The sequence below is a fragment of the Siccibacter turicensis LMG 23730 genome, assembly GCF_000463155.2.
GTDB lineage: Bacteria > Pseudomonadota > Gammaproteobacteria > Enterobacterales > Enterobacteriaceae > Siccibacter > Siccibacter turicensis.
Genome location: NZ_AWFZ01000017.1, coordinates 57,672 through 115,342, shown reverse-complemented (window position 1 = coordinate 115,342; position 57,671 = coordinate 57,672). Strand labels below are relative to the sequence as shown.

The 57,671-nt window shown below is 58.1% G+C and carries 49 protein-coding genes (2 of these 49 cut by a window edge); 25 read left to right on the top strand and 24 right to left on the bottom strand.

The features are described from left to right. From ftsQ to mutT, 7 genes are all read left to right on the top strand, one after another. Positions 1-360 carry the final stretch of a cell division protein FtsQ gene (ftsQ, locus tag DW58_RS02390; protein WP_029696418.1) on the top strand. It extends 477 nt beyond the left edge of the window, so the window shows 360 of its 837 coding nt (coding positions 478-837); the start codon falls outside the window, past its left edge; its stop codon occupies positions 358-360. Between the two features lie 14 nt (positions 361-374). Beyond that, positions 375-1,631, top strand: coding sequence for a cell division protein FtsA (gene ftsA / locus DW58_RS02385; RefSeq protein ID WP_024548575.1), 1,257 nt, complete (start codon positions 375-377; stop codon positions 1,629-1,631). Between the two features lie 63 nt (positions 1,632-1,694). Beyond that, the gene (gene ftsZ / locus DW58_RS02380; protein WP_024548574.1) at positions 1,695-2,846 is read left to right on the top strand and encodes a cell division protein FtsZ; all 1,152 of its coding nucleotides are present in this window, start codon (positions 1,695-1,697) and stop codon (positions 2,844-2,846) included. Between the two features lie 102 nt (positions 2,847-2,948). Then, on the top strand, positions 2,949-3,866 hold the full coding sequence (gene lpxC, locus DW58_RS02375; RefSeq protein WP_024548573.1) for a UDP-3-O-acyl-N-acetylglucosamine deacetylase: 918 nt from the start codon (positions 2,949-2,951) through the stop codon (positions 3,864-3,866). Positions 3,867-4,163: 297 nt separating this feature from the next. After that, a complete protein-coding gene (gene secM / locus DW58_RS02370; RefSeq protein WP_024548572.1) occupies positions 4,164-4,670 on the top strand; it encodes a secA translation cis-regulator SecM in 507 nt (168 codons plus the stop codon). Positions 4,671-4,729: 59 nt separating this feature from the next. Next, positions 4,730-7,435: a preprotein translocase subunit SecA gene (secA, locus tag DW58_RS02365; protein WP_024548571.1), complete on the top strand. Its 2,706-nt coding sequence runs from the start codon at positions 4,730-4,732 to the stop codon at positions 7,433-7,435. Positions 7,436-7,493: 58 nt separating this feature from the next. Further along, complete coding sequence (gene mutT / locus DW58_RS02360; protein ID WP_024548570.1) at positions 7,494-7,892, top strand: 8-oxo-dGTP diphosphatase MutT; 399 nt, start codon at positions 7,494-7,496, stop codon at positions 7,890-7,892. Between the two features lie 83 nt (positions 7,893-7,975). Here the strand turns inward: mutT and yacG are convergent, their stop codons facing one another. From yacG to coaE, 3 genes are read right to left on the bottom strand one after another with little or no spacing between them, the layout of a single operon-like run. After that, complete coding sequence (gene yacG, locus DW58_RS02355; protein WP_024548569.1) at positions 7,976-8,176, bottom strand: DNA gyrase inhibitor YacG; 201 nt, start codon at positions 8,174-8,176, stop codon at positions 7,976-7,978. 9 nt (positions 8,177-8,185) lie between these two features. Further along, positions 8,186-8,929: a cell division protein ZapD gene (gene zapD, locus DW58_RS02350; protein WP_024548568.1), complete on the bottom strand. Its 744-nt coding sequence runs from the start codon at positions 8,927-8,929 to the stop codon at positions 8,186-8,188. After that, on the bottom strand, positions 8,929-9,549 hold the full coding sequence (coaE, locus tag DW58_RS02345) for a dephospho-CoA kinase (RefSeq protein ID WP_024548567.1): 621 nt from the start codon (positions 9,547-9,549) through the stop codon (positions 8,929-8,931). Before coaE ends, zapD begins: the two co-directional genes overlap by 1 nt. A gap of 271 nt (positions 9,550-9,820) precedes the next feature. On the opposite strand from coaE, the gene DW58_RS02340 reads away from it, so the two are divergent. Continuing rightward, the gene (locus tag DW58_RS02340) at positions 9,821-10,864 is read left to right on the top strand and encodes a GMP reductase (RefSeq protein ID WP_024548566.1); all 1,044 of its coding nucleotides are present in this window, start codon (positions 9,821-9,823) and stop codon (positions 10,862-10,864) included. A gap of 50 nt (positions 10,865-10,914) precedes the next feature. Here DW58_RS02340 and hofC read toward each other — a convergent pair whose 3' ends face one another. The 4 genes from hofC to nadC form a co-directional block, all read right to left on the bottom strand. Continuing rightward, positions 10,915-12,117, bottom strand: coding sequence for a protein transport protein HofC (gene hofC, locus DW58_RS02335; RefSeq protein ID WP_024548565.1), 1,203 nt, complete (start codon positions 12,115-12,117; stop codon positions 10,915-10,917). Beyond that, the gene (gspE, locus tag DW58_RS02330) at positions 12,104-13,483 is read right to left on the bottom strand and encodes a type II secretion system protein GspE (RefSeq protein ID WP_024548564.1); all 1,380 of its coding nucleotides are present in this window, start codon (positions 13,481-13,483) and stop codon (positions 12,104-12,106) included. The genes hofC and gspE overlap by 14 nt, the downstream gene beginning before the upstream one ends. An 11-nt stretch (positions 13,484-13,494) precedes the next feature. Further along, positions 13,495-13,932: a prepilin peptidase-dependent pilin gene (gene ppdD, locus DW58_RS02325; protein WP_024548563.1), complete on the bottom strand. Its 438-nt coding sequence runs from the start codon at positions 13,930-13,932 to the stop codon at positions 13,495-13,497. Between the two features lie 183 nt (positions 13,933-14,115). Continuing rightward, positions 14,116-15,006: a carboxylating nicotinate-nucleotide diphosphorylase gene (nadC, locus tag DW58_RS02320; protein ID WP_024548528.1), complete on the bottom strand. Its 891-nt coding sequence runs from the start codon at positions 15,004-15,006 to the stop codon at positions 14,116-14,118. A gap of 87 nt (positions 15,007-15,093) precedes the next feature. Here nadC and ampD point away from each other — a divergent pair, with 87 nt between their 5' ends. Beyond that, on the top strand, positions 15,094-15,645 hold the full coding sequence (gene ampD, locus DW58_RS02315; RefSeq protein ID WP_024548527.1) for a 1,6-anhydro-N-acetylmuramyl-L-alanine amidase AmpD: 552 nt from the start codon (positions 15,094-15,096) through the stop codon (positions 15,643-15,645). A 9-nt stretch (positions 15,646-15,654) separates the two neighbouring features. Continuing rightward, positions 15,655-16,509: a beta-lactamase regulator AmpE gene (gene ampE, locus DW58_RS02310; RefSeq protein WP_024548526.1), complete on the top strand. Its 855-nt coding sequence runs from the start codon at positions 15,655-15,657 to the stop codon at positions 16,507-16,509. Positions 16,510-16,527: 18 nt separating this feature from the next. Here ampE and DW58_RS02305 read toward each other — a convergent pair whose 3' ends face one another. The 3 genes from DW58_RS02305 to aroP all read right to left on the bottom strand — a co-directional run bounded on the left by DW58_RS02305 (position 16,528) and on the right by aroP (position 20,454). Continuing rightward, on the bottom strand, positions 16,528-17,484 hold the full coding sequence (locus DW58_RS02305; protein WP_024548525.1) for a glycoside hydrolase family 43 protein: 957 nt from the start codon (positions 17,482-17,484) through the stop codon (positions 16,528-16,530). Continuing rightward, positions 17,481-18,890, bottom strand: coding sequence for a glycoside-pentoside-hexuronide (GPH):cation symporter (locus DW58_RS02300; protein ID WP_024548524.1), 1,410 nt, complete (start codon positions 18,888-18,890; stop codon positions 17,481-17,483). Before DW58_RS02300 ends, DW58_RS02305 begins: the two co-directional genes overlap by 4 nt. Positions 18,891-19,080: 190 nt before the next feature. Beyond that, positions 19,081-20,454 carry an aromatic amino acid transporter AroP gene (gene aroP / locus DW58_RS02295; protein WP_024548523.1) on the bottom strand — a complete coding sequence of 458 codons (1,374 nt, stop codon included), beginning with the start codon at positions 20,452-20,454 and terminating at the stop codon, positions 19,081-19,083. A gap of 540 nt (positions 20,455-20,994) precedes the next feature. Here aroP and pdhR point away from each other — a divergent pair. The 7 genes from pdhR to yacL all read left to right on the top strand — a co-directional run bounded on the left by pdhR (position 20,995) and on the right by yacL (position 32,697). Beyond that, a complete protein-coding gene (pdhR, locus tag DW58_RS02290) occupies positions 20,995-21,759 on the top strand; it encodes a pyruvate dehydrogenase complex transcriptional repressor PdhR (protein ID WP_024548522.1) in 765 nt (254 codons plus the stop codon). 157 nt (positions 21,760-21,916) lie between these two features. Then, positions 21,917-24,580 carry a pyruvate dehydrogenase (acetyl-transferring), homodimeric type gene (gene aceE, locus DW58_RS02285; RefSeq protein ID WP_024548521.1) on the top strand — a complete coding sequence of 888 codons (2,664 nt, stop codon included), beginning with the start codon at positions 21,917-21,919 and terminating at the stop codon, positions 24,578-24,580. Between the two features lie 14 nt (positions 24,581-24,594). Continuing rightward, positions 24,595-26,490, top strand: coding sequence for a pyruvate dehydrogenase complex dihydrolipoyllysine-residue acetyltransferase (gene aceF / locus DW58_RS02280; RefSeq protein ID WP_024548520.1), 1,896 nt, complete (start codon positions 24,595-24,597; stop codon positions 26,488-26,490). A 225-nt stretch (positions 26,491-26,715) separates the two neighbouring features. After that, positions 26,716-28,140, top strand: a complete 1,425-nt coding sequence (gene lpdA / locus DW58_RS02275) for a dihydrolipoyl dehydrogenase (protein ID WP_024548519.1) — start codon at positions 26,716-26,718, stop codon at positions 28,138-28,140. Between the two features lie 340 nt (positions 28,141-28,480). Next, positions 28,481-29,212, top strand: a complete 732-nt coding sequence (traT, locus tag DW58_RS02270; protein ID WP_024548518.1) for a conjugal transfer complement resistance protein TraT — start codon at positions 28,481-28,483, stop codon at positions 29,210-29,212. A gap of 323 nt (positions 29,213-29,535) precedes the next feature. Continuing rightward, positions 29,536-32,133 (top strand): bifunctional aconitate hydratase 2/2-methylisocitrate dehydratase, encoded by a 2,598-nt coding sequence (gene acnB, locus DW58_RS02265; protein ID WP_106877838.1) that lies wholly within the window; start codon positions 29,536-29,538, stop codon positions 32,131-32,133. Between the two features lie 201 nt (positions 32,134-32,334). Next, positions 32,335-32,697, top strand: coding sequence for a protein YacL (yacL, locus tag DW58_RS02260; protein WP_024548516.1), 363 nt, complete (start codon positions 32,335-32,337; stop codon positions 32,695-32,697). 26 nt (positions 32,698-32,723) lie between these two features. Here the strand turns inward: yacL and speD are convergent, their stop codons facing one another. The 3 genes from speD to DW58_RS02245 form a co-directional block, all read right to left on the bottom strand. Then, the gene (speD, locus tag DW58_RS02255; protein ID WP_024548515.1) at positions 32,724-33,518 is read right to left on the bottom strand and encodes an adenosylmethionine decarboxylase; all 795 of its coding nucleotides are present in this window, start codon (positions 33,516-33,518) and stop codon (positions 32,724-32,726) included. A gap of 14 nt (positions 33,519-33,532) precedes the next feature. After that, positions 33,533-34,399: a polyamine aminopropyltransferase gene (speE, locus tag DW58_RS02250; RefSeq protein ID WP_024548514.1), complete on the bottom strand. Its 867-nt coding sequence runs from the start codon at positions 34,397-34,399 to the stop codon at positions 33,533-33,535. 112 nt (positions 34,400-34,511) lie between these two features. Then, positions 34,512-34,859 carry a YacC family pilotin-like protein gene (locus tag DW58_RS02245; protein ID WP_029592353.1) on the bottom strand — a complete coding sequence of 116 codons (348 nt, stop codon included), beginning with the start codon at positions 34,857-34,859 and terminating at the stop codon, positions 34,512-34,514. A 142-nt stretch (positions 34,860-35,001) separates the two neighbouring features. On the opposite strand from DW58_RS02245, the gene cueO reads away from it, so the two are divergent. After that, a complete protein-coding gene (cueO, locus tag DW58_RS02240; protein ID WP_024548512.1) occupies positions 35,002-36,552 on the top strand; it encodes a multicopper oxidase CueO in 1,551 nt (516 codons plus the stop codon). A gap of 228 nt (positions 36,553-36,780) precedes the next feature. Beyond that, positions 36,781-39,144 (top strand): membrane-bound PQQ-dependent dehydrogenase, glucose/quinate/shikimate family, encoded by a 2,364-nt coding sequence (locus DW58_RS02235; protein WP_024548511.1) that lies wholly within the window; start codon positions 36,781-36,783, stop codon positions 39,142-39,144. Between the two features lie 248 nt (positions 39,145-39,392). On the opposite strand, the gene DW58_RS02230 is transcribed toward DW58_RS02235, so the two are convergent. After that, a complete protein-coding gene (locus DW58_RS02230) occupies positions 39,393-41,789 on the bottom strand; it encodes a glucose/quinate/shikimate family membrane-bound PQQ-dependent dehydrogenase (protein WP_029592350.1) in 2,397 nt (798 codons plus the stop codon). Between the two features lie 205 nt (positions 41,790-41,994). Between DW58_RS02230 and hpt the strand changes: the two genes are divergently transcribed. After that, positions 41,995-42,531, top strand: a complete 537-nt coding sequence (hpt, locus tag DW58_RS02225; protein WP_024548509.1) for a hypoxanthine phosphoribosyltransferase — start codon at positions 41,995-41,997, stop codon at positions 42,529-42,531. A 52-nt stretch (positions 42,532-42,583) separates the two neighbouring features. Here hpt and can read toward each other — a convergent pair whose 3' ends face one another. Next, on the bottom strand, positions 42,584-43,246 hold the full coding sequence (can, locus tag DW58_RS02220) for a carbonate dehydratase (RefSeq protein ID WP_024548508.1): 663 nt from the start codon (positions 43,244-43,246) through the stop codon (positions 42,584-42,586). Between the two features lie 109 nt (positions 43,247-43,355). On the opposite strand from can, the gene DW58_RS02215 reads away from it, so the two are divergent. The 3 genes from DW58_RS02215 to DW58_RS02205 all read left to right on the top strand — a co-directional run bounded on the left by DW58_RS02215 (position 43,356) and on the right by DW58_RS02205 (position 46,449). Continuing rightward, complete coding sequence (locus DW58_RS02215; protein ID WP_024548507.1) at positions 43,356-44,282, top strand: ABC transporter ATP-binding protein; 927 nt, start codon at positions 43,356-43,358, stop codon at positions 44,280-44,282. After that, positions 44,279-45,049, top strand: coding sequence for an ABC transporter permease (locus DW58_RS02210; RefSeq protein ID WP_024548506.1), 771 nt, complete (start codon positions 44,279-44,281; stop codon positions 45,047-45,049). Before DW58_RS02215 ends, DW58_RS02210 begins: the two co-directional genes overlap by 4 nt. A gap of 152 nt (positions 45,050-45,201) precedes the next feature. Further along, positions 45,202-46,449 (top strand): polysaccharide deacetylase family protein, encoded by a 1,248-nt coding sequence (locus DW58_RS02205; RefSeq protein ID WP_024548505.1) that lies wholly within the window; start codon positions 45,202-45,204, stop codon positions 46,447-46,449. Between the two features lie 66 nt (positions 46,450-46,515). On the opposite strand, the gene panD is transcribed toward DW58_RS02205, so the two are convergent. The 9 genes from panD to thpR all read right to left on the bottom strand — a co-directional run bounded on the left by panD (position 46,516) and on the right by thpR (position 53,648). Continuing rightward, on the bottom strand, positions 46,516-46,896 hold the full coding sequence (gene panD / locus DW58_RS02200) for an aspartate 1-decarboxylase (protein ID WP_024548504.1): 381 nt from the start codon (positions 46,894-46,896) through the stop codon (positions 46,516-46,518). Between the two features lie 191 nt (positions 46,897-47,087). Further along, on the bottom strand, positions 47,088-47,942 hold the full coding sequence (gene panC, locus DW58_RS02195) for a pantoate--beta-alanine ligase (protein ID WP_024551082.1): 855 nt from the start codon (positions 47,940-47,942) through the stop codon (positions 47,088-47,090). Between the two features lie 23 nt (positions 47,943-47,965). Beyond that, positions 47,966-48,760: a 3-methyl-2-oxobutanoate hydroxymethyltransferase gene (gene panB, locus DW58_RS02190; protein WP_024551083.1), complete on the bottom strand. Its 795-nt coding sequence runs from the start codon at positions 48,758-48,760 to the stop codon at positions 47,966-47,968. A 122-nt stretch (positions 48,761-48,882) separates the two neighbouring features. Then, positions 48,883-49,362 carry a 2-amino-4-hydroxy-6-hydroxymethyldihydropteridine diphosphokinase gene (gene folK / locus DW58_RS02185; RefSeq protein WP_024551084.1) on the bottom strand — a complete coding sequence of 160 codons (480 nt, stop codon included), beginning with the start codon at positions 49,360-49,362 and terminating at the stop codon, positions 48,883-48,885. Next, a complete protein-coding gene (gene pcnB / locus DW58_RS02180) occupies positions 49,359-50,753 on the bottom strand; it encodes a polynucleotide adenylyltransferase PcnB (protein ID WP_208431234.1) in 1,395 nt (464 codons plus the stop codon). The genes folK and pcnB overlap by 4 nt, the downstream gene beginning before the upstream one ends. 55 nt (positions 50,754-50,808) lie before the next feature. Beyond that, positions 50,809-51,708, bottom strand: a complete 900-nt coding sequence (gene gluQRS / locus DW58_RS02175; protein ID WP_029696479.1) for a tRNA glutamyl-Q(34) synthetase GluQRS — start codon at positions 51,706-51,708, stop codon at positions 50,809-50,811. A gap of 65 nt (positions 51,709-51,773) precedes the next feature. Further along, positions 51,774-52,229, bottom strand: coding sequence for an RNA polymerase-binding protein DksA (gene dksA / locus DW58_RS02170; RefSeq protein ID WP_012016093.1), 456 nt, complete (start codon positions 52,227-52,229; stop codon positions 51,774-51,776). Positions 52,230-52,407: 178 nt separating this feature from the next. Further along, positions 52,408-53,112 (bottom strand): DNA/RNA nuclease SfsA, encoded by a 705-nt coding sequence (sfsA, locus tag DW58_RS02165; protein WP_024551087.1) that lies wholly within the window; start codon positions 53,110-53,112, stop codon positions 52,408-52,410. After that, complete coding sequence (gene thpR / locus DW58_RS02160) at positions 53,112-53,648, bottom strand: RNA 2',3'-cyclic phosphodiesterase (RefSeq protein WP_024551088.1); 537 nt, start codon at positions 53,646-53,648, stop codon at positions 53,112-53,114. The genes sfsA and thpR overlap by 1 nt, the downstream gene beginning before the upstream one ends. A gap of 72 nt (positions 53,649-53,720) precedes the next feature. Between thpR and hrpB the strand changes: the two genes are divergently transcribed. Both hrpB and mrcB read left to right on the top strand, forming a co-directional pair. Next, the gene (gene hrpB, locus DW58_RS02155) at positions 53,721-56,159 is read left to right on the top strand and encodes an ATP-dependent helicase HrpB (protein WP_024562475.1); all 2,439 of its coding nucleotides are present in this window, start codon (positions 53,721-53,723) and stop codon (positions 56,157-56,159) included. A 104-nt stretch (positions 56,160-56,263) separates the two neighbouring features. Next, on the top strand, positions 56,264-57,671 hold the 5' portion of the coding sequence (gene mrcB, locus DW58_RS02150) for a bifunctional glycosyl transferase/transpeptidase (protein WP_024549829.1). The gene runs 1,136 nt beyond the window's last position; the window shows 1,408 of its 2,544 coding nt (coding positions 1-1,408); its start codon is at positions 56,264-56,266; its stop codon lies beyond the right edge, outside the window.

Here is a 57,671-nt window from a genome sequence, read left to right as displayed (position 1 = left end):
CCGATGCTCTATGGACCGGAAGGCAGCGAAAACGAAGTGTTGCAGGGTTATCGCAATATGGGGGCCGTGCTGGCGAAAGATAAGCTGGCACTGAAGGACGCGGCAATGACTGCCCGCCGCTCCTGGCAGTTGACGCTGAGTAATGACATCAAGCTCAACCTGGGGCGCGGTGACACGATCAAGCGCCTTGAGCGCTTTATCGAGCTTTACCCGGTATTGCAGCAGCAAGCGCAGGCAGACGGCAAAATTATCAGCTATGTTGACCTGCGTTATGACTCCGGTGCGGCAGTGGGCTGGGCACCAGCGCCCACGCCACCTGAGGAACTGAATCAGCAACAGACTCAGCAACAGAATCAGTGACAGGCAGAACAGCAATGATCAAGGCGACGGACAGAAAATTGGTAGTTGGACTGGAGATTGGCACCGCGAAGGTTGCTGCTTTGGTAGGGGAAGTTCTGCCCGACGGTATGATCAATATCATTGGCGTGGGCAGTTGCCCTTCGCGCGGTATGGATAAAGGCGGGGTAAACGATTTGGAGTCGGTGGTTAAGTGCGTTCAACGCGCGATTGACCAGGCCGAACTTATGGCAGACTGCCAAATCTCATCGGTCTATCTGGCGCTTTCTGGTAAACATATCAGCTGCCAGAACGAAATCGGGATGGTGCCGATTTCCGAGGAAGAGGTCACGCTGGAAGACGTTGAGAACGTGGTGCATACCGCGAAATCCGTCCGCGTGCGCGATGAGCATCGGGTACTCCACGTGATTCCCCAGGAGTACGCGATTGACTACCAGGAAGGGATTAAAAACCCGGTAGGGCTTTCCGGGGTGCGCATGCAGGCAAAAGTGCACTTGATCACATGTCACAACGATATGGCGAAAAACATCGTTAAAGCCGTTGAACGTTGTGGCCTGAAAGTTGACCAACTCATTTTTGCAGGCCTGGCCTCCAGCTATTCAGTATTGACCGAAGACGAGCGTGAACTCGGGGTCTGCGTGGTGGATATCGGCGGTGGTACAATGGATATCGCTGTTTATACCGGTGGCGCGCTCCGTCACACCAAGGTTATACCGTATGCTGGCAACGTGGTGACCAGTGATATCGCGTACGCCTTCGGGACGCCGCCGAGCGATGCGGAAGCCATTAAGGTCCGTCACGGCTGCGCCCTGGGCTCGATTGTAGGGAAAGATGAAAGCGTTGAAGTCCCAAGCGTGGGCGGTCGTCCTCCCCGCAGCCTTCAGCGTCAGACGTTAGCCGAGGTGATTGAGCCGCGTTATACCGAGCTGCTCAACCTGGTGAACGAAGAGATTTTGCAATTGCAGGAGCAGCTTCGCCAGCAGGGTGTGAAACATCATCTCGCGGCGGGGATTGTGTTAACCGGCGGCGCGGCGCAAATTGAAGGCCTGGCAGCCTGTGCGCAGCGCGTGTTCCATACGCAGGTACGTATTGGTCAGCCGTTGAATATCACTGGCCTTACTGATTACGCCCAGGAGTCTTATTACTCTACCGCCGTCGGGCTGCTGCACTATGGGAAAGAGTCCCATCTGAGCGGTGAGGCGGAAGTAGAAAAACGTGCGTCAGTCGGCTCGTGGATTAAGCGAATCAACAGTTGGCTGAGAAAAGAGTTTTAATTTTTTAAAGAGACCGCAAAATATTAACGGTCTCAGGCGAACAGGCATAAACGGAGAGAAACTATGTTTGAACCTATGGAACTGACCAACGACGCGGTGATTAAAGTCATCGGCGTCGGTGGGGGCGGTGGTAACGCCGTCGAGCATATGGTGCGCGAGCGCATCGAAGGCGTCGAATTCTTTGCAGTAAACACCGATGCGCAGGCACTGCGTAAAACCGCGGTAGGTCAGACGATTCAGATCGGTAGCGGCATCACCAAAGGTCTTGGCGCAGGCGCCAACCCGGAAGTGGGTCGTAACGCCGCTGAAGAAGACCGCGAAGGCCTGCGTGCTGCGCTGGAAGGTGCGGACATGGTCTTTATCGCCGCGGGCATGGGCGGCGGTACCGGTACCGGTGCTGCGCCAGTGGTTGCTGAAGTGGCCAAAGATTTGGGTATTCTGACCGTTGCCGTTGTGACCAAGCCGTTCAACTTTGAAGGCAAAAAGCGCATGGCATTCGCGGAGCAGGGTATCTCTGAGCTCTCCAAACATGTCGATTCACTGATCACCATCCCGAACGATAAGCTGCTCAAAGTGTTGGGTCGCGGCATCTCTCTGCTCGACGCGTTTGGCGCGGCGAACGACGTGCTGAAAGGCGCGGTGCAGGGTATCGCCGAGCTGATTACACGTCCTGGCCTGATGAACGTCGACTTTGCTGACGTGCGCACCGTGATGTCCGAAATGGGCTACGCGATGATGGGTTCCGGCGTAGCAAGCGGTGAAGATCGCGCTGAAGAAGCGGCCGAGATGGCAATTTCCAGCCCGCTGCTGGAAGATATCGACCTCTCTGGCGCACGTGGCGTACTGGTCAACATCACGGCGGGCTTCGATCTGCGTCTGGATGAGTTTGAAACGGTGGGTAACACCATTCGTGCCTTCGCCTCTGACAACGCAACTGTGGTTATCGGTACCTCTCTGGATCCAGAGATGAACGACGAACTGCGTGTCACCGTTGTTGCGACCGGCATTGGCATGGACAAGCGTCCGGAAATCACGCTGGTGACCAATAAGCAGACCCAGCAGCCTGTGATGGATCGCTACCAGCAGCACGGTATGGCGCCGCTGACCCAGGAGCAGAAACCGGCTTCTAAAGTGGTCAACGACAACACGACGCAAGCGGCGAAAGAGCCCGATTATCTGGACATTCCAGCGTTCCTGCGTAAGCAAGCTGATTAAGAATAAACCGGAAGTTGGGATTTTGCGCTCTTTGTGCTAAAATGCTCTGCCGTTTGTGATATACACTTTCGGTTAGATTAAGTAATTTGGCGAGATTATACGATGATCAAACAAAGGACATTAAAACGTATCGTTCAGGCGACTGGCGTCGGTTTACACACCGGCAAGAAAGTCACGCTGACGTTGCGCCCTGCGCCGGCAAACACCGGGGTCATCTATCGTCGCACCGACTTGAATCCACCGGTAGATTTCCCGGCTGATGCCAAATCCGTGCGTGATACCATGCTCTGTACTTGCCTGGTTAACGAGCACGACGTGCGGATATCTACCGTAGAGCATCTGAACGCCGCCCTTGCGGGTCTGGGTATCGACAACATTATGATTGAAGTCGACGCGCCGGAAATCCCGATCATGGACGGTAGCGCTGCACCATTCGTCTATCTGCTGCTTGATGCAGGTATTGAAGAGCTGAACGCGGCGAAGAAATTCGTGCGGATTAAAGAAACTGTTCGCGTAGAAGATGGCGACAAGTGGGCTGAATTCAAACCGTTCAATGGTTTTTCGCTGGATTTCACCATCGACTTTAACCACCCGGCGATTGATGCCAGCAACCAACGCTACTGCATGAATTTCTCAGCGGACGCGTTTATGCGCCAGATCAGCCGCGCACGTACCTTCGGCTTTATGCGTGATATCGAATATCTGCAGTCCCGCGGCCTGTGCCTGGGCGGCAGCTTCGACTGCGCAGTCGTGGTTGACGACTATCGCGTGCTGAACGAAGACGGCCTGCGTTTTGAAGACGAGTTTGTACGTCACAAAATGCTGGATGCGATTGGCGATCTGTTTATGTGTGGTCACAACATTATTGGTGCATTCACGGCGTATAAGTCCGGACACGCGCTGAATAATAAACTGCTGCAGGCCGTTCTTGCTAAGCAAGAAGCCTGGGAATATGTGACCTACGAAGACGAAGCAGAACTTCCGCTGGCCTTCAAAGCGCCTTCGCTGGTTCTGGCGTAAGCAACACCCGCTTAAACATGACGACTGGTTGACCTGGCACTCTCTCCGGCCAGGGAAGCCAGTCGTTTTGCTCTCCCTGTTTTATTCCTTTCTGCATCCAGTTCTTACCGCTTTATCCACCTCTGGATTCTGCCAGACCCGCTTTGCATTTTTGTGACGGCCTTTCCTGCGATTAAAAAGATAAACTGTCGGTTACGGCATGTTTCGTGCTGCCTGCTGGCGGGATTGATGATAAGATTTGAGGCTTATTATGATGATAAACGGACCACAGCGTCACAGAGGGTCCAGGTGAGCAGAGTGTCAGGGATTTTAACGCGTTGGCGACAATTTGGCAGACGTTACTTCTGGCCGCATCTCTTGTTGGGGATGGTCGCGGCAAGCTTTGGGCTGCCTGCGTTAAATAACAACCCTGGTCAAAACACCCCGGCAGAAACCTCTGCCTCGTCATCGAATCGCAGCCCGCTGGTCGATGTCACCAGCTTTATCCGCATCCAGGAGTCGGCAAAACGCCCCTCTTTTAGCGTCGATTACTGGCATCAGCATGCGATTCGCACCGTTATCCGTCATCTCTCGTTTGCCATGGCACCCCAGGTGCTTTCCGTGGCAGAAGAGCCGTTGCCCATTCAGGCGCACCATCTCGCGCTGCTGGATACCCTCAGCGCACTGCTGACGCAGGAAGGGCTGCCTTCATTCATCACGCGTTTCGTGATTCAACCGGCGCGTGAATCCCTCGCATCCTTCAGCATCACTGCCTGGCTAAGCCAGGTGCAGGGCATCCGCGCCGGACCTCAACGCCTCAGCTAAACCTTATTTATCCCCCTTTACTATCTGTCTTCGCACAGCGAGGCGCTTGAGAATTTATTATGCTAATCAAATTATTAACCAAAGTTTTTGGTAGCCGTAACGAACGCACCCTGCGTCGTATGCGTAAAGTTGTTGCTCAGATTAATGCCATGGAACCGGCAATGGAAAAGCTCACCGATGATGAGCTGAAAGCGAAAACCGGCGAGTTCCGTGCGCGTCTGGAGAAAGGCGAAGAGCTGGAGAGCCTGATCCCCGAAGCCTTTGCCGTGGTGCGTGAAGCGAGCAAGCGCGTCTTTGGTATGCGCCACTTCGATGTTCAGCTGCTGGGCGGTATGGTGCTCAACGATCGCTGCATCGCTGAGATGCGTACCGGTGAAGGTAAAACCCTGACCGCCACCCTGCCGGCTTACCTCAACGCGTTAAGCGGCAAGGGCGTACACGTGGTTACCGTGAACGACTATCTGGCGCAGCGTGACGCCGAAAACAACCGCCCGCTGTTTGAGTTCCTCGGTCTGAGCGTCGGGATCAACCTGCCGGGCATGCCGGCACCGGCAAAACGCGAAGCGTACGCCGCGGATATCACCTACGGCACCAACAACGAATACGGTTTCGACTACCTGCGCGACAACATGGCGTTCAGCCCGGAAGAGCGCGTGCAGCGTAAGCTTCACTACGCTCTGGTGGATGAGGTGGACTCCATCCTCATCGACGAAGCGCGTACGCCGCTTATCATTTCCGGCCCGGCTGAAGACAGCTCCGAGCTGTACAAGAAAGTAAACAAAATCATTCCGAACCTTATCCGTCAGGAGAAGGACGACTCGGACACCTTCCAGGGCGAAGGGCACTTCTCGGTAGATGAAAAAGCGCGTCAGGTCACCCTGACCGAACGCGGCCTGGTGCTGATTGAAGAGCTGCTGGTCAAAGAAGGCATCATGGAAGAGGGCGAGTCGCTCTACTCTCCGACCAACATCATGCTGATGCACCACGTTACCGCTGCTCTGCGCGCTCACGCGCTGTTCACCCGCGACGTGGACTACATCGTTAAAGATGGCGAAGTCATCATTGTCGATGAGCACACCGGCCGTACTATGCAGGGGCGTCGCTGGTCTGACGGTCTGCATCAGGCGGTTGAAGCGAAAGAAGGCGTGGATATTCAGAACGAAAACCAGACGCTGGCTTCTATCACCTTCCAGAACTACTTCCGTCTGTATGAAAAGCTGGCCGGGATGACCGGTACGGCGGATACCGAAGCGTTCGAATTCAGCTCCATCTATAAGCTCGATACCATCGTGGTACCGACCAACCGTCCGATGATCCGTAAAGACATGCCGGATCTGGTCTACATGACCGAGCAGGATAAGATCGCGGCGATCATCGAAGACATCAAAGAGCGCACCGCCAACGGTCAGCCGGTACTGGTGGGGACCATCTCCATCGAAAAATCCGAAGTGGTGTCGAATGAGCTGACGAAAGCTGGCATCCAGCACAACGTGCTGAACGCCAAGTTCCACGCCAACGAAGCGGGCATCGTTGCGCAGGCGGGTTACCCGTCTGCGGTTACCATCGCCACCAACATGGCGGGTCGTGGTACCGATATCGTGCTCGGCGGTAGCTGGCAGGCAGAAGTGGCAGAGCTTGTTGACCCGACCCCGGAACAGATTGCGCAGATCAAAGCCGATTGGCAGGTGCGTCACGACGCGGTGCTGGCCTCAGGCGGCCTGCATATCATCGGTACCGAGCGCCATGAATCCCGCCGTATCGATAACCAGCTGCGCGGCCGTTCCGGTCGTCAGGGCGATGCCGGTTCTTCACGCTTCTATCTCTCTATGGAAGATGCCCTGATGCGTATCTTCGCCTCTGACCGCGTGTCGGGCATGATGCGTAAGCTCGGTATGAAGCCAGGCGAAGCGATCGAGCACCCGTGGGTGACCAAAGCCATCGCTAACGCGCAGCGCAAGGTTGAGAGCCGTAACTTCGATATCCGTAAGCAGCTGCTCGAATATGATGACGTGGCGAACGACCAGCGTCGTGCAATCTACACCCAGCGTAATGAACTGCTCGACGTGTCCGATATCAGCGACACCATCAACAGCATTCGCGAGGACGTGTTCAAGACCACCATCGACGCACACATCCCGCCGCAGTCTCTCGAAGAGATGTGGGATATTCCGGGCCTGGAAGAGCGTCTGAAAAACGACTTCGATCTTGAGCTGCCGCTCAGCGAGTGGCTGGATAAAGAGCCGGATCTGCACGAAGAAACGCTGCGCGAGCGCATCCTTGAAAACGCGATTGAAGTCTATAAGCGTAAAGAGGACGTGGTTGGCGTGGACATGATGCGCCACTTCGAAAAAGGCGTCATGCTGCAGACTCTCGACTCCCTGTGGAAAGAGCACCTGGCGGCGATGGACTACCTGCGTCAGGGTATCCACCTGCGTGGCTATGCGCAGAAAGATCCGAAGCAGGAGTACAAGCGCGAATCCTTCTCCATGTTTGCTGCCATGCTTGAGTCACTGAAGTACGAAGTTATCAGCACACTGAGCAAAGTTCAGGTGCGGATGCCGGAAGAGGTTGAAGCGATGGAGCAGCAGCGTCGTGAAGAGGCGGAGCGTCTGGCCCAGATGCAGCAGCTCAGCCATAAAGATGACGAAACCGAGGCGGCAGAAGCGCTGGCAGCCCAGGGCGGCGATCGTAAAGTTGGCCGTAACGACCTGTGCCCGTGCGGTTCCGGTAAGAAATACAAACAGTGCCATGGCCGCTTGAGCTAAGGTCCCCTGAAATAAGCAAAGGCGCAGGAAACTGCGCCTTTTTTACAGGCTGATTATGATGAAACATATCCGAATCGCAGCGGGCATCATCCGCAACGCCGCAGGTGAAATCTTCATTACCCAGCGCGCGGCCGATGCGCATATGGCGGGTAAATCAGAGTTTCCCGGCGGGAAAATTGAGGCACACGAAACGCCTGAACAGGCGCTGGTGCGTGAGCTGCATGAAGAGATCGGTATTAGCGCCACGGACTTTACGCTGTTCCAGACGCTGGAACATACCTTCGACGACCGTCATATTGCTTTCTGGTTCTTCATGGTGGACGCCTGGGAGGGGGAGCCGTGGGGGAAAGAGGGGCAGGCAGGCAGTTGGGTTGCCCAGACCGCCCTCGACAGTAGCGCGTTCCCGCCTGCTAACGCTCCGGTCATCGCCCGCCTGCGTGACGCTGACGGACAATAACCACACGCTTGCCGCGATGTGCAGGGTGCCTCGCGGCCTGTCGAACAAGGCGCTGACCGCGATTGACGGCGGCCGCTGCCGTTTTAGTGCTGCTGTTCACTCCAGTCGTCGGTATCCGACAGATCGCCACTGCTGGGAATACGTTTTTCTTCGTCCGCCCACTCACCGAGATCGATAAGCTGGCAGCGCTTTGAACAGAAGGGCCGGTAGGGGCTGCTTTCGTTCCAGACGACGCTGCGGCCACAGGTTGGGCAATTGACGCGGGTAATATCACTGTCGCTCATTATTTCTCCTTAACAGCAGGCCAGTTCAAAATCGAGACGCTCCGGCACGCTGCCTTTTTCACTGTCGAGCGGCAGAAAACGAATCGCAAACCGGCTTTTATGACCTGAGATCTGCGGATAAAGTCCATCCGCCAGATTCAGCTGCAGACGCAGCAGATCGGTATCTTCGGCGTTATCCTGGTAAAAGCCGTTCAGGCTGGTCTGTTTACGTAGCGCGGAGGAGTTGCGCACCAGATCAAGCACCAGACGGAGCGCCTGATTGAGCGGCTCCAGGCTGGCGATCCAGCCATTTACCTGCTCATCGCGAATCTCCTGCGGCAGATAAAGCCACAGCTGCAGGCTGGGCAGATCGAAGCTGCAACAGCCGCCCGGAATACTCAGCCGCTGTCGTACCAGAGCGATAAGCCGGTCTTCACGCAGTACCTGTCCCATGCGCGGCGCGGCTAACAGCACGCTGCTGCACGCTTTCAGCTTATGACGCAGGGTGGCGATCATCTCCTGATCGACGCCGGGCACTTCAACCCATGCCTGCAGCTTACGCTGCTGCCGATCCAGCTCTTTGATCAGCTCAGATCGCACGTCGCCGCGTTCGAAGATATCCAGCAGATCGCCGGCGTTGCGGAAGAAGTGCAGGGCGGTGGCATGGTCGCGCAGCGGTAGCTGGGCATTCAGCTGGTTCAGAAGAAACTCGATGCGCAGCCAGGTGCGCATCTTCTCATTCAACGGGTGTTCGTAGAGGACGTGGGTGTGCATTACTCATATTCCTGTTGTTCGGCCTGCTTAGCCAGGGCGAGGTAGCGCTGATGCAGGCGGGCAACATCTGAAACAATCGCTTCTGGTGCGCCGTTATTATCGATGACGTCGTCGGCTATCGCCAGTCGTGCTTCCCGTGACGCCTGCGCGGCCAGCATTTTTTCCGCGAGTTCTCGCGGTACGTTATCCCGAAGCATAGTACGTCTGAGCTGGGTGTCAGGGGTGACGTCAACGACCAGAATGCGATCCGCATTTTTGTGTAACTGGTTTTCCACGAGCAGCGGAACAACCCAGAGTACGTAATCCGAGGTGGCTTGTGCAATTTCCTGCCGGGTTTGTTGTCCAATCAACGGATGCAGCAGGGCGTTTAACCAGGCTTTGTCTTCGGCGCGGGCAAAGATTTTTTCCCGCAGCGCGCGGCGGTTAAGCGTGCCGTCCGGCAAGCAGATGCCGCTGCCGAAACGATCGATAATGGCTGACAGTGCGGGCGTACCGGGTTCTACAACCTGACGGGCAATGATGTCTGCGTCGATAACCGTGACGCCAAGGTGCGCAAAGGCGTCGGCAACCGTGCTTTTGCCACTTCCTACTCCGCCCGTCAGCGCAACCGTATAAGCCATAAAAAGGTTCCTGAATTCTCGTCATGCGGCAAAAAAGAACGCATCAATCTGACCGTGCGTATTGATGCAGGATGCCTGTCCGTCTGGCTGCGTTGCAAATCCGGTGCGAAAAGCCATTTTTCAGGTAAATTTCCCGGATTGTAGCGCAAAAAAGAAGGTTTTCGCAGTCTTGCGGCGCCATTTTTAGTGCGTATGATAACGTCACTGGAGTTGGCAGTTGCACCGCCGCTTTTCTCTTTGCGTCCATCGCCATTAACCCAGGAATCCGCACATGCGTATTGAAGAAGATCTGAAGTTAGGTTTCAAAGACGTTCTTATCCGCCCTAAACGCTCCACGCTGAAAAGCCGCTCCGACGTTGAACTCGAACGTCAATTCACTTTCAAGCACGCTGGTATTTCCTGGTCCGGGGTTCCCATTATCGCTGCCAATATGGATACGGTAGGGACATTCGCCATGGCGAAAGCGCTGGCCGCATTCGATATTCTCACCGCCGTGCACAAACACTATAGCGTGCAGGACTGGGCGGGTTTCGTCAACGCCGTACCGGAAAGCACGCTGCGCCATGTAATGGTGTCGACCGGCACCTCTGATGCCGACTTTACCAAAACCAAACAGATCCTGGCGCTTTCGTCTCACCTCAAGTTTATCTGCATTGACGTCGCTAACGGCTACTCGGAACACTTCGTGAAGTTCCTCAGTAAAGCGCGCGAAGCCTGGCCGGATAAAGTCATCTGCGCGGGCAACGTGGTCACCGGCGAGATGTGTGAAGAGCTGATCCTCTCCGGGGCCGACATCGTTAAAGTTGGCATCGGTCCGGGTTCCGTCTGCACCACCCGTGTTAAGACCGGCGTGGGTTATCCGCAGCTCTCCGCGGTCATCGAGTGTGCCGACGCGGCGCATGGCCTCGGTGGCCAGATTGTCAGTGACGGCGGCTGCGCCGTACCGGGCGATGTCGCCAAAGCGTTCGGCGGCGGCGCCGATTTTGTGATGCTGGGTGGCATGCTGGCCGGGCATGACGAGAGCGGCGGTACGCTGGTGGAAGAGAACGGCGAGAAATTTATGCTGTTCTACGGCATGAGCTCCGAATCGGCGATGAACCGTCACGTAGGCGGCGTAGCGCAGTACCGTGCGGCAGAGGGCAAAACCGTGAAGCTCAAGCTGCGTGGCCCGGTGGAAAATACCGCGCGCGATATTCTCGGCGGCTTGCGCTCAGCATGCACATACGTCGGGGCGGAGCGCCTGAAAGAGCTGACCAAGCGCACCACCTTCATTCGCGTACTCGAGCAGGAGAACCGCGTATTCAACGGCAACTAAGCCGGGCGCGTTCCTCTGTTTTAACGGGCATCCAGCAGGATGCCCTTTTTTTATCCGGCGCTCATGGCATCCCCAAGATGGAAAATCGGCAGATACATGGCCACGACCAGGGTGCCGATGATGACGCCCATTACCACCATGATGATTGGTTCAAGCGCTGCGGCCAGGCTGTCGGCCCGTTCGCCGGTGCGTGCAGCGTGCAGCGCCGCCAGACGGTTGAGCATGGTATCCAGCGAGCCGGTCATCTCCCCGATGCGAATCAGTGGAGTACACCACGGGCTGAAGACGGTTTCCTCTTCCATGGCGCGCCAGAGCGGCTCCCCCTGTGAGACACGATGCGTTATACGCTCCATCGTCTGACGCCAGAACCGCGCGGGCAGGGTATTGTTCGCGCATCCCAGACCGTTGAGCAAAGGGATGCCGGCCTGCTGGGTTAAGGAGAGCACCATGTAGATCTGGCTTAACCGGTGCCCGCGTATCAGCTCCCCGGCAAGCGGCATTTTGAGTAGTGCCCGCTGACAGACGGTATGGCAGCGCGCATTACGCTGTGAGAGACGCCCGGCGGCCCAGACGACCGGCACGACGGCCAGCGCCAGAAATCCGTAGTCGGCCACCCCATCTGACAGGGCGATGACGCCCCGGGTCAGCGCCGGCAGCGGCGTGTTAAACGCCTGGTAGATAGCCGCGAACTCCGGCAGTACAAAGCCGAGCATCCCGGCGGTCACCGCCAGAGCAAGGGCAATAATAAAGCCCGGATAGCGAAGCGCTTTGTACACTTTCTTCTTCAATACCCACTGCGCCTCCTGCTGGCGCGCCAGATGCAGACAGCACTCCTCCAGCTTACCTGTCAGCTCTCCGGTTTCGATAAGTGCGACAAACAGCGGTGAGAAGATCTCCGGCCAGGCTTTCAGCGCCACGGAGAACGGCTCGCCCTGCAGAATTTGCCGGGTCAGGCGCTGCAGCAGCGCGCGCCACTGCGGCACCGGGTCCTGCTGCGCCATCAGCGTCAGCCCTTCAGCCAGCGTCACCCCGGCCTGTAGCAGGGTGGCAAGCTGGCGGGCGAACTGAATCACGTATTCGATGCGCCAGTAGCGGGACTGAACCCATTGATGGCGGAGCGCAAGCACCGTGATGCCTTCACTCTGGAGATCGAGTGCGGCATCGGCTTTGTCCGGCGACAGCATCACCCCCTGGCTGCGCTCCCCCTGTGCGGTGATACCCTCCCAGCGCCACAGCTGGCTACGCGGTGCCATGCGGCACACCTATTACGCGATATACCTCTTCGATGGTGGTTTTGCCTTCATCGACCGCCCGTAGCCCGTGGGCAAACAGGCTTTTCATGCCCTGCTGATGCGCCAGCTTTTCCGTTTCGCTGGCCGAGGCGCCGGCCACGATGAGGCGGCTCAGCTCCGGGGTGACGTTGAGCATTTCGAACAGCGCAATGCGGCCATAGAACCCGGCGTAGCAGCGTTCGCAGCCGTTGGCTTTCCAGTTGGGCAGCGGCTGCGGCCAGAGTGCTTTGGGCAGCTGCACCGGCTCAGGGTGCAGGCTGCGGCAGTGAGGGCAGAGCTTACGCACCAGCCGCTGCGCCAGCACCAGCTTGAGCGCCGAGGCCAGCATCCAGCGCGCGACGCCCATCTGCTCAAGGCGGGTAAGGGTTTCAATGGTGGAGTTGGTATGCAGGGTGGAGAGCACCAGATGGCCGGTTTGCGCGGCGTTGATGGCGATCTCTGCCGTCTCGCCATCCCGGATCTCGCCCACCATGATGATATCCGGGTCCTGACGTAGCAGGGCGCGCAGGATGGTCTGAAACGTCAGGCCTGCTTTAGGGTGGATCTGCGTCTGCGTTAACCCCGCCAGGGGCAGCTCGACGGGATCTTCCACGCTGCAGATATTAACCTCCGGCTGGTTTCTTTCCCCCAGCGCGCTGTAGAGCGTCATGGTTTTTCCACTGCCCGTCGGGCCGGTGACCAGCACCAGACCCTGGGGTTGATGGAGCGTATGGCGAAAGGTCTTCAGCTGTGACGAGCTCATACCGAGCGCGCCAGCATCAATGTGCTTCTTACCCTGGTGCTGCAGGCGCAGCACCACTTTTTCACCGTGCAGGCAGGGAAGCGTTGAAAGACGAAACGACACCTTCTGCTCCCCCAGCATGATGCTGAACTGCCCGTCCTGCGGAACCCGTCGCTCTGCAATATCCAGGTTACCCAGCACCTTCAGCCGTGCCGCGATGGTGGCGGCCATTTTAGCCGGTGCCCGTGCGGCCAGATGGAGTGCGCCATCAATACGCAGGCGCACCTGGTAACCGCTCTCGCCGGGTTCGAAGTGAATATCCGAGGCGCGACGCGCCAGCGCTTCGGTCAGGGTCTGGTTGACCCACTCCGTCACCGGCAGGTCCTCCTCCTGCGCCGCTGCGGGCGAGGCGGCATGCTGCTCCTTTTCCATACGCTCGGCGCTCCAGCACTCGATATCCACCTGTTTTGACGTTGAAAAGCGCAGGGCGTCCAGCAGCGCCTGGGCGGGATGCCCCACCACGGCAATATGGACAACCGTATCGGTAACGCCGATAAGATGCGCGCCGTAGCGTTTGCACAGTCCGGCGAGATGCGGGTTTGTCATGGTGGCCTCCCTTATTCCACGCTAAAGCGGAACACGTCCTCGCAGGCCTGCTGCAGGGCGCTGTCGCCCGTCACGGTGCAGACGCGGTTCCAGCCCTCAATCCCTTTGGCGTCGCTCCAGACTGGCGTCAGAGTGACCGTCAGCCCGTTGAGGCTCGATTTTCCGGCCAGGGTTACGACGCCTTTGCCGAGGCTCATCGACGAGACGTAGCGGCTGGTTCGTACGCCGGGAATACCGTTACTTCCGGCATCACAGCTGTTGAGGCCGCCGCGATCGATGGCGCACAGCTCAACGGCGGTGCGGTAGGGCAGGAACGTTTGCAGGACATCGGTTAATGCCGCTTTACGCAGGTAGTTCTGGTAAGCCGGTATGCCGACGGCGCTAAGGATAGCGATGATGGCGATCACCACCATCAATTCAATCAGGGTAAAGCCTTGCTGTTTGTTCATTTTCCACTCCTTGTGTTTAGGGTGAGCCCACTCTGGCAAAGGCAAACCGGACAGGCGAGCGGCAAAACAGCAATCGTGGAGAGGCTTTCAGGAGAAGATAAGGGGGTTGCAGTACGTTGAGTGGCGGGTGCGGTGAGGCTCGCAAAATAACGGCGCGGCCAGGCGGCGCGCCGTCGTCATGGGCTAGCGAAAACGCATGGAGAGATCGAGCGCGCGGACGTGTTTTGTCAGGGCGCCGACGGAGATAAAATCAACGCCGGTCAGGGCGAATTCGCGGATGGTTTCTTTGGTCACATTGCCGGAGACCTCAAGCCGCGCCTTGCCGGCGGTCAGCTTCACGGCTTCACGCATCTGCTCGGTGTCGAAGTTGTCGAGCATGATGATGTCGGCACCGGCGTCCAGCGCCTGCTGGAGCTCGTCCAGCGACTCCACTTCCACCTCAACCGGCACGTCCGGGTGCAGCCAGAACGCCTTTTCGATCGCCTGGCGAATCGAACCCGAGGCGATGATATGGTTCTCTTTGATCAGAAACGCATCTGACAGCCCGAGGCGGTGGTTGCTGCCTCCGCCGCACAGCACCGCATATTTCAGCGCGGTACGCAGGCCGGGCAGGGTTTTACGGGTGTCCAGCAGTTGGGTGTGGGTACCGGCAAGCAGGTCGACGTAGCTTTTCACCAGCGTGGCGACGCCGGAGAGGGTCTGCACAAAGTTGAGCGCCGTGCGCTCGCCGGTCAACAGCACGCGAGAGGGGCCGCGCAGTTCAAACAGCGGCTGTTCCGCGACGACGGTATCGCCGTCGTTCACATGCCAGGTGATGTTCACATCGCCACCAAGCTGAATAAAGACCTCTTCCACCCAGCGCTTACCGCAAAACACACCGTCTTCGCGGGTGATCACCACGGCGTGGGACTGGTTATCTGCCGGTAACAGTTGGGCGGTAATGTCATTATTCGCATCGGGCTCTCCGCCTAAATCTTCGCATAACGCCTGAGAAACGGTCTGCGGGATATCGAGCGTAATGCGCTCAAGCAGCGCGTCGCGTCGGTGGTCCGGATTATAGCGGCGAGGTGGCATGATAAACTCCAAAATGGTGGCGAATCAAAAGATTGAAACATGCTACTCTGAAGCGAGTTTAAGTACCATACAAAGGAGACACCCTTCATGCAGCTGAATGATGGCTGGCTGGTGGGCGTAAGAAAAGTACCTTCCTCCCATTTCGACGACCGGCCCGAGAACGAACCACCCTCGCTGCTGGTTGTGCATAATATCAGCCTGCCGCCGGGACAATTTGGCGGGCCGTGGATCGATGCGCTGTTTACCGGCACGCTGGACGCTTCCGCCGATCCCTTCTTTGCTGAAATCGTGCATCTGCGCGTCTCTGCACACTGTCTGATTCGCCGTGACGGTGAAATTGTGCAGTATGTGCCTTTCAACAAACGTGCCTGGCACGCGGGTGTCTCCTGTTATCAGGGGCGCGAACGCTGCAATGATTTTTCCATCGGCATTGAGCTTGAAGGCACCGATACGCTGGCCTATACCGACGCCCAGTATCAGCAGCTGGCAAATATCACCCGCGCGCTGAGCCACTGTTATCCGGCGCTGGCGCAGCATATGACGGGGCACAGCGACATCGCCCCACAACGCAAAACCGACCCTGGCCCGGCATTTGACTGGGATCGCTTTCGTGCGCTGGTCGCGACTTCGCATGATTAAGGAGAGAACATGACGTTGTTTACCCTGTTGTTAGTGTTAATCATTGAGCGTCTGTTCAAGCTTGGGGAGCACTGGCAACTGGATCACCGGCTGGAGGTAGTATTCCGTCGGGTCACGCGCTTTTCTCTGACCGCGACGCTTGCCATGACGCTGGCCGTGATGCTGGTTGTCTGGCTGCTGCTCGAAGCGCTGGAGGGGCTGTTCTTCAATCTGCCGCTGCTGGTGGTCTGGATCCTGATTGGCCTGCTGTGCATTGGTGCGGGTGTGGTTCGCCTGCACTACCATGCGTATCTCAAGGCCGCCAGCCGCGATGACAGCCATGCGCGTGATGCGATGGCATCCGAGCTGACGCTCATCCACGGTGTGCCGCCGGACTGCGACGAGCGCGAGTACCTGCGCGAGCTGCAAAACGCGCTGCTGTGGATTAACTACCGCTTTTACCTGGCACCGCTGTTCTGGTTTGTAGTCGGTGGTGAAGCGGGGCCGGTGCTGGTGTGTGGGTACGCTTTCCTGCGCGCCTGGCAGACCTGGCTTGCCCGTCATCACACTCCGGTTGAGCGCTTACGTTCCGGCATTGATGGCGTGCTGCACGTGGTTGACTGGATACCGGTGCGGCTGGTGGGCGTGGCCTATGCGCTTATCGGCCACGGTGAGAAGGCGCTGCCGGCATGGTTCGCCTCGCTTGCCGACCGGCATACCTCGCAGTATCACGTCCTGACACAGCTGGCGCAGTTCTCGCTGGCGCAGGAGCCGCATCTCGATAAGGTGAAGACCCCGAAAGCGGCGGTGTCCATGGCGAAGAAAGCGACGCTGGTGATTGTGGTGGTAGTGGCGCTACTAACGATTTACGGCACGCTGGTCTGAGCCAGCGCGCCGTGAGCCTCACGGATGATCGGCGGGCGGGGTGCCAAACACCGGCATGCCGTCCCCATCCCAGGTGATAAGCTTCAGGCGAGTGTGGCGATTCGGATCGTACAGCGGGTCGCCCTCAATTTCGGTGTAGTTCCGCGCGTGGTAAACCAGCACATCCTGCCCTTCGTGCGTCCTGGTAAAGCTGTTGTGCCCCGGTCCATACTGGCGGTTTTCGTAGCTGGTGGTGAACACCGGCTGCGGGGCCTTATGCCAGTTCTCAGGCTGCATCGGATCGGCGGCCATGTCTATCCAGAGTAGCCCCAGACAGTAGTTTTCATCCGTCGCACTGGCGGAATAGCTGATGAACAGGCGCTCGCCGTGGGTCAGCACGGCCGGCCCTTCGTTGACCAGAAATCCTCTGCACTCCCAGGCAAACTCCGGCTTGCTGAGCATCACCGGCGTGCTTTTCAGCGTCCAGGGGTTGGCCATTTCCGCAAGATAGATATTGGAGTTACCGGGGATGTCCGGTGCCTTCTGCGCCCAGAGATACCAGCGCTTCCCCTGATGGAGGAAGGTGGTGGCATCAAGGCAGAAGGTGTCGAAGGGCGTCACCAGCTGGCCTTTTTCCGTCCAGCGGCCGGTGAGCGGATCGGCATCGGCGCACTCCAGCACGAACATACGGTGCTGGAACATGTTCAGCGCATCCAGCGCTTTGGTCGCGGCCGCCGCGTAATAGATGTACCACTTGCCGTCGATATGGTGCAGTTCTGGCGCCCAGATGAGTTCGCTCATCGGCCCGCTGGCCGGTTTACGCCACACCACCACCGGAGCCGCATCGCGCAACCCTTCCAGCGTCGGGGCGCGGCGGATCTCCAGGCGATCGTACTCCGGCACCGAGGCGATGAAGTAGTAGTCATCATCGTGGCGCAGAATAAACGGGTCGGCGCGCTGTTCAATAAAGGGATTGGGCCAGGGAGAGGTATTCATAGCGGTTTCCTTACTGCGTCGGCAGCGTCCAGATTTTCATAGGCGTTCAGCTCACGATAGTTATCGCGGCGCTTCTCAAGGTCGGACTGGATCTGTTTCATCAGTTCACGGTCCACCTTCAGCAGGCGCACCACGCCGGCGGTAATGAGGTAGCCCACCGCCGGAATCACGGTAAACAGCATCATGATACCGGTGACTGCCGTGGCGCTCTGCTGTTTCGCGCTGGCGTCGTAGCCATACCATGAGAGCAGGAAGCCAACCATCGCCCCGGCTACCGCCAGCCCGACCTTCAGGAAGAAGATATTGCCGGAGAAGCTGATCCCGGTAATGCGCTTCCCGGTTTTCCATTCGCCGTAGTCGTCCACGTCCGCCATCAGCGACCAGTGCAGCGGGGAGGGGATCTGGTGCAGTACGTTCAGCAGGAAATAGAGCACGACTACCAGCATGGTGGCGCTCGGGTCAACAAACCAGAAGCCGCCGGAGAAGATCGCCAGCACGATGTTGGTCCAGAAGAACACTTTCAGTTTGCACCAGCGGTCAGTGAGCACCTTCGCCAGCATACTGCCGATCATCATGCCCACCACGCCGAGGCTGATAAACATAGTGGCGAAGCTGGTGCTCTGCTGCATTACCCAGGTGACGTAGTACATGGTGGCGGCCATGCGGATAAAGCCCGGGCAGACGTTGCACAGGGTCAGCAGCAGAATGCGTACCCACTGGTCGTTCTTCCAGATGTCCTTCATGTCCGCTTTCATCGCGTCTTTGCTGGGTACGGCGGGGCGGATGCGCTCGCGCACCGTGGCGAAGCTGAACAGGAACATGCACATGCCAACCAGCGCCAGCACGCCCATGGCCATCTGGTAGCCTTTGGCTTTGTCATCCCCGCCGAACCACTCTGCCATTGGCAGCAGGGTCAGGGAGAGCAGCAGGGTCGCCACACCGACCATCACAAAGCGATATGACTGGCAGGCCACGCGCTCGTGCGGATCGTTGGTGATGACGCTGCCCAGCGAGCAGTAGGGAATGTTGATCGCGGTATAAGCGAGCGACATCAAAAAGTAAGTGACAAAGGCATAGACAACTTTGCTGTTATAGCTCCAGTCCGGGGTGGTGAACATCAGCACGCTGAACAGGGCGTAAGGGAAGGCGACCCACAGCAGCCATGGACGAAAACGCCCCCATTTACTGTGGGTGCGGTCGGCAATGGCGCCCATGATCGGGTCGGTAATGGCATCGATCACGCGAATGGACAACAGCATGATGCCAACCAGCGCCGGGCTAAGCCCGAAGATGTCAGTATAAAAGTAGTTAACAAACAGCATGATGGCGCCAAAGATGATGTTGCATCCGGCATCGCCCATCCCGTAGCCGATCTTTTCCGTAACCGATAATTTTGCGTTTTGCATCGCCATGTCTCCTGCATGAGATATGGAGCAAATTATTGGTGTGCTTACTCTTTTTTGCGCAGTAGTAAAGAGGCGCAGAGATGGATAATCGTGTCGTGGGCGAGAAACTGTGAGAGAGATAACACTCGTGGGGGGATAACGAGGGTCTCCCTGCGCCGGCTGTCGCCGGGCGGGCAGGGAGCGTAATGCGTCAGACGCTTTTTGCTGTGTTCGCGCTGCGTTGGGTTTTAATCCAGTAGCCGATGCCCAGGATCACCAGCCAGACCGGGATCAGCCACACGGAAATCGCCATACCCGGCGTGATGGCCATAATGACCAGAATCGCCGCCATGAACAGCAGACATACCCAGTTACCGAGCGGATAGAAGAGCGCCGGGAAGCGGGTTTTCACGCCCTGGCGGTCCTTCTGACGGCGGAACTTGATGTGCGCGAGGCTGATCATCGCCCAGTTGATCACCAGCGCCGACACCACCAGCGCCATCAGCAGGCCAAAGGCTTCGCCCGGCATCAGGTAGTTAATCAGCACGCAGAGCGCGGTAGTAGCCGCCGAGACGAGGATGGTATTCACCGGCACGCCGCGCTTGTCCACTTTTAACAGTGACTTCGGCGCATTGCCCTGCTGAGCCAGACCAAACAGCATACGGCTGTTGCAGTACACGCAACTGTTATAGACCGACAGCGCCGCGGTGAGGATCACCACGTTAAGCGCATTGGCGACCAGCGCATCGCCCAGCTCGTGGAAAATCAGCACGAACGGGCTGGTGTCGGCGTCTACGCGCGTCCACGGCATCAGCGAGAGCAGCACCGCCAGCGAGCCAATATAGAAAATCAGGATGCGGTAGATAACCTGGTTGGTCGCTTTCGGGATGCTGGTTTCTGGGTTGTCTGCTTCCGCAGCCGTAATCCCCACCAGCTCAAGGCCACCGAACGAGAACATGATGATCGCCATCATCATCACCAGCCCGGTCATGCCGTGCGGCAGGAAGCCGCCCTGTTCCCAGAGGTTGCGCACCGTGGCCTGCGGGCCGGCGGTGTCGCTGAACAGCAGCCAGCCGCCGAACAGGATCATGGCGATAACCGCTACCACTTTAATAATGGCGAACCAGAACTCCATCTCGCCAAACACTTTCACGTTGGTGAGGTTGATGGCGTTGATCAGAATAAAGAAGGCGGCAGCTGAGGCCCAGGTCGGGATCTCCGGCCACCAGAACTGGATGTATTTCCCCACCGCGGTGAGTTCCGCCATTGCGACCAGCACATAGAGCACCCAGTAGTTCCAGCCGGAGGCGAAGCCGGCAAAGCCGCCCCAGTATTTATAGGCAAAGTGGCTGAATGAGCCGGCTACCGGCTCCTCAACAACCATTTCACCCAGCTGACGCATAATCAGAAAAGCAATAAAACCGGCAATTGCGTAGCCGAGAATAATCCCCGGCCCGGCGGACTGGATAACGGATGCGCTGCCCAGAAACAGGCCGGTTCCGATAGCGCCACCCAGCGCGATGAGCTGAATATGACGGTTTTTAAGGCCGCGCTTCAGCGTATCGCCGTGCTGCTGTCCTTCCATCTTCAAACCTCGTGTGTGATGAAAATATCGTCGCGTAGCTACTACGCTGTATGTAGTAAATTCCGTATCTGTAATTTTATGTTTACGGTAGAAATGTCGGAATTTTTGGTAAGAGTCTACCTTCCCGGCAAGAATAGTGATAAGCGCCAGCGAATGCACCTGCTTTATGCAGGGGAAGTGACGAGATGAATAAAAAGAAACCATTTGTAAATCGCTTCGCTTGCATCATCTACCCCTTTTTATCGCCACTTTAGGCGACGAAGATGCATTTATATTCATATTTTAAACTGATGAATCGCTTCAGGAAGCACGGGGATGCGTTTCACAAAAGTTAAAATTACCGCTTTGGGAGTAAACGCCTGCTTTGTGCAAGGTTACATATTTGAAACGCCATTTCTGTGATGTTGTTAAAATGTGTATGGTTTCCTGATTTGAATCAAACCGCGATAGACAGAAGGTGAATACTTTGTTACTTTAGCGTCATGAAGATACAATTGGTATGACCAATTTACTCCGGGCGAATGGCAGAGACAGGGAATAATGGCCTACAGTAAAATCCGCCAACCTAAACTTTCTGATGTGATTGAGCAGCAGCTGGAGTTTCTGATTCTTGAGGGGACACTGCGCCCCGGTGAAAAACTTCCACCTGAACGCGAACTGGCAAAGCAGTTCGACGTTTCCCGTCCCTCATTGCGCGAGGCAATTCAACGCCTTGAAGCAAAGGGTTTGCTGCTTCGTCGCCAGGGCGGCGGTACGTTTGTGCAAAATAACCTGTGGCAGAGCTTTAGCGATCCGCTGGTTGAACTCCTGTCAGACCATCCCGAATCCCAGTTTGATTTGCTTGAAACGCGCCATGCGCTGGAAGGCATCGCTGCCTACTACGCCGCGCTACGCAGCACCGAAGAGGATCGCGAACGCATCCAGGAGCTGCACCAGGCCATCGAACGTGCCCAGGAGTCCGGCGATCTCGACGCCGAGTCAAACGCCGTAGTGCAATACCAGATAGCGGTTACCGAAGCGGCACATAATGTCGTGCTGCTGCATTTACTGCGCTGTATGGAACCCATGCTGGCGCAGAATGTCAGACAAAACTTCGAGCTGCTCTACGCGCGCCGGGAAATGCTGCCGATGGTAAGCAGCCATCGCACCCGCATTTTCGAGGCGATTATGGCGAAGGAGCCGGAGCAGGCGCGCGAAGCATCGCATCGCCACCTGGCGTTCATCGAAGAGATTTTGCTGGATCGCAGCCGTGAGCAGAGCCGTCGTGAACGCTCGCTGCGTCGGTTCGAGCAACGCAAGAATTAGTATTTTTTCCGGTGTTTCACCGGAAGATTTGTACCATCAGCGCCATCAGGCGCGCGGCAACTAAACCCAGAACCTGTCTTATTGCGTTTTGGTAGTCAGAGCGCAATGGGACAGGTTCCAGATAAATCAACGTATTAGATAGATAAGGAATACCCCCATGTCAGAACGTTTACAAAATGACGTGGATCCGATCGAAACTCGCGACTGGCTACAGGCGATCGAATCGGTAATCCGTGAAGAAGGTGTTGAGCGTGCTCAGTATCTGATCGACCAGTTACTTTCAGAGGCCCGCAAAGGCGGCGTGAAAGTAGCGGCTGGTACAGGGGCTGGCAACTACGTTAACACCATTGCCGTTGAAGACGAGCCGGAATACCCGGGCAATCTGGACCTTGAACGTCGCATTCGTTCTGCCATTCGTTGGAACGCCATCATGACCGTGCTGCGTGCGTCTAAAAAAGACCTCGAGCTCGGCGGCCACATGGCATCCTTCCAGTCTTCTGCGACCGTTTACGAAGTCTGCTTCAACCACTTCTTCCGTGCACGCAGCGAGAAAGACGGCGGCGATCTGGTTTACTTCCAGGGCCACATCTCTCCGGGCGTGTACGCGCGTGCCTTCCTGGAAGGTCGTCTGACTGAAGAGCAGATGAACAACTTCCGTCAGGAAGTACACGGCAACGGCCTGTCTTCTTACCCGCACCCGAAACTGATGCCGGAATTCTGGCAGTTCCCGACCGTATCCATGGGTCTTGGCCCGATCGGTGCGATCTATCAGGCTAAATTCCTGAAGTACCTGGAACACCGTGGTCTGAAAGACACCTCCCAGCAGACCGTTTACGCCTTCCTGGGCGACGGCGAGATGGATGAGCCGGAATCCAAAGGTGCCATCACCATCGCTACCCGTGAAAAACTGGATAACCTGGTCTTCGTTATCAACTGCAACCTGCAGCGTCTGGACGGCCCGGTAACCGGTAACGGCAAAATCATCAACGAACTGGAAGGCATCTTCGCAGGCGCCGGCTGGAACGTGATTAAAGTGATGTGGGGTTCCCGTTGGGACGAGCTGCTGCGTAAAGACACCAGCGGTAAACTGATCCAGCTGATGAACGAAACCGTTGACGGCGACTATCAGACCTTCAAATCCAAAAACGGTGCCTACGTGCGTGAGCACTTCTTCGGTAAATACCCGGAGACCGCCGCACTGGTTGCCGACTGGTCTGACGATGATATCTGGGCGCTGAACCGTGGCGGCCACGATCCGAAGAAAGTCTACGCGGCATTCAAAAAAGCGCAGGAAACCAAAGGCAAAGCGACCGTTATCCTTGCACATACCATTAAAGGTTATGGCATGGGCGACACCGCCGAAGGTAAGAACATCGCTCACCAGGTGAAGAAAATGAACATGGACGGTGTACGCTACGTCCGCGATCGTTTCAACGTACCGGTAGCCGATGAAGATCTGGAAAAACTGCCGTACATCACCTTCCCGGAAGGCAGCGAAGAGCACAAATACCTGCACGAACGTCGTCAGGCGCTGAACGGCTACCTGCCGAGCCGCCAGCCGAACTTCACCGAGAAGCTGGATCTGCCGAAGCTGGAAGATTTTGGTCCGCTGCTGGAAGAGCAGAACAAAGAGATCTCCACCACTATCGCTTTCGTTCGTGCCCTGAACGTGATGCTGAAAAACCAGTCCATCAAAGATCGTCTGGTTCCGATCATCGCTGACGAAGCGCGTACCTTTGGTATGGAAGGTCTGTTCCGTCAGATTGGTATCTACAGCCCGAACGGTCAGCAGTACACCCCGCAGGACCGCGAGCAGGTTGCTTACTATAAAGAAGACGAGAAAGGCCAGATCCTGCAGGAAGGCATCAACGAGCTGGGCGCAGGTTCGTCCTGGCTGGCGGCTGCGACCTCCTACAGCACCAACAACCTGCCGATGATCCCGTTCTACATCTACTACTCCATGTTCGGGTTCCAGCGTATCGGCGACCTGTGCTGGGCAGCGGGTGACCAGCAGGCGCGCGGCTTCCTGATCGGCGGTACCTCCGGTCGTACCACGCTGAACGGCGAAGGTCTGCAGCACGAAGATGGTCACAGCCACATTCAGTCGTTGACCATCCCGAACTGTATCTCCTACGACCCGGCTTACGCTTACGAAGTCGCTGTGATCATGCACGACGGTCTGGAGCGTATGTACGGTGAGAAGCAAGAGAACGTTTACTACTACATCACCACGCTGAACGAAAACTACCACATGCCTGCGATGCCGCAGGGTGCGGAAGAAGGTATCCGTAAAGGTATCTACAAGCTGGAAACGGTTGAAGGTAGCAAAGGTAAAGTTCAGCTGCTGGGCTCCGGTTCTATCCTGCGTCACGTTCGTGAAGCAGCACAGATCCTGGCGAAAGACTACGGCGTGGGTTCTGACGTGTTCAGCGTCACCTCCTTCACCGAACTGGCGCGTGACGGCCAGGACTGCGAACGCTGGAACATGCTGCACCCGGCCGACGAGCCGCGCGTACCTTACGTTGCGCAGGTTCTGAGCGATGCACCGGCAGTCGCATCCACTGACTATATGAAACTGTTCGCTGAGCAGATCCGTAACTTCATCCCGGCAAGCGACTATCGCGTCCTGGGTACTGACGGTTTCGGTCGTTCAGACAGCCGTGAAAACCTGCGTCACCACTTCGAAGTAGATGCTTCTTACGTGGTAGTAGCAGCGCTGGGCGAACTGGCTAAACGTGGTGAAATCGATAAGAAAGTGGTTGCGGAAGCTATCACCAAATTCAATATCGATGCAGATAAAGTCAACCCGCGTCTGGCATAAGAGGTAAAAGAACAATGGCTATCGAAATCAACGTACCGGACATCGGGTCTGATGAAGTAGAGATCACCGAGATCCTGGTCAAAGTGGGTGACAAGGTTGAAGCTGACCAGTCGCTTATCACCGTAGAAGGCGACAAAGCCTCTATGGAAGTGCCGTCTCCGCAGGCTGGCGTCGTCAATGAGATCAAAGTCTCTGTCGGCGACAAAACCGAGACCGGTAAACTGATCATGATTTTCGATTCCGCCGACGGTGCAGCTGATGCTGCACCTGCTAAGGCAGAAGAGAAGAAAGAAGCGGCACCAGCAGCAGCCCCGGCGGCAGCGGCAGCTAAAGACGTTAACGTACCGGATATCGGCGGCGACGAAGTTGAAGTCACCGAGATCATGGTGAAGGTTGGCGATAAAGTGGAAGCCGAACAGTCCCTGATCACCGTAGAGGGCGACAAAGCCTCTATGGAAGTCCCGGCACCGTTCGCGGGTACCGTGAAAGAGATCAAAATCAACACCGGCGACAAAGTGTCTACCGGCTCGCTGATCATGGTCTTCGAAGTGGAAGGCGCTGCACCGGCCGCCTCTGACGCGAAGCCGCAGGTCACCGAGCAGGCTGCGTCTGCACCGGCGGCTGCCGCTGGCGCGAAAGACGTTAAAGTCCCGGATATCGGTGGTGACGAAGTCGAAGTGACTGAAGTGATGGTGAAAGTGGGCGATAAAGTCGCTGCTGAGCAGTCGCTTATCACCGTAGAAGGCGACAAAGCCTCTATGGAAGTCCCGGCACCGTTCGCCGGTACCGTGAAAGAGATCAAAATCAGCACCGGCGACAAAGTGTCTACCGGCTCACTGATCATGGTCTTCGAAGTGGAAGGCGCTGCACCTGCTGCGGCCCCGGCTAAACAGGAAGCGGCAGCACCGGCTCCGGCAGCGAAAGCAGAAAAACCTGCGGCAGCACCGGCAAAAGCTGAAGGCAAATCCGACTTCGCTGAGAACGACGCTTACGTTCACGCGACCCCGCTGATCCGTCGCCTGGCGCGCGAGTTCGGTGTAAACCTGGCGAAAGTGAAAGGCACCGGTCGTAAAGGCCGCATCCTGCGCGAAGACGTTCAGGCTTACGTGAAAGACGCGGTGAAACGCGCTGAGTCTGCACCTGCTGCCGCATCCGGCAGTGGTCTGCCGGGCATGCTGCCGTGGCCGAAAGTGGACTTCAGCAAGTTTGGTGAAGTGGAAGAAGTGGAACTGGGCCGCATCCAGAAAATCTCTGGTGCTAACCTGAGCCGTAACTGGGTGATGATCCCGCACGTTACGCACTTCGACAAAACCGATATCACCGATCTGGAAGCGTTCCGTAAGCAGCAGAACGCCGAAGCTGAGAAGCGCAAGCTGGACGTGAAATTCACCCCGGTTGTCTTCATCATGAAAGCCGTTGCTGCGGCGCTTGAGCAGATGCCTCGCTTCAACAGCTCCCTGTCTGAAGACGCGCAGCGCCTGACGCTGAAGAAATACATCAACATCGGTGTTGCGGTTGATACCCCGAATGGTCTGGTGGTTCCGGTCTTCAAAGACGTGAACAAGAAGAGCATTACCGAGCTGTCTCGCGAGCTGACCGTTATCTCCAAAAAAGCCCGCGACGGTAAGCTGACCGCTGGCGAAATGCAGGGCGGTTGCTTCACCATCTCCAGCATTGGTGGCCTGGGTACCACTCACTTCGCGCCGATCGTTAACGCGCCGGAAGTGGCTATCCTCGGTGTCTCCAAATCGGCGATGGAACCGGTCTGGAACGGTAAAGAGTTTGTGCCGCGTCTGATGATGCCGATCTCTCTGTCCTTCGACCACCGCGTGATCGACGGTGCTGATGGTGCGCGTTTCATCACCATCATCAACAACATGCTGTCTGACATTCGCCGTCTGGTGATGTAAGCGAAAAAGCCGGCCCGACGGCCGGCTTTTTTCTGATAATGTGCGGGTGAACCGCCAGATTATCGGCTGCTAAACAGGATTCGTTTGCCGTTTGTTGTTTCAAAATTGTTAACAATTTTGTAAGATGCGGACGGATAGAACGTCCCGGTGGATGAAGGGCGTTAATCAACATATCCTCATCAGAGGGTAGCGTCAGACCCGCCGGATAAAAATTAAGAGGTCATGATGAGTACTGAAATCAAAACTCAGGTCGTGGTACTTGGGGCAGGCCCGGCAGGCTACTCTGCAGCCTTCCGTTGCGCTGATTTAGGTCTGGAAACCGTAATCGTTGAGCGTTACAACACCCTGGGCGGTGTATGTCTGAACGTTGGCTGTATCCCTTCAAAAGCGCTGCTGCACGTAGCAAAAGTTATCGAAGAAGCGAAAGCGCTGGCGACTCACGGTATCGTTTTTGGTGAGCCGAAAACCGATATCGACAAAATTCGTACCTGGAAAGAGAAAGTTATCACTCAGCTGACTGGCGGTCTGGCCGGTATGGCGAAAGGCCGTAAGGTCAAAGTGGTAAACGGTCTGGGTAAATTCACCGGGGCAAACACCCTGGAAGTGGAAGGCGAAAACGGCAAAACCGTGATCAACTTCGACAACGCGATCATCGCGGCGGGCTCTCGCCCGATCGAACTGCCGTTCATTCCGCATGAAGATCCGCGCGTGTGGGACTCCACCGATGCGCTGGAACTGAAAGAAGTGCCGAAGCGTCTGCTGGTTATGGGCGGCGGTATCATCGGTCTGGAAATGGCGACCGTGTACCACGCGCTGGGTTCAGAGATCGACGTGGTTGAAATGTTCGACCAGGTTATCCCGGCTGCCGATAAAGACATCGTTAAGGTCTTCACCAAACGCATCAGCAGCAAGTTCAACCTGATGCTGGAAACCAAAGTTACTGCCGTTGACGCAAAAGAAGACGGTATCTACGTTTCCATGGAAGGCAAAAAAGCGCCGGGCGAAGCGCAGCGTTATGACGCGGTGCTGGTTGCTATCGGTCGCGTACCGAACGGTAAAAACCTCGACGCCGGTAAAGCGGGCGTGGAAGTGGACGACCGCGGCTTCATCCGCGTCGACAAACAGCTGCGCACCAACGTGCCGCACATCTACGCTATCGGCGACATCGTCGGTCAGCCGATGCTGGCGCACAAAGGCGTGCATGAAGGTCACGTGGCCGCTGAAGTTATCGCCGGTAAGAAACACTACTTCGATCCGAAAGTCATTCCGTCCATCGCCTATACCGAGCCGGAAGTTGCCTGGGTCGGTCTGACCGAAAAAGAAGCGAAAGAGAAAGGCATCAGCTACGAAACCGCCACCTTCCCGTGGGCTGCTTCTGGCCGTGCTATCGCTTCTGACTGCGCTGACGGTATGACCAAACTGATCTTCGACAAAGAGACGCACCGTGTTATCGGTGGCGCGATTGTCGGCACCAACGGCGGCGAGCTGCTGGGTGAAATCGGTCTGGCTATCGAGATGGGCTGTGACGCGGAAGACATCGCGCTGACTATTCACGCGCACCCGACGCTGCACGAGTCCGTGGGCCTGGCCGCTGAAGTGTTCGAAGGTAGCATCACCGACCTGCCGAACCCGAAAGCGAAGAAGAAGTAACCGTCACGCCACGCATTAACAAAAACGCCTCTCCGGAGGCGTTTTTTTATGCATGCCTACCAGATTTAGTAGGCATATTGTTGATTTATTAGCTAAATTCTCCCGCCTCTCTGCCGATACTCTCTTTATAATGATGCCACTTTCATCAGGAACGCACGGCTGCTTTCCTAGTGATGAGCGTATTATGGAATAGCTGGTTTTGCCGGACAGGGAGTGTTGTTCATCGTTCTGCCCGTGGTGCCCCTTTCATTATCGCCTTCATCCTTATCAAGCCCGCTGCTTTCCTTACGCTATTTCCCGCACTGGTCCGGGATTTTTTGTTATTTAAAAAGGAAAAATCATGTCTTTAAAAAAACTGGCTGTTGTAGGCCTGGTGATGGCTACCGTCGCGCTGTCAGGTTGCGGCGCTATGAGCACAGCGATCAAAAAACGTAACCTCGAAGTGAAAACCCAGATGAGCGAAACCATCTGGCTGGAGCCGTCAAACGAGAAGACCGTCTACATCCAGGTCAAAAACACCTCAGATAAAGACATGAGCAACCTGCAAACGCTGATCGCCAACGATCTGATTGCCAAAGGCTACAAGGTATCCAGCTCTCCGGACACCGCCTACTACTGGGTGCAGGCAAACGTGCTGAAAGCTGACAAGATGGATCTGCGTCAGGCGCAGGGCTTCCTGAGCAGCGGTTACGAAGGCGCAGTGGCCGGTGCGGCACTGGGCGCTGGCATCACCGCCTATAACAGCAACTCCGGCGGCGCGGCACTGGGCGTTGGCCTGGCGGCTGGCCTGATCGGTATGGCGGCTGATGCGATGGTGGAAGACGTGAACTACACCATGATCACCGACCTGCAGATCTCCGAGCGTAGCAAAGCCAAAGTGACTACCGATAACATCGCCGCGCTGCGTCAGGGCACCTCCGGCATCAAGCTGCAGACCAGCAGCGCAGAAGGCGATCGCGCCAAGTATCAGACCCGCGTTGTGTCCAATGCCAACAAGGTGAACCTCAAGTTTGAAGAGGCAAAACCGCTTCTGGAAGCGCAGCTGGCTAAATCCGTCGCCAACATTCTGTAATTGCTTTCGCGATGTAAAAGGCCGCCCGTCAGAGCGGCCAGTAGCGTAATTGCCACAACGGTGCCTGCTACCACCCAGGACAACAACGAAACCGCCGCTGGCGGTTTTTTTGTGCTCAAAAATGACCTTATGAAAGGTGTTATTCGTTGCTTAACGATTCAGCAAAGATTTAATGTTGCTTTTTTGTAAACAGATTAACACCCCCCTGAAATCCTGCTATGCTGCCCGACGCGGTATCGGGCATGTACCCTACAAACTGCTGTCTCACAGGAGCGTGAAGAGAACGCCGGCCGCATATGACAATGAGAGCGAGGAGAACCGTCGTGCTAGAAGAATACCGTAAGCACGTAGCTGAGCGTGCCGCCGAGGGGATTGTTGCAAAACCTTTAGATGCAACCCAAATGGCCGCACTCGTCGAGCTGCTAAAAGCGCCGCCCGCTGGCGAAGAAGAATTTCTGTTAGATCTGCTTACCAACCGTGTACCGCCAGGCGTTGATGAAGCCGCCTATGTTAAGGCCGGTTTCCTGGCCGCCATCGCCAAAGGCGAAGCGTCATCCCCGCTGGTTACCCCTGAAAAAGCCATTGAGCTGCTCGGCACCATGCAGGGCGGTTATAACATCCATCCGCTGATCGAGGCGCTGGATAACGACACGCTGGCACCGATTGCCGCTAAAGCGCTGTCCCATACGCTGCTGATGTTCGATAACTTCTACGATGTGGAAGAGAAAGCCAAAGCCGGCAACCGCTATGCGAAGCAGGTGATGCAGTCCTGGGCCGATGCGGAGTGGTTCCTGAGCCGTCCTGCGCTGGCAGAAAAAATTACCGTTACCGTCTTCAAAGTCACCGGTGAAACCAATACCGATGACCTGTCTCCGGCACCGGATGCCTGGTCGCGTCCTGATATCCCGCTGCACGCCCTGGCGATGCTGAAAAACGCCCGCGAAGGCATTGAGCCGGATCAGCCTGGCGTGGTTGGTCCGATCAAACAGATCGACGCGCTGAACCAGAAAGGTTTCCCGCTGGCCTATGTCGGCGACGTTGTGGGCACCGGCTCATCCCGTAAATCCGCCACCAACTCGGTGCTGTGGTTCATGGGCGACGACATTCCGTACGTGCCGAACAAGCGCGGCGGTGGTCTGGTGCTGGGCGGCAAAATTGCGCCAATCTTCTTCAATACCATGGAAGATGCCGGTGCGCTGCCAATTGAAGTGGATGTCAACAACCTGAACATGGGCGACGTGATTGACGTTTACCCGTTCAAAGGCGAAGTGCGCAACCACGAAACCGGTGAACTGCTGGCTACCTTCGAGCTGAAAACCGATGTGCTGATCGACGAAGTGCGCGCCGGTGGCCGTATCCCGCTGATCATCGGCCGCGGTCTGACGTCCAGAGCGCGTGAAGCGCTGGGTCTGCCGCACAGCGACATTTTCCGTCAGGCTAAAGACGTGGCCGAGAGCAGCCGCGGCTACTCGCTGGCGCAGAAGATGGTCGGCCGTGCCTGCGGCGTGACCGGCGTTCGTCCGGGTGCGTACTGCGAGCCGAAGATGACCTCCGTAGGTTCCCAGGATACCACCGGGCCAATGACCCGCGACGAGCTGAAAGATCTGGCGTGCCTGGGCTTCTCCGCCGATCTGGTGATGCAGTCCTTCTGCCACACCGCGGCCTATCCGAAGCCGGTGGACGTCACCACGCACCACACGCTGCCGGACTTCATCATGAACCGCGGCGGCGTGTCGCTGCGTCCGGGCGATGGGGTTATCCACTCCTGGCTGAACCGTATGCTGCTGCCTGACACCGTAGGCACCGGCGGCGATTCCCACACCCGTTTCCCGATTGGTATCTCCTTCCCGGCGGGCTCCGGTCTGGTGGCGTTTGCTGCTGCGACCGGCGTGATGCCGCTGGATATGCCGGAATCAGTGCTGGTGCGCTTCAAAGGTAAAATGCAGCCGGGGATTACCCTGCGCGATCTGGTCCACGCTATCCCGCTGTACGCGATCAAACAGGGCCTGCTGACCGTTGAGAAGAAAGGGAAGAAGAACATCTTCTCTGGCCGCATCCTCGAGATCGAAGGTCTGCCGGACCTGAAAGTGGAGCAGGCGTTTGAACTGACGGATGCCTCCGCCGAGCGTTCTGCGGCGGGCTGCACCATCAAGCTCAACAAAGAGCCGATCATCGAGTACCTGACCTCCAATATCGTGCTGCTGAAGTGGATGATTGCCGAAGGTTACGGCGACCGTCGCACGCTGGAGCGCCGTATTCAGGGCATGGAAAAATGGCTGGCGGATCCGCAGCTGCTGGAAGCTGACGCCGATGCAGAATACGCCGCGGTGATCGACATCGATCTGGCGGATATCAAAGAGCCAATCCTGTGCGCGCCGAACGATCCGGACGATGCGCGTCTGCTCTCTGATGTGCAGGGCGATACCATCGACGAAGTGTTTATCGGTTCGTGTATGACCAACATCGGTCACTTCCGCGCGGCGGGTAAACTGCTGGATACCCATAAGGGCCAGCTGCCGACCCGCCTGTGGGTGGCACCGCCGACCCGTATGGACGCCGCACAGCTGACCGAAGAGGGCTACTACAGCGTCTTTGGTAAGAGCGGGGCGCGTATCGAGATCCCGGGCTGCTCGCTGTGCATGGGTAACCAGGCACGCGTAGCCGACGGTGCGACGGTGGTCTCCACCTCAACCCGTAACTTCCCGAACCGTCTGGGTACCGGCGCGAACGTCTACCTGGCCTCTGCGGAGCTGGCGGCGGTTGCCGCGCTGATCGGCAAACTGCCGACCCCGGAGGAGTACCAGACCTTCGTGGCGCAGGTGGATAAGACCGCGGTGGATACCTACCGCTATCTGAACTTCGATCAGCTCTCTCAGTACACCGAGAAAGCCGACGGCGTGATCTTCCAGACTGCCGTCTGACGCTTCCCCTCTCCCCAGGAGAGGGCAGGGCGCAGATCCCCGTGGCGTACGCTGCGGGCCAATGAAAACCCACTGCATCCGCAGTGGGTTTTTTATTTTCACTTCTCCCACCCGCTCTGCTGTCTTTCTGATGCCGGGCTGCGATAATTACCGTATCACTACAAACAGCTGCATCCGGTACAGGATGCGGAGGAAAGCACGATGGATTACGAATTTCTGCGCGACATCACCGGGGTCGTCAAGGTGCGCATGTCGATGGGCCACGAAGCCGTAGGGCACTGGCTGAATGAAGAGGTGAAGGGCGATATGGCGCTGCTTGATGAAGTGGAGCAGGCGGCGCGGGAAACCAAAGGCAGCGAGCGTCAGTGGCAGCGCCCTGGGCATGAGTACACGCTGTGGCTGGACGGCGAAGAGGTGATTATCCGCGCCAATCAGCTTGAGTTTGCCGGGGATGAAATCGAAGAGGGCATGAGCTATTACGACGAAGAGAGCCTGTGCTTCTGCGGGATTGAGGATTTCCTGCAGGTCATCCATGCCTATCGCGACTTTATGAATCAGCGTTAACGAAGCGTCCCTGCCTCGCGTGCGGCTTACACGGCTGGAATGTTACGGCCGTAGTAGATCTCGCGCATCTCTTTCCACAGCAGGTCGGTAATGACCTTGCGCTCCTGCTCGGTCAGATCTTCCGGCCTGGTGTGGAACATATAGTGTTTCAGGTCGAACTCTTTGAGCAGCATCTTGGTGTGGAAGATGTTCTCCTGATACACGTTCACGTCCATCATGTCGTACAGCGCTTTCATGTCATCGGACATAAAGTTCTGAATCGAATTGATCTCATGATCGATAAAGTGCTTCAGACCATTTACGTCGCGGGTAAAGCCGCGGACGCGGTAGTCGACGGTCACGATATCCGACTCCAGCTGGTGAATCAGGTAGTTCAGCGCCTTCAGGGGCGAAATCACGCCACAGGTTGACACTTCAATGTCGGCGCGGAAAGTGCAGAGCCCGCCTTCCGGATGACTCTCCGGATAGGTGTGCACGCAGATATGGCTCTTATCGAGGTGAGCGACCACGGTTTCCGGCAGCGGGCCAGGATGTTCGGTCTTGTCGATAAGCTGAGGGTCGATCGGCTCTTCGCTGACCAGAATGGTGACGCTGGCGCCCTGGGGTTCATAGTCCTGACGCGCAATGTTCAGGATGTTAGCGCCGATAATCGAGCAGGTTTCCGACAGGATCTCCGTCAGTCGGTTGGCGTTGTAAAGTTCATCGATATAAGCGATGTAGCCATCGCGCTCTTCCGCCGTCTTGGCGTAGCAAATATCGTAAATACAAAAACTCAGGCTTTTGGTCAGGTTGTTGAAGCCATGCAGTTTGAGTTTCTTCAATTTCGTTCACCCCCTTAGGATGGCTGATGGTCCAGCGCATCGTGTAGATATTGCGGCAAAGCAAATGCTGCCGTATGAATGGCCGGATTGTAATAACGGCACTTGATACCACTGGCGACAAAGCGCGCCTGAATAATTTCGCTGGAAAGATGGCGTAACGCACCGTTATCCGTCGCCCAGGCAAAGGTCATGATACCGCCGTAATAGGTCGGAATGGCAGCCTGGTAGAAATTGACGTCGCTAAAGTAGTGGCTCAGCTTGCGATGGCTGTCGAGCGCTTCATCCTGCTGCAGGAAGCAGACGCCGTTCTGGGCCACAAAGATTCCGCCCGGATTCAGGCAGCGTTTGCAGCCTTCGTAGAAGTCAGACGTGAACAGGCTTTCACCGGGGCCGATAGGATCGGTGCAGTCGGAGATGATCACATCAAACGTTTGCGCGGTCTGGTTAACAAAATTAACCCCGTCATCAATCACCAGCGTAAAGCGCGGATCGTCGTAGCTACCGGCATTGTGGTTGGGCAGATACTGGCGGCAGAAGGAGACCACGCCCGCGTCGATCTCGACCATGGTGATGGTTTCCACGTTCTTATGGCGCGAGACTTCACGCAGCATCGCCCCGTCGCCACCGCCGATGATCAGCACGTGCTTCGCGTGGCCGTGGGCCAGCAGCGGAACGTGGGTCATCATCTCGTGATAGATAAACTCGTCGCGTTCGGTGGTCTGCACCACGCCGTCCAGCGCCATTACCCGGCCAAATGCTGCATTTTCGAAAATGATCAGATCCTGGTGATCGGTCTTTTCGTGGTACAGCACGTTGTCGATCGTAAAGTACTGGCCAAACTGATCGTGCAGCGTTTCGTGCCACATCTTGCTATCGGTCATGGATAGTTACCTCTCATTAACGCCCTGAAAAAATGAGCGCAACATCATAGCTAACAATGACCGTTGATGCACGGCCACGGGAAAAGGGAACGGCGGGATAACCTTACTTTACTTATTTGACGTAAGCGAGAAGGCTCAGGGAGTCGCGGGCGAGGGCTTTGCACTTTTTCGCGGTGGGGATAGCGATGCCGCTCAGATCGCGGTAGCTGTCTTCGCCCAGCGCCTTCATATTGTAGGTTTCGTAATTACTGAGATCCCACTGGTTTTGCTGGGCAAAAAATACCAGCGCACGGCGGATCTGGCCGTTAGGCAGGTTCTGGTAACCGCAATCATTTTTTAAAAAAACAAACACCGCGGTGAGATCGGCCATGTCTTCCGCTTCCGATTCCGTCAGCGCGAGGCTGCTGGCGGACCAGGTCAACAGGGTTGATAAACACATCAGCTGTAAAAACTTCTTCATCACGTCTACCGGAGAACAATCGAAATTAAACGTTAGCATACCGGGATTAGTTCGACGATCTTTATTATCGCCCGCTCGCTTGACCTTCCCGCAGGGGGAGGGTTTATGCTGATATGACGCTTGCTGAGAATAAGGAAATGAGATGCATCGCCGTGATTTTTTAAAGTATACCGCCGTGTTGGGCGCAGCCAGCGCGCTGCCACTCTGGAGCCGTAGCGCGTTGGCCGCGCCGCGTCCTGCGCTTCCCATTCCCCCGCTGCTTGAGCCTGACGCCCGCAGCCATATCGCGCTGTTGATCTCTCAGGGGCAGAGCCAGTTTGTCGGAAAAACCGCCACCACCTGGGGCTATAACGGCAGCCTGCTGGGCCCGGCCCTGAAGCTGACCCAGGGCAAACCCGTGTCGGTCACCATCCGCAACCAGCTTCCCGATGAAAGTACCGTCCACTGGCACGGGCTTGAGGTGCCGGGCAGCGTGGACGGCGGGCCGCAGGGCGTGATTGCGGCGGGCGGTTCGCGCAGCGTGACCTTTACTCCGCAGCAGCGCGCCGCGACCTGCTGGTTCCATCCGCATCAGCACGGCAAAACCGGACATCAGGTGGCGATGGGGCTGGCGGGGCTGGTGCTTATTGAGGATAACGAACTGCGCCGGCTGCGCCTGCCGCAGCAGTGGGGCATCGACGATGTACCGGTGATCGTTCAGGATAAGCGATTCACCGCCGACGGGGCGATCGACTACCAGCTTGATGTGATGACCGCCGCGGTCGGCTGGTTTGGCGATATCCTGCTGACCAACGGCACCGTGAACCCCCAGCACGCGCCGCCGCGCGGCTGGCTGCGTCTGCGGCTGCTCAACGGCTGTAACGCCCGCTCGCTCAAGATCTCGACCAGCGACAACCGTCCTTTATATGTCATCGCCAGTGACGGTGGCCTGCTGGCGGAGCCGGTTAAGCTTACCGAACTGCCGATGCTGATGGGCGAGCGCTTTGAAGTGCTGGTGGAAACCCGGGACGGCACACCCTTTGATATCGTCACGCTGCCGGTCAGTCAGATGGGCATGACCCTTCCGCCGTTCGACGCACCGCTTCCGCTGCTGCACATTCAGCCGCTGCGCGTCCAGGCCTCCGGTACGCTGCCCGATTCGCTGGCCGACATGCCCGCACTGCCGTCGCTGGAGGGCCTGAATCAGCGCACGCTCCAGCTCTCGATGGATCCGATGCTCGACATGATGGGGATGCAGGCTCTGGAGCAGCGCTACGGCAAGCAAGCGCTGGCGGGGATGGGGCATCACGGCATGGCGCATGGCGGCATGCACCACGGCGGCATGGAACACGGCGGCCACGGTTTTGATTTCCACAACGCGAACCGCATTAACGGCAAAGCGTTCGATATGGCCAACCCGGCCTTTAACGTGCCGAAGGGGCAGTATGAGCGCTGGGTGATCTCCGGTGAAGGCGACATGATGCTTCACCCGTTCCACATCCACGGCACCCAGTTCCGCATTCTGTCCGAGAACGGCAAACCGCCTGCGGCGCATCGCGCCGGCTGGAAAGACACCGTCTGGGTGGAGAATGCGCGCAGTGAAGTGCTGGTGCGCTTCGATCACGCCGCTGCCGCCAGCGAGGCCTATATGGCGCACTGTCATCTGCTGGAGCATGAAGATACCGGCATGATGCTTGGCTTCACCGTGGCATAACGTGCTGTCCGACATGGCGGCGAAGGGACGTGCCGCCATGCTTAACCCGTTTTACCATCGCGCGTTTTCGTCTTCTTCCCGCGTTTACCCCGCCGAAATTCCTTAGCCTGCTCATTAAGCACAAATCGTTAACCGATAAACACGAATTCGTTTCTCTCTGAGTTGTGACGCACGTATCATTATTTTGTCACTTTTTGTGAACTTTTTGTAAATTAAAATGGGAAAACGATGCTTACTAAACTCACCAGCGTAGTCTTCGCCGTACTCGGCGTTGCGCTGCTTGTCATGGGCGGGCAGCTGCTGTTCGCCGGCGGCAGTCCGTTCTACGCCCTGATGGGCCTTGGGCTGCTCATCACCGCGTATTTACTCCTGAAAAAACGACCTGTCGCACTGAGCTTCTACGCCGTGCTGATGTGGATCACCGTCGTCTGGATAATCTGGGAAGTCGGCTTTGATAAGTGGCAGTGGATCCCGCGCGGCGACATCTTCGGCGTGCTGGGCCTGTGGCTTGCGCTGCCGTGGACCGTCCGGGCGTTAACCGGCAACGCGCGCCGCCTCCATCCCTTCCTCGGCACCACCGTGGCACTGATGATTGCGCTGGTGATCGGCCTGTGCTTCTACGATCCGGTTCCGCAAGAGGGCACCATCAATAACGCGCGCGTCTCCTCCGGGAGCGACGTTGCCGCACAGGACTGGACTGCCTACGGCGGAACCAGCAACGGCCAGCGTTTCTCTGCCCTCAACCAAATCACGAAAGATAACGTGAAGGATCTTGAGGTCGCGTGGAGCTACCACACCGGCGACGTTCGCAAACAGGGCGATGCCAGCGAATACACCTTCGAAGCCACCCCGCTGAAAGCCAACGGGATGCTCTACCTCTGTACGCCGCACAACGAAATTCATGCTCTGGATCCGGAAACGGGCGCGGTGAAGTGGAAACATACCCCGCCTAAAGACCGGTCGTACCTGCAGCAACACCAGACCTGTCGCGGCGTAAGCTACTTCGACAGCGCGGCGGCGCAAACCGCGGCCAACGCTGGCCAGGAGCCTGCGCTGTGCCGTAAGCGTATCTTTAACGCCACCACCGACGCGCAGCTTATCGCGCTTGATGCCGACACCGGCAAGGCCTGCACCGACTTCGGCACCAACGGCGTGGTCGATCTCCATGCCAACATGGGTGAAGTGCGTCCTCACGCTCTGATGCAAACCGCGGCACCGCTGGTTGCCGGCAAGCTGGTGATCGTCGGCGGCTCGGTGATGGACAACGGTTTCAACAGCGGCAACCCGTCTGGCGTGATCCGCGCCTATGATGCGGTAACAGGCCGTCTGGTGTGGAACTTCGATCCGGCCAACCCGGAGCAGACTCAGCCGATTGCGGCGGATAAAAACTATCCGTACGACACCCCGGTTGCCTGGGGCACCCTGAGCGCCGATCTGAAAAACGGCCTGGTATACGTGCCGTTCGGCAACGCCTCACCGGATGAGCTGGGTATTGAGCGTGATGCCAACAGCAACACGGAGAAATTCCGTGATGCGCTGGTCGCGCTGGATCTCAACACCGGCGCGTTCAAATGGCGTTACCAGAGTTCCAACCACGATCTGTGGGACCGCGATAACCCATCTCAGCCTTCGCTGCTGGATATCGACTACCAGGGCAAAAAACAGCCGGTCGTGGTGCTGCCAACCAAGACCGGTAACCTGTTTGTGCTGAACCGCCTGACCGGCGAGCCGGTGTATCCGGTAAACCAGGTTCCGGTTTCCACCGAGGGCGGCGTGCCGGGCGAGAAGTTCGCGCCAACGCAGCCGGTTTCCAGCCTGAACTTCATTCCGCAACCGCTGACGGAAAAGTCGATGTGGGGCATCACGCCGTTCGATCAGATGGCGTGTCGTCTTGATTTCAAAAGCCTGCGTTACGACGGCAACCCGTGGACGCCTGCCACCGAGCAGGGCGCGATTATCTTCCCGGGTAACATCGGCGTCTTTAACTGGGGCTCAGTCGCCGTCGACCCGGAGCGTCAGTTGCTGATCGCTTCGCCGGTGCGTCTGGCCTATAAATACACGCTGATTAAGCGTACCCCGGAAACCGCCACCGAACGTAAGTTCACCAAAGATGGCCAGCCGTACTGGAACGAAAACTTCCACGGCGACTACGCGATTCATATCCAGCAGCTCGCTTCCAGCCTGGGTATTCCGTGCATCGCGCCACCGTGGGGCCGTCTGGTTGGGGTCGATCTGAAAACCGGTAAAACCGAGTGGCTGCGCCGCGTCGGCACCACCAAAAACCTGAACACCACCTTCCTGCCGGGTCGCTTCCCGATTGGTTTCCCGATGGGCATGGTGGCCCACGGTGGACCGCTGGCAACGGCCGGTGACGTGGTCTTCCACGGCGCCACCGCGGATAACTTCTTCCGTGCGTACGACAGCACAACCGGTAAGCTGCTGTGGGAAACCGAGCTGGACGCCGGTGCGCAGGCCACGCCGTCTACCTTCATGGGTAAAGACGGCAAGCAGTACGTGGTAATCGCCGCAGGCGGCCACGGTTCGCTGGGCACCAAAGCTGGCGACAGCGTCGTTGCATTCCGACTGAAGTAAGTTACCCCGCGCCGTCGCGGTAACGACGGCACCTCCTCAGGCCTCATCACGTTGTGATGGGGCTTTTTTTATGGGGGAAAGGCAGGGGTAAGCGAGCAGCACCAACGCCAGGCGCAGGGCGCGGTGATGCGCTGCGGAGGTAAAGGAAGGGGAGGCGAGCGGGCAAAAAAAACGGCCTTCAGGAGAAGGCCGTTGCGGTCATGTTGCATCAGTCGCTGTTTATACAGCGTGCCTGATGCGAACAGGGATTACTTCGCGTCATCCGGCAGAGCATAGGCCACGATGTAGTCGCCCATTTTGGTACCAAACGAACCGTGACCACCCGCGGCAATCAGCACGTACTGTTTACCGTTCGCTTCATAGGTCATCGGCGTCGCCTGGCCACCGGCCGGCAGACGTGCTTCCCACAGTTTCTCACCGTTGGTCATGTTGAAGGCGCGCAGATAGTTATCTGCGGTGGCACCGATAAACAGCACGTTACCTGCGGTAGAGATTGGGCCACCCAGCATCGGCATCCCCATGTTGAACGGTACCGGGAACGGCATCGGGAACGGCATGCTGTCGCGCGGCGTACCGATACGTTTTTTCCAGACGATGTCGTGGGTTTTCAGATCCAGCGCGGAGATATACCCCCAGGCCGGCTGCTTACACGGCAGACCAAACGGTGACAGGAACGGGTTCAGCGTCACACCGAAAGGCACACCGTATTGCGGCTGGATACCCGCTTCAGTACCGGAGCCTTTGGCATCTTTCGGCTGCTCCATCGGGTTGCCTGGGCCACGCGGAATGAGCTTCGACACAAACGGCAGCGCCATCGGGTTAGCAATCGCCACCTGGCGGTTCGGATCGACGGAGATACCGCCCCACTCGAACATGCCGAGGTTACCCGGGAACACCAGCGTGCCCTGCTCGGACGGCGGCGTGAAGATGCCTTCATAGCGCAGGCTGTGGAACATCACGCGGCATACCAGCTGGTCAAACATGGTGGCGCCCCACATGTCCTTGCCGGAGAGATCCGCTTTCGGACGGAAGCTCAGGTCAGAGAACGGCTGGGTCGGGGTGACGTAATCGCCCTTCGCCGCACCTTGCGGAACCGGTTTTTCCGGCGCCGGCACCACCAGCTTACCGTCGCGACGGTCGAGCACGAAGATGTTACCGGTTTTGGTAGGAACGTAGACGACCGGCACCTGGTTACCGTTTTTATCGGTGATATCGGTCAGGGTCGGCTGGGACGGCAGATCCATATCCCACAGGTCGTGGTGTACGGTCTGATAGGACCAGGCGAGCTTACCGGTGGTGGCATTCAGCGCGACCAGGGAACTGGCGTAGCGCTCCTGCTCCGGAGTACGGTTTCCGCCCCAGATATCCGGCGTGGTCACGCCCATCGGCAGATAGACCAGATCCAGCTTCGCGTCATACGCAGCCGGCGCCCAGGAGTTAGGCGAGTTCGGCGTGAAGTGGTGCTCGTCCGCCGGGATGGCGTTCGGATCTTTGGCACCCGGATCGAAGGCCCACAGCAGTTTGCCGGTGTTCACGTCGAAACCACGGATCACGCCCGATGGTTCACGGGTGGAGAAGTTATCGGTGACCGCACCGGCAATCACGATAGTTTTATCGGTGATGATCGGCGGAGAGGTCGGCTCATACATACCCGGCGTGGTGACCGGCATGTTGGTTTGCAGGTTAAGAATGCCTTTGTTGGCAAAGGATTCGCACAGCTTACCGTTGTCGGCGTTGATAGCGAACAGACGGCCATCGTTCACCGGCAGCATGATGCGGCGCGGACAGTCGGCCACCACATCCGGACCGGCGTTCTGCGCGGTCGCTTCGTGATACGACACGCCGCGGCAGGTCAGGTGCTGGAACGACGGGTCGGCTTTGAGCTGTGGATCGAAGTGCCACTTCTCTTTCCCGGTCGCGGCATCAAGCGCGAACACGCGCTGGTGGGCGGTACACAGGAACAGGGTGTCGCCGACTTTAATTGGGGTCACTTCGTTGGTGATTTCACCCGGGTCGGTCGGCAGCTTCAGATCGCCGGTGCGGAACGTCCAGGCTTCTTTCAGCTGGTGAACGTTGTCGGTGTTGATCTGCTTCAGCGGGGAGTAGCGCTGGCCTTCCTGGGTGCGGCCATAGGCCGGCCAGTCGCCGTCGGCAATCGCCGGTGCGCTGCTGGTGGCTGCGGTGGTATCGGTACGCAGCGTGCCGTTGATCTCCTGCGGGTCGTTGAAACCGGCCCAGAACAGGATGACGGCGCTGATGATGAGCGATACCAGCAGGGCGGGCACCGCGCGTGCGGCAGGCACGGTCAGCTTACGCCAGACGAACGGCAGGATCAGCCAGACGCCGAAGAATACCAGCACGTCGCAGCGCGGCGTGAGCGCCCAGAAGTCGAATCCAACTTCCCAGACGCCCCACAGCATGGTTCCCAGCAGCACGGCGGCATACAGCCACAGCGCGGAGGCCTTGCCCTTCCACAGCAGCCAGGCGACGCCAAGCATTAAGATACCGGCAATGGGGTAGTACCATGAGCCGCCGATTGCCACCAGCCAGACACCGCCGATAAGCAAATACAGCCCGCATAAGGCTGCAAACAGCGCGCTAATCTTGACGATTAACGGCTGTTTTTCCGATCTATTTTCCGCCATAAAGACACTCTTTTAACGTTGTTAAATTTTTGATAGCAAGTAATTATAGTTATTAACAAGTGTGATCTTAATCACAAAAAGAGCTTTTTGTGCTAAATCGACTGACAATTCGTTTTGCTGGTATACTGGCGGGCTTACGTTTTGGGGCGGCACACTGCGGTGGCAACACCCCCTACAATACATTTTTATTCAGACGGTTAGCTATATGAAACATACTGTTGATGTGATGATCCCGGAAGCCGAAATCAAAGCCCGCGTTGCGCAACTGGGAAAAGAGATCACCGAGCGTTATCGCGATAGCGGCAGCGACATGGTGCTGGTTGGCCTGCTGCGCGGCTCGTTTATGTTTATGGCCGACCTGTGCCGTGAAGTGCAGGTGCCGCACGAGGTGGACTTCATGACGGCCTCCAGCTACGGCAGCGGCACGTCGTCTACCCGCGATGTGAAAATCCTCAAGGATCTGGATGAGGATATCCGCGGCAAAGACGTGCTGATCGTGGAAGACATTATTGATTCCGGCAACACGCTCTCAAAAGTGCGCGAGATCCTGCGTCTGCGCGAACCCAAATCACTGGCCATCTGCACGCTGCTCGACAAACCGTCGCGTCGCGAAGTGAACGTGAACGTCGAGTTCGTCGGTTTCTCTATTCCGGATGAGTTCGTGGTGGGTTACGGCATTGACTACGCACAGCGCTACCGCCATCTGCCGTATATCGGCAAGGTCATCCCGCTGGCGGAGTAAGTGACAGGCATAAAAAAAGGGGCCACGGCCCCTTTTTTTTATTGTCACCGCATTAACGGTGGCTGGTGTGCGTCTGCTGAATGTTGCAGATGCCGCTGCGGTAGCGCTGCTCCAGGGTTTCGCGGTTTGTCGCGGTAACCTGAAGGTCGCGCAGCAGGCCGTCGTGAATGCCGTAGGCCCAGCCGTGAATCGTCACTTTCTGACCGCGCTTCCACGCTGACTGCATAATGGTGGAGTGACCGAGGTTGTACACCTGCTCCATTACGTTCAGTTCGCACAGCGTATCCAGACGTTTCTCCTGCGGGAGTTCGCCCAGTAATGAGCTATGTTTGAACCAGATATCGCGGATGTGCAGCAGCCAGTTGTTGATAAGGCCCAGCTCCGGGTTCTCCACCGCAGCCTGTACGCCGCCGCAGCCGTAGTGACCGCAGATGATGATGTGCTCTACTTCCAGCACGTCAACCGCATACTGAACCACTGACAGGCAATTAAGATCCGTATGGATAACAAGGTTTGCAACGTTTCGGTGTACAAAGAGTTCACCGGGCTCAAGTCCGGTCAGTCGTTCAGCAGGAACGCGACTATCGGAGCATCCAATCCATAGAAAGCGGGGTTTTTGCGCCTGAGAGAGACGTTCAAAAAATCCGGGATCCTCTTCCACCAGTAGTTTGGACCAGACCTGGTTATTACTGATGAGCGTGTCGATGTCTTTCATGAGGGTGTTAACAACCTGTAACCTGATTAGTGCGTTGCGCTAATATAGGTCAACTCCATTTATTTTTAAACCACACAAGCATTGTGTGAAAAAGGTGTCCGAAATACCCATGACAATAGCACTGGAACTGGAGCAGTTGAAAAAGACCTATGCTGGCGGCGTTCAGGCGTTGCGCGGCATCGACCTTAGCGTCGAGGCGGGGGACTTTTACGCGCTGCTGGGGCCAAACGGCGCCGGCAAATCCACCACCATCGGCATCATCAGCTCGCTGGTGAACAAAAGCGCCGGGCGGGTACGCGTATTTGGTTACGATCTTGATAAGGACGTGGTGAACGCCAAGCGCCAGCTCGGGCTGGTGCCGCAGGAATTTAACTTCAACCCGTTTGAAACCGTACAGCAGATCGTGGTGAACCAGGCCGGCTACTACGGCGTCGAGCGTCGTGAGGCCATTGAACGCAGCGAAAAGTACCTGAACCAGCTCGATCTGTGGGGAAAACGCAACGAACGCGCGCGGATGTTATCGGGCGGTATGAAGCGCCGTCTGATGATTGCGCGCGCCCTGATGCACGAGCCAAAACTGCTGATCCTCGATGAACCGACCGCCGGGGTCGATATCGAACTGCGTCGCTCGATGTGGGGATTCCTCAAGGATCTTAACGACAAAGGCACCACCATCATCCTCACCACCCACTACCTGGAAGAGGCGGAGATGCTGTGCCGCAATATCGGCATTATCCAGGGCGGCGAGCTGGTGGAGAACACCTCGATGAAAAATCTGCTCTCCAAGCTGAAATCCGAGACCTTTATCCTCGACCTGGCGGCTAAAAGCCCGCTGCCGAAGCTTGAGGGCTACCAGTATCGTCTGATGGACACCTCGACGCTGGAAGTCGAAGTGCTGCGCGAGCAGGGGATTAACAGCGTGTTCAGCCAGCTGAGCGCGCAAGGAATACAGGTACTGAGTATGCGAAACAAAGCGAACCGTCTTGAAGAGCTGTTCGTCACCCTGGTGCAGGATAAAACAGGGGGCAAGGCATGATGCAGCTCTATTGGGTGGCGTTAAAGAGCATCTGGGCTAAAGAGATCCACCGCTTTATGCGCATCTGGATCCAGACCCTGGTGCCGCCAGTCATCACCATGACCCTCTACTTCATCATCTTCGGCAACCTTATTGGTTCGCGAATTGGTGAAATGCACGGCTTTACCTACATGCAGTTTATCGTGCCCGGCCTGATCATGATGGCGGTGATCACCAACGCCTATGCCAACGTCGCCTCGTCGTTCTTCAGCGCCAAGTTCCAGCGCAACATTGAAGAGCTGCTGGTGGCCCCGGTTCCGACCCACGTCATCATCACCGGCTACGTCGGCGGCGGTGTGGCGCGTGGACTGTGCGTGGGGGTTATGGTGACCGCGATTTCGCTGTTTTTCGTGCCGTTCCAGGTCCATTCGTGGGTGTTTGTCGCCCTGACGCTGCTGCTTACCGCCGTGCTGTTCTCGCTGGCCGGTCTGCTCAATGCGGTATTCGCGAAAACGTTCGACGACATCAGTCTGATCCCAACCTTCGTGTTGACGCCGCTGACCTACCTCGGCGGGGTGTTCTACTCCCTGACGCTGCTCCCGCCGTTCTGGCAGGCGCTGTCGCACCTCAACCCGATCGTCTACATGATCAGCGGCTTCCGCTACGGCTTCCTGGGCATCAACGATGTACCGCTGGCTACCACGGTGGCGGTCCTGGTGGTGTTCATCGTGGCGTTCTACATCCTGTGCTGGTATCTGATCCAGCGTGGACGCGGCCTGCGCACCTGATCCGCACGGCATCTTTCACCCGGTCGGTCGCGCTGACCGGGTGAAACACCGCTCCCGCTTCACGTCTCGTTGTCCGCACGATAATTAACCATTGGTATTGATGACGCTTTTGTTAAAATACGCGTCCTGTCACCACATCCTGATACCCCGCTATGTTGAATCGTCTCGTTTTGTGCCTGTTGTTGCTGACTACCGGCAGCGCGTATGCCAGCCTGCTCAGCCGCGAAGGGCTTACCGCGCAGTATATGCAGACCACCGAAGATGCCGATATCTGGGCGCAGGTCGGCAACCGGGTAATCACCGTCGGGAAGATTGAAGAGGGGCAGATCATTGCCGTGGTTCCGACGGCGGCGGATCACTACGAGTTTCGTTTCGGGTTTGGCACCGGCTTTATTGATAAAGACCATCTGGCGCCGGTCGCGGGAAAACAACGGGTGGAGGACCGGCTCGGGGATCTGAACAAGCCGCTCAGTAACCTGAATCTGGTGACGCATCAGGATACCCGAGTCTACAACGCGCCGGACAGCGGCAGCGCGCCGTTCGGGGTGCTGGCCGACAACCTGCGCTATCCGATTATCGGCAAGCTCAAGGACCGCCTGAACCAGACCTGGTTTCAGGTGCGCATCGGTAACCGGCTGGCGTACATCAGCAGCCTGGATGCCCAGCAGGACAGCGGGCTGCCGGTGCTGACGTATCACCATATCCTCAAAGATGAAGAGAACACGCGCTTTCGCCACACCTCCACGACGACATCGGTGCGCGCCTTCAGCAACCAGATGACCTGGCTGCGGGATCTGGGCTACACCACCCTGACCATGTATCAGTTGGAGGGCTACGTGCGTAACCGCATGAACCTTCCGGCGCGAGCAGTGGTGATCACCTTTGACGATGGCCTGAAGTCGGTCAGCCGCTATGCCTACCCGGTGCTGAAGCAGTACGGTTTCACCGCGACCGCCTTTATCATCTCGTCGCGCATCAAAGCGCACCCGCAAAAGTGGGATGCGAAATCGCTGCAGTTTATGAGTATTGGTGAGCTGAAAGGCATTCAGGACGTGTTTGATATTCAGTCGCACACCCACTTTTTGCACCGCACCGACCGGCCCTGGCATCCGGTGCTGCTGACCCGCAGCTATCACAACATCCTGTTCGATTTTGAGCGCTCGCGCCGCGCGCTGTCGCAGTTCAACCCTCACGTGCTCTATCTCTCTTATCCGTTCGGTGGGTACGACGATAAAGCGGTGAAGGCGGCGAACGATGCTGGCTTCCATCTGGCGGTGACCACGGTGAAGGGGAAAGTGAAGCCGGGGGATAACCCGTTTTTACTGAAGCGACTCTACATCCTGCGCGAGGATTCGCTGGAAACCATGGCGAAGCTTATCAGCAACCAGCCGCAGGGCTGAGGCGATAAAAAACCCGGGCAGCGGGGCTGGCCGGGTTGGGTAGCAGGGTGAGGTTCACCGGGACGATCAGGCGACCTGCACCGGTACCGCTTTGGCGGTACGCTTCATCTCGTTATTGGCATCAAAGTAGGCCACTTTCGGCTGCCACTGACGCGCCTGCTCATCCGGCATGGTGACGTAGCTGGCGATAATCAGGATATCGCCGACGTCCGCGCAGTGCGCCGCCGCCCCGTTGACCGAAATGATTTTTGAACCGCGCTCGCCGGCAATGGCGTAGGTAGAAAAGCGCTTGCCGTTGGTCACGTTATAGATATCGATGGCTTCGTATTCCAGAATTCCTGCCGCCTCAAGGAAATCCTGGTCGATGGCGCAGGAACCTTCGTAATGCAAGTCTGCCTGCGTCACGCTGACGCGGTGGAGCTTGCCTTGCAGCATTGTGCGAATCATAGTCTGAACCTTAGTGACGAAAACATTCCGCGCGCGATGAGGGCGCGCTCCGCGTAGTTCATCCCTGCTGCGATACCCTGACCGGACTGCTCAGGCTATCGTCCCCACCGTTTCCACACGCCGGGGGCGTCGGCGTCGCTGACCCCGGCAGGCGCCGGGCTCAGCAGTATTGCCTGAATCAGCGAGGCTGTCTACTGGGGCAGATCGACGCTGATATTGTCGATAAGCCGCGCCTGACCGAGCCAGGCGGCCATCAGGATCACCGCGCGTTTGCTGGTTGCCGACAGCTCGCCAAGGGTATCGGCATCGCACACAGTCAGCTCATCGGTACGAAAGCCTTTTTCATCCAGCGCCTGCGTCGCTTCGGCAACGATCGCCTCGACGTCGCGCTCGCCGGCCTGTACGCGGGCAGCCATCTCCTGCATCACCTTATGCAGACCCGGCGCAATCTTACGCTGTTCGGGGCTGAGATAGCCGTTGCGCGAGCTGAGCGCCAGGCCATCTTTGGCCCGCACCGTCGGTACGCCGACGATATCAATGTCGTAGCCCATGTCCGCGGTCATTTTGCGGATCAGCGCCAGCTGCTGGTAGTCCTTCTCGCCAAAGCAGGCGATGTCGGGCTGCACCAGGTTAAACAGCTTGCTGACGATAGTGGAGACGCCGCGAAAATGCCCCGGACGGCTGGCGCCTTCCAGAATGCCGGAGATGCCGGGCACTTCCACAAAGGTCTGTTCCCCGGTTCCGGCGGGATAGATCTCTTCGGGGGCCGGCGAGAACACCAGATCGACTTTACGCTTGTTAAGCTTTTCGCAGTCCTCCTGCAGCGTGCGCGGGTAGCGCACCAGATCGTCTGCGCGATCGAACTGCATCGGGTTGACGAAAATCGTCACCACCACCACGTCGGCGCGGGCTTTGGCCTCGTCAACCAGCTTCATATGACCGTCATGCAGGTTGCCCATCGTGGGGACCAGCGCGATGCGTTTGCCTTCCAGGCGCATCCGGCGGATGTGCTGGCGCAGCAGCGGTAAGGTTTCGATAATCAGCACTATGCTTGCTCCCTGACCCTGAATTAATGAAAACTGTGTTCGTCGCCCGGATAGGCGCCGGATTCAACCTCCGCCACGTACTGGCGGACCGCAGCGCGCATGTCCCCGGCACCTGACAGGAAATTCTTCGCAAATTTGGGGATATGCCCCCCGGTAATGCCAAACGCGTCGTGCATCACCAGGATCTGCCCGTCGGTGACGTTGCCCGCCCCGATGCCGATGACCGGAATGCGCAGCGCCTCGGTAACGTGTTTCGCCAGCGCTACCGGCACACACTCAAGCACCAGCAGCTGCGCGCCAGCGGCTTCCAGCGCCAGCGCGTCGTCCAGCAGCGTTTGCGCGGCCGTGTCATCGCGCCCCTGCACCTTATAGCCGCCGAAAATGTTCACCGACTGCGGCGTCAGGCCCAGATGGCCGCACACCGGCACCGCGCGCTCGGTCAGCATCCGCACGGTATCCACCAGCCAGCGGCCGCCCTCGATTTTGACCATGTTAGCCCCGGCGCGCATCACCGCGGCGGCGTTATCAAACGCCTGCTCCGGCGTGGCATAGGCCATAAACGGCAGATCGGCGAGCAGCAGGCACGCGGGCGCGCCGCGGCGTACCGCACGGGTGTGATAGATAATGTCGTCGACGGTGACCGGCAGGGTGGAGTCGTGCCCCTGAACCGTCATCCCCAGCGAATCGCCGACCAGCATCACGTTGATGCCCTCTTCGGCAAACAGCTTCGCAAAGCTGTAATCGTAGGCAGTGATGGTGGCGAAACGCAGCTTCTGCTCTTTGCGTTTACGCAGCCAGGATAGGGTGGTTGGTTTCATAACAGCTCCGAAAGCCTGAGGGTTGAAGCATTCTAATGACCCCTCTGCGCCGAAACAATGATTTCAGCAGTAGGTCATGTAAGGTTATGAAATAGCGTAAAAAAGAGGGGTGGAGCGCGGGCTTACCAGCGCGCCGGCGCGGGTACATTGAGCTGAGCAAGGTGGGCTTTCAGCGTGCTGCCGTCCGGAAAGTGCAGATCCGGGGCGATCTCAAACAGCGGCCAGAGCATAAAGCCACGGTTGAGCATATCGTAATGCGGCACCGTCAGACGCGGGGTAGCAAGGGTAGCGTCGCCAAACAGCATGATGTCGAGATCGAGGGTGCGCGGCCCCCAGCGTTCGGCTTTGCGCTCGCGGCCCTGCTGACGTTCGATACGCTGGGTATGGTCGAGCAGCGTTTCGGGATCGAGACGGGTTTCGAGCGCCACGGCGGCGTTAAGGTAGTCGGGCTGATCCTGCGGGCCGAGCGGTGGGGTGCGGTAAAAAGAGGAGACCGCCACCAGCTGGGTATCGGGAAGGGCGCGCAGCGCCTCAAGCGCTGCGTTAACCTGCGCCAGCGGCGAGGCGAGATTGCTGCCGATGGCGAGATAGACCGCTGTCATGCACCCTCACGACGCGGTGCGCGACGGCGTGGACGACGGGTACGGCGACGTGCTGCCGGCTCTTCATCCAGCTCGTTGAGCATATCTTTCTGGTGCGGCGGTGCGGCGACCTGGAACTCGCCCCACCAGCGGGTCAGACGCTGTAGCTCACTGTTGTTTTCCGCTTCGGCGCGCAGGGCCATCAGATCGTAGGCGGCACGGAACTTAGGATGCTCCATCAGTTTCCATGCGCGTTTGCCCTGGCGGCGTGACATGCGCAGCTGCAGAACCCAGATATCACGGATCAGCGTGGTGATGCGTTTCGGAATCGCCAGCGAGCGGCAGGCTTCATCCAGTACGTCGTTCATCGCCAGCGCGAACGCATCCTGCCAGGCGAGTCCGCCTTCCTGGGCGATACGCTGCGCGGTTTCCATCTGCGGATACCAGAACATCGCGGCAAACAAGAACGCCGGATTGACGCGCATGTCGTTATGAATGCGGTTGTCGGTGTTCTTCAGGACCTGAACGATGATGCGTTCCATCGGGCTGTCACCCTGCTCGGTAAAGTAGCGGGTGATGGTCGGGAACAGCGGCTGGAACAGATGGCATTCACGCAGCAGAAGATAGGTTTTATAGCCGTAGCCGGACTGCAGCAGCTTGAGCGACTCTTCAAACAGGCGGGCCGGCGGCACGTCGTTGATCAGGGTCGCCAGGCGCGGGATCGGCTCGGCGGTTTCCGGGCTGATACGCATATCCAGCTTGGCGGCAAAGCGCACGGCGCGCAGCATGCGCACCGGATCTTCGCGGTAACGGGTCTCCGGATCGCCGATCAGGCGAATTACGCCCTGTTCGAGATCGTCCATCGCGCCCACGAAATCGCGTACCGTAAAATCGGCTACGCTGTAGTAGAGGCTGTTGATGGTGAAGTCGCGACGCTGGGCGTCCTCTTCGATGGAGCCGAAAATGTTGTCGCGCAGCAGCATGCCGTTCTGGCCGCGCTGGGACGTGTTGCGATCGTTCGCCGTCTCTTCGTGATGACCGCGGAAGGTCGCCACCTCAATGATTTCCGGGCCAAACATCACGTGGGCCAGACGGAAACGGCGGCCAACCAGGCGGCAGTTGCGGAACAGCTTCCTGACCTGATCGGGCGTGGCGTTGGTGGTGATATCAAAATCTTTCGGTTTTTTGCCAAGCAGCAGGTCACGGACGCCGCCGCCTACGAGATATGCTTCATAGCCCGCCTTATTAAGGCGGTAGAGCACCTTGAGGGCATTTTCACTGATATCTTTGCGAGAGATGGCGTGTTGTTCGCGCGGGACGATAGTCATAAGCGGCCGGGCTTGCGGCTCGTCAACCACGGTTTCCTCGCGGGTTAGCACCTTACGGCAAAAATTAGCGACTCGGGTAAAAATAGTACACCTCGGTAGTGTCAGACTCTCGGGACAAAAAACAGCGGCTAATCATAGCTTACAGCGGCGCGTTTGAGAATGCCGGATTCGTTGGTATGTCAACGGGGATATCTTCAGGACGCCAGTGTGCCACTGCACGGGCCAGCAGGTCATCCAGGGAGAGGTCCTGCCACTCCTTAGTTACCCTCTGGTTCAAAAAATGTAAAGCATTGATTATTATCGGCCGCGGGTCGCCTGACGGCAGGGCGGGCGCGTGATTTTGTTTGGAAAGCTTGTTGCCATCGGCATTGCGCGCCAGCGGAAGGTGCAGATAGCGCGGCACCGGCCAGCCAAACTGATGATACAGCGCCATCTGGCGCACCGTGGGCTCAATCAGATCCGCCCCGCGCACGATCTCGGTCACGCCCTGAAAATGATCGTCCACCACCACCGCCAGGTTATAGGCGAACAGCCCATCGCGGCGATGAATAATGAAATCTTCCCGCGCCAGCGCCGCGTTAGCCTCCACGTCTCCGCGCAGCAGATCGTGAAAGTGCAGCACCGGCTGCTGCTGAAAAAGACGCACCGCGGCGTTAGCCGGGCCGTGCCCAAGCGTGCGGCAGTGGCCGTCATAGTAGCCGCCGATCTGTTGGATCCGGCTGCGGGTGCAGGTGCAGTAGTAGCTTTTGCCGTGCTGGTGCAGGTATGCCAGCGCGGCGCGGTAGGCCTCATGGCGCTGCGACTGCCAGAGCACTTCACCGTCCCAGTGCAGACCGTACTGTTCCAGCTGACGCAAAATGGTGTTTGCGGCACCGGGAACTTCACGGGGTGGGTCGATATCTTCGATGCGCACCCGCCAGATCCCGCGCTGAGCGCGTGCCTGCAGGTAGCTGCCGAGGGCGGCAATCAGCGAGCCGAAATGGAGTTCGCCGGAGGGCGAAGGGGCAAAGCGCCCGATGTAAGGTTGTGAGGCGATCATGCTGGTCTTTAAAAAAACAAGGCGGGAGAAGCTCCCGCCGTGTGATTACCCTTGCGCGTGCTGGATCAGCCCGCCATCTGTTTTTCGCGGATTTCCGCCAGCGTTTTGCAGTCGATGCAAAGGTCAGCGGTCGGACGCGCTTCAAGACGGCGAATGCCGATTTCAACGCCGCAGGATTCGCAGAATCCGAAGTCTTCGTCTTCCACTTTCTTGAGCGTTTTCTCGATCTTTTTGATCAATTTACGTTCGCGATCGCGGTTACGCAGTTCAAGGCTGAATTCCTCTTCCTGAGCCGCGCGGTCAACCGGGTCAGGGAAGTTTGCTGCTTCATCCTGCATGTGTGTGACGGTGCGATCGACTTCATCCCTGAGCTGATTACGCCACGCTTCAAGAATACGCTTGAAGTGTGAAAGCTGGGCTTCATTCATATACTCTTCGCCCGGCTTCTCCTGATACGGTTCCACCCCAGCGATGGCCAGAATACTCAGGGACGATGTTTTACGGTTTTGCCCTTCTTGCATGTTGATTCTCCTTAACACGCACTATCGATCCCCATGTCGGGGGAAAAATCAGGCCGCTATAAATAGCAGAAGCTTTTCCGGATAGCAATTAACTAAACGTTACACTTGACAACCCTGTGAGGAAAAGCTTATTCGCGCATGCGGCCGAACAAATTGTCTTCATTGCCAAAACTGTGGTTCAGAGACGGACAGGTAGTGGCGTTGTCAGAGTCATGTTATCGGCAGAAACTGTAGCTTTATAAGCAAGAATTTCCACCCCCTTTTGCTGCGCCTCATACAACAGCTGCGCGTAGGTCGGATCGATATGGCGAGCAGGGGCGACATGTTCTATCGCCGTGTGGAGCACCGCGAACAGCAATACCGCGCGATCTCCCTGGGCTACCACGCTCATCAACTCCCGCAGATGCTTCTGACCACGCGCTGTAACCGCGTCCGGAAAGTAACCATTTCCCTGTTGTGAGAGCGTTACCGATTTCACTTCAATATAGCAGTTAACGCGGTTTTCCGCCTGAAGCATAAAGTCGATGCGGCTGCGCTCGGCGCCGTATTTCACCTCGCGCAATACCCGCTCGTAGCCCTGTAATTCGGAAATTTTCCCTGACTCCAGCGCTTCCCGCGCCAGCGTGTTGGCGCGCAGGGTATTTACGCAGATCAGCGCCCCGTCCTGGGTGTGGGTCAGTTCCCAGGTGTGGGGGTATTTTCGCGTCGCCACGGTCGAGGTGGAGTACCAGACGGTGTCCCCCGGCGTGGCGCAGCCGGTCATGGCGCCGGTGTTTGGGCAGTGCAGCGTCAGCTCAACGCCGTCGGGAGTCACCACGTCGGCAAGAAACCGTTTATAGCGTTTGATAAGCGTCGCGGGGGCGAGCGGCGGGGAGAAATGCATTACGACTCCTTGTCCAGGGGAAAACGTTGCAGCGGCTGGTAGCGGGTGCGTCCCTGACTAAAGCGCGACGCGTACAGCACAAACTCCGTTACCGGGCACTCCCAGCAAAAGCCCGGCGCGGGCAGGCGCAGCGCGCTGTCGGTCTGGCGCAGCAGGGTGATATGGGGATGAAACGGCTGTGGGCTTTGCCAGCACCCGCTGCGTGCGGCCTGGGCGCGCAGCATGGCGGCAAGCTGCAACAGCCCGCGCGGCGGCTGGCGCGTACCCAGCCACGCCACGCGCGAGCGCGGCCACTGTCCGGCGTCATCCAGCCGCAGGGTAAAGCCCGGCTGGCGGATGCGTCCGGCAAGGTCGACCAGCGCCTGCTGTTTCTCTGCGCTCACCTCGCCGAGAAAGGCCAGCGTCATGTGCAGGTTGGCGGCGGCGACAGGCTTCCCGGCCTCGGGCGGAAAATGCGCGGCCCGCCAGCGGACGATCTCCTGCTGGCGCGGTTTGGGGATCTCGAGTGCGAAAAATAGCCTGTTGAGGTCTGTCATGCGGTGACTCGGTAATGGTTTGCCGGGATGCTACAATGCCCGCCTTTCAATGTTAACCCTCTGGAGCTATTTGTGTCCTCATTGCCGGTTGCCGCCATCCTCCCCGAACTGCTTGCCGCGCTGAAATCCGCGCCGCAGGTGCTGCTCAACGCGCCGACCGGGGCGGGCAAATCGACGTGGCTGCCGCTGCAAATTCTGCGCGACGGCGGCATGGCCGGGCGCATTCTGCTGCTGGAGCCGCGGCGACTGGCGGCGCGCAACGTAGCGCAGCGGCTGGCGGAGCTGCTCGGCGAACAGCCTGGCGATACGGTGGGCTACCGGATGCGCGCCCGCACCTGCGTTGGCCCAAAAACGCGGCTGGAGGTGGTGACCGAAGGGATCATGACGCGCATGATCCAGCAGGATCCTGAGCTTACGGGCGTGTCGCTGGTGATCCTCGACGAGTTCCACGAGCGCAGCCTGCAGGCAGATCTTGCCCTGGCGCTGCTGCTGGATGTGCAGCAGGGGCTGCGCGACGACCTGAAACTGCTGATTATGTCCGCCACGCTGGACAACGAACGTCTGCAACGGCTGCTGCCCGATGCGCCGACGATCGTCTCCGAAGGGCGGGCGTTTCCGGTGGAGCGCCGCTATGCCGCGCTGCCTGCCCATCAGCGTGCGGATGAAGCGATCGCCGTGACCGTCGCCTCGCTGCTGCGCGAAGAGCAGGGCTCGCTGCTGCTGTTTCTGCCGGGCGTCGGTGAAATCCAGCGCGTGCAGGAGCAGCTGAAAGAGCGGGTGGCGGACGATGTGCTGCTGTGCCCCCTTTATGGTGCGCTGCCGCTTGAAGCGCAGCGCAGCGCCATCGTGCCGGCACCGGCGGGCTACCGCAAAGTGGTGCTGGCCACCAACATCGCCGAAACCAGCCTCACCATTGAAGGCATTCGGCTGGTGGTGGACAGCGCCCAGGAGCGCGTGGCGCGCTTCGACCCCCGCACCGGCCTGACGCGGCTTATTACCCAGCGCATCAGCCAGGCCTCCATGACCCAGCGGGCGGGCCGCGCCGGACGTCTCGCGCCCGGCATCTGCCTGCACCTCATTGGCAAAGATCAGGCCGAACGCGCCGCCGCGCAGGGCGATCCGGAAATTCTCCAGGCCGATCTCTCCGGGCTGCTGCTTGACGTTCTGCAATGGGGCTGCGAACCCGACGCGCTGACCTGGCTCGACGCCCCGCCGGATGCCAGCCTGCGCGCGGCGCGTGAACTGTTAACCCGGCTTGGCGCGCTGGAGGCGGGGCGTCTGACCGCGCGCGGCAGAGAGATGGCGAAGCCCGGCAACGATCCGCGCCTCGCGGCGATGCTGGTGGCGGCGAAAACGGCGGACCAGCAGGCCACCGCTGCGCGGCTGGTGGCGATCCTTGAGGAGCCGCCGCGCAACGCCGGCAGCGATCTCGCCAGCGCCTTTACCCGCAGCAACCCGGCGTGGCAGCAGCGCAGCCGCCAGCTGCTTAACCGGCTCTCCCAGCCCGGCGGGCAGCCGGACAGCGCGCTCGCCCCGGCTCTGCTGGCGCAGGCGTTCGGCGACCGGATTGCCCGGCGGCGCGGCCAGGGCGGGCGCTATCAGCTCGCCAACGGCATGGGCGCCATGCTGGACGACGACGATGCGCTCAGCCGCCACGAGTGGCTGATCGCGCCGCTTCTGCTACAGACCAGCACCAGCCCGGACGCGCGCATCCTGCAGGCGATGGCCGTGGATATCGACCGTCTGCTGGCCGACTGCCCGACGCTACTTGAGCAGCGCGATGTGGTGGAGTGGGACGATACCCAGGGCACGCTGAAAGCGCTGCGGCGCAGCCAGATTGGTCAGCTGGTGGTGAGCGTAAAACCGCTGGCGAAGCCCTCCGAGGAGGAGCTGCACCGCGCCATGCTAAACGGCATTCGCGAGAAAGGAATTAGCACCCTACACTGGAGTGCGGCGGCGCAGCAGCTACGGATTCGGCTGGGCTGTGCGGCGCGCTGGCTGCCCGAGTATGCGTGGCCCGCCGTGGACGACGCCTCGCTGCTGGCCTCGCTTGAGCAGTGGCTGTTGCCGGAGATGCACGGCGTACACTCGCTGCGCGCGCTGCAAAACATCGATCTGGCACGGGCGCTGCTGCACCTGCTCGACTGGCCGCTGCGTCAACGGCTGGATAGTGCGCTGCCAACTCATTACACTGTGCCCACCGGAAGCCGGATTGCCATCCGCTACGATGATGAAAACCCACCCGCGTTAGCGGTGCGGATGCAGGAGATGTTTGGCGAAGCCACCACCCCGGTCATTGCCGAAGGGCGCGTGGCGCTGGTGCTGGAGCTGCTGTCTCCGGCCCAGCGGCCGCTGCAGATCACGCGCGACCTGAGCGCGTTCTGGAGCGGGGCGTACCGCGAGGTACAAAAAGAGATGAAAGGGCGCTATCCAAAACACGTATGGCCGGACGATCCGGCTACGGCGGCGCCGACAACGCGCACGCGTAAATACAGCAATCCCTCATCATAACGACAGGCGTCACCCTCGGTGACTTTGAGAGATTTCTACTTTTCCCTGATGGGGCAAGAGATAAAAATCGGGCCTTTGCGCCTGAACTTTGTTGGAGAATGAGCATGGCGGGGAATGACCGCGAACCTATCGGACGTAAAGGCAAGCCTGCACGTCCGGCAAAGCAAAAGGTGAGCCGTCGTCAGCTCAGGGACGATGAGCGCGACGACGATTATGAGAATGACGACTATGACGATGGAGAACCGATGCCGCGTAAGGTAAAAGGCAAAGGGCGTAAGTCCGGCAAGGGAAAGGGCCGGAAATGGCTGTGGCTGCTGCTGAAGCTGTTTATCGTCTTTGTGGTGCTGTTTGCCGCCTACGGCGTATACCTCGATCAGCAAATCCGCAGCCGCATTGACGGTAAAGTGTGGCAGCTGCCCGCGGCGGTGTATGGCCGGATGGTGAACCTTGAGCCGGATATGCCGTACAGTAAGCAGGAGATGGTCAAACTGCTGGAGGCTACGCAGTACCGCGAAGTGACCCGCATGACGCGTCCCGGCGAGTTTACCGTTAAGGGCAACAGCATTGAGATGATCCGCCGTCCGTTCGATTTCCCGGACAGCAAAGAGGGTCAGGTGCGCGCGCGTCTGGTGTTCGACGGCAACCGCCTGGAGTCCATCGAGAACATGGACAGCAACCGCCAGTTCGGTTTCTTCCGTCTCGACCCACGGCTTATCACCATGCTCTCTTCGCCGAACGGTGAGCAGCGTCTGTTTGTGCCGCGCACCGGGTTCCCGGATCTGCTGGTGGATACCCTGGTCGCCACCGAAGACCGCCACTTCTATGAGCACGACGGTATTTCGGTATGGTCGATTGGCCGTGCGGTGGTGGCAAACCTCACCGCGGGCCGCGCGGTGCAGGGCGGCAGTACGCTGACGCAGCAGCTGGTGAAAAACCTGTTCCTGACCAACAAGCGTACCCTGTGGCGTAAAGCCAATGAGGCCTACATGGCGCTCATCATGGATGCCCGCTACAGCAAAGACCGCATTCTGGAGCTGTATCTTAACGAGGTGTACCTCGGGCAGAGCGGCGACGATCAGATCCGCGGCTTCCCGCTGGCCAGCCTTTACTACTTCGGGCGTCCGGTGGAAGAGCTGAGCCTCGATCAGCAGGCGCTGCTGGTCGGGATGGTGAAGGGCGCGTCGCTGTATAACCCGTGGCGTAACCCGAAACTGGCGCTGGAGCGTCGTAACCTGGTGCTGCGTCTGTTGCAGGAGCAGAAGGTTATCGACCAGGAGCTGTACGAGATGCTGAGCGCGCGTCCGCTGGGCGTGCAGCCGCGCGGCGGGGTGATCTCTCCGCAGCCGGCCTTTATGCAGATGGTACGCCAGGAGCTTCAGGCGAAGCTGGGCGATAAGGTTAAAGATCTCTCCGGCGTGAAGATCTTCACCACCTTTGACTCGGTCGCGCAGGACGCCGCAGAGAAAGCGGCTACCGAAGGCATTCCGGCCCTGATCAAGCAGCGCAAGCTGA

Excerpts from the sequence above, each read along its gene's own strand:
- ftsA (WP_024548575.1), top strand. The coding sequence starts at position 375 with ATGATCAAGGCGACGGACAGAAAATTGGTAGTTGGACTGGAGATTGGC.
- ftsZ (WP_024548574.1), top strand. The coding sequence starts at position 1,695 with ATGTTTGAACCTATGGAACTGACCAACGACGCGGTGATTAAAGTCATC.
- lpxC (WP_024548573.1), top strand. The coding sequence starts at position 2,949 with ATGATCAAACAAAGGACATTAAAACGTATCGTTCAGGCGACTGGCGTC.
- secA (WP_024548571.1), top strand. The coding sequence starts at position 4,730 with ATGCTAATCAAATTATTAACCAAAGTTTTTGGTAGCCGTAACGAACGC.
- mutT (WP_024548570.1), top strand. The coding sequence starts at position 7,494 with ATGAAACATATCCGAATCGCAGCGGGCATCATCCGCAACGCCGCAGGT.
- yacG (WP_024548569.1), bottom strand. The coding sequence starts at position 8,176 with ATGAGCGACAGTGATATTACCCGCGTCAATTGCCCAACCTGTGGCCGC.
- zapD (WP_024548568.1), bottom strand. The coding sequence starts at position 8,929 with ATGCACACCCACGTCCTCTACGAACACCCGTTGAATGAGAAGATGCGC.
- coaE (WP_024548567.1), bottom strand. The coding sequence starts at position 9,549 with ATGGCTTATACGGTTGCGCTGACGGGCGGAGTAGGAAGTGGCAAAAGC.
- DW58_RS02340 (WP_024548566.1), top strand. The coding sequence starts at position 9,821 with ATGCGTATTGAAGAAGATCTGAAGTTAGGTTTCAAAGACGTTCTTATC.
- hofC (WP_024548565.1), bottom strand. The coding sequence starts at position 12,117 with ATGGCACCGCGTAGCCAGCTGTGGCGCTGGGAGGGTATCACCGCACAG.
- gspE (WP_024548564.1), bottom strand. The coding sequence starts at position 13,483 with ATGACAAACCCGCATCTCGCCGGACTGTGCAAACGCTACGGCGCGCAT.
- ppdD (WP_024548563.1), bottom strand. The coding sequence starts at position 13,932 with ATGAACAAACAGCAAGGCTTTACCCTGATTGAATTGATGGTGGTGATC.
- nadC (WP_024548528.1), bottom strand. The coding sequence starts at position 15,006 with ATGCCACCTCGCCGCTATAATCCGGACCACCGACGCGACGCGCTGCTT.
- ampD (WP_024548527.1), top strand. The coding sequence starts at position 15,094 with ATGCAGCTGAATGATGGCTGGCTGGTGGGCGTAAGAAAAGTACCTTCC.
- ampE (WP_024548526.1), top strand. The coding sequence starts at position 15,655 with ATGACGTTGTTTACCCTGTTGTTAGTGTTAATCATTGAGCGTCTGTTC.
- DW58_RS02305 (WP_024548525.1), bottom strand. The coding sequence starts at position 17,484 with ATGAATACCTCTCCCTGGCCCAATCCCTTTATTGAACAGCGCGCCGAC.
- DW58_RS02300 (WP_024548524.1), bottom strand. The coding sequence starts at position 18,890 with ATGCAAAACGCAAAATTATCGGTTACGGAAAAGATCGGCTACGGGATG.
- aroP (WP_024548523.1), bottom strand. The coding sequence starts at position 20,454 with ATGGAAGGACAGCAGCACGGCGATACGCTGAAGCGCGGCCTTAAAAAC.
- pdhR (WP_024548522.1), top strand. The coding sequence starts at position 20,995 with ATGGCCTACAGTAAAATCCGCCAACCTAAACTTTCTGATGTGATTGAG.
- aceE (WP_024548521.1), top strand. The coding sequence starts at position 21,917 with ATGTCAGAACGTTTACAAAATGACGTGGATCCGATCGAAACTCGCGAC.
- aceF (WP_024548520.1), top strand. The coding sequence starts at position 24,595 with ATGGCTATCGAAATCAACGTACCGGACATCGGGTCTGATGAAGTAGAG.
- lpdA (WP_024548519.1), top strand. The coding sequence starts at position 26,716 with ATGAGTACTGAAATCAAAACTCAGGTCGTGGTACTTGGGGCAGGCCCG.
- traT (WP_024548518.1), top strand. The coding sequence starts at position 28,481 with ATGTCTTTAAAAAAACTGGCTGTTGTAGGCCTGGTGATGGCTACCGTC.
- yacL (WP_024548516.1), top strand. The coding sequence starts at position 32,335 with ATGGATTACGAATTTCTGCGCGACATCACCGGGGTCGTCAAGGTGCGC.
- speE (WP_024548514.1), bottom strand. The coding sequence starts at position 34,399 with ATGACCGATAGCAAGATGTGGCACGAAACGCTGCACGATCAGTTTGGC.
- DW58_RS02245 (WP_029592353.1), bottom strand. The coding sequence starts at position 34,859 with ATGAAGAAGTTTTTACAGCTGATGTGTTTATCAACCCTGTTGACCTGG.
- cueO (WP_024548512.1), top strand. The coding sequence starts at position 35,002 with ATGCATCGCCGTGATTTTTTAAAGTATACCGCCGTGTTGGGCGCAGCC.
- DW58_RS02235 (WP_024548511.1), top strand. The coding sequence starts at position 36,781 with ATGCTTACTAAACTCACCAGCGTAGTCTTCGCCGTACTCGGCGTTGCG.
- DW58_RS02230 (WP_029592350.1), bottom strand. The coding sequence starts at position 41,789 with ATGGCGGAAAATAGATCGGAAAAACAGCCGTTAATCGTCAAGATTAGC.
- hpt (WP_024548509.1), top strand. The coding sequence starts at position 41,995 with ATGAAACATACTGTTGATGTGATGATCCCGGAAGCCGAAATCAAAGCC.
- can (WP_024548508.1), bottom strand. The coding sequence starts at position 43,246 with ATGAAAGACATCGACACGCTCATCAGTAATAACCAGGTCTGGTCCAAA.
- DW58_RS02215 (WP_024548507.1), top strand. The coding sequence starts at position 43,356 with ATGACAATAGCACTGGAACTGGAGCAGTTGAAAAAGACCTATGCTGGC.
- DW58_RS02210 (WP_024548506.1), top strand. The coding sequence starts at position 44,279 with ATGATGCAGCTCTATTGGGTGGCGTTAAAGAGCATCTGGGCTAAAGAG.
- DW58_RS02205 (WP_024548505.1), top strand. The coding sequence starts at position 45,202 with ATGTTGAATCGTCTCGTTTTGTGCCTGTTGTTGCTGACTACCGGCAGC.
- panD (WP_024548504.1), bottom strand. The coding sequence starts at position 46,896 with ATGATTCGCACAATGCTGCAAGGCAAGCTCCACCGCGTCAGCGTGACG.
- panB (WP_024551083.1), bottom strand. The coding sequence starts at position 48,760 with ATGAAACCAACCACCCTATCCTGGCTGCGTAAACGCAAAGAGCAGAAG.
- folK (WP_024551084.1), bottom strand. The coding sequence starts at position 49,362 with ATGACAGCGGTCTATCTCGCCATCGGCAGCAATCTCGCCTCGCCGCTG.
- gluQRS (WP_029696479.1), bottom strand. The coding sequence starts at position 51,708 with ATGATCGCCTCACAACCTTACATCGGGCGCTTTGCCCCTTCGCCCTCC.
- dksA (WP_012016093.1), bottom strand. The coding sequence starts at position 52,229 with ATGCAAGAAGGGCAAAACCGTAAAACATCGTCCCTGAGTATTCTGGCC.
- sfsA (WP_024551087.1), bottom strand. The coding sequence starts at position 53,112 with ATGCATTTCTCCCCGCCGCTCGCCCCCGCGACGCTTATCAAACGCTAT.
- thpR (WP_024551088.1), bottom strand. The coding sequence starts at position 53,648 with ATGACAGACCTCAACAGGCTATTTTTCGCACTCGAGATCCCCAAACCG.